The following is a 53,939-nucleotide window of genomic DNA, read 5'->3' as shown; positions in this document are numbered from 1 at the left end:
GACCGCTTCGGCGGCGAACTCGGCTTCCTGAAGCTCCGAATAGGCGGCCATCTGCCGGTCCTTGTAGCCGCGCGCCAGCTCGTACATGCCGTAGTTGAGCTGGTGGAAGCCGGCCAGTGTGATGAACTGGAACTTGTAGCCCATCGCGCCCAGCTCGCGCTGGAACTTGGCAATCGTGGCGTCGTCCAGGTTCTTCTTCCAGTTGAAGGAAGGCGAGCAATTGTAGGCAAGCAGCTTGCCCGGATGCGCCTTCTGGACGCCCTCGGCGAACTTGCGGGCCTGTTCGAGATCAGGCTTCGAGGTCTCGCACCAGATCAGATCCGCATGCGGCGCATAGGCAATGGCACGCGCGATGCAGGATTCGAGACCATTCTTCACCTGATAGAAGCCCTCGACCGTGCGGCCTGCGTCGTAGTCCACGAAGGGCCGGTCGCGCTCGTCGATATCCGAGGTCAGAAGCTTGGCTGCTTCGGCGTCGGTGCGGGCGATGACGAGGGTCGGCACTCCCATCACGTCGGCCGCAAGGCGGGCGGCGTTCAGGTTGCGGATGTGCGCGGCTGTCGGGATCAGCACCTTGCCACCCAGATGGCCGCACTTCTTTTCCGAAGCGAGCTGGTCTTCGAAGTGCACGCCCGCAGCGCCTGCCTCGATATAGGCCTTCATGATCTCGAAGGCGTTGAGCGGGCCGCCGAAGCCTGCTTCCGCATCGGCAACGATGGGGGCAAACCAGGTGTCGACCGAAAGGCCCTTGCCTTCCGCCGTCTCGATCTGGTCAGCGCGCTGCAGAGTGCGGTTGATGCGCTTGGCAAGTTCCGGCCCGGCATTTGCCGGGTAAAGCGACTGGTCGGGGTACATGGCGGAGGCCGTGTTTGCGTCGGCGGCAACCTGCCAGCCCGAGAGGTAGATCGCCTTGAGGCCGGCGCGAACCATCTGCATCGCCTGATTGCCCGAGAGCGCGCCGAGCGCATTGACGAAATCTTCCTGGTGGATGAGCTGCCACAGCCGGTTGGCGCCTTCTTCGGCCAATGTGTGGCGGATCGCGACGGAGCCGCGCAGGCGCTTCACGTCATCGGTCGTGTAGGGGCGTTCGATACCCTCGAAACGGCCTTCAGCGGCGCTGGGAACGAGGTTGTAAAAATCCGTCATTATGACCTCCGTGCGGAATTTGCTTCGTTTGTGAGGCCATATAGCGTGATGCTTCTGCGCCCCGATTTCGTTACAGAATTTACACTGCGGCGCAGCAATATCGTAGGAGAAACGGGATTTTCGCCGAAAATTTCGTGTCAGCATGTCTGGATTTTGACCAAAGACGCTTGTAAAATTGTAAAATATGTAAAAGCGATTTTGCATGTGCATCTTGTAAAGATGTGTAAGGTCCTATGCCGGAACGTTGGACGCGCGTGCACGATCCTGAACGCCGGCGACGGCGCAATGAGAGGCTTCAATCGTGGCCAACCAGAAGATATTTGCCGGGCCGCGCATCAGGCGCGTGCGAAATGCCAAGGGGCTCACCCAGACGGCCATGGCCGAGGGGCTCGGTATCTCGCCATCCTATCTCAACCTGATCGAGCGCAACCAGCGCCCGCTCACCGTGCCGCTTATTCTCAAGCTCGCCTCGGTCTACAAGGTCGATCCGGATGAATTGCAAGGTGAGGCGGGGCTTTCGTTGCAGGCGCTGCGCGAGGTTTTCTCCGACCCACTTCTTTCCGGGGAACTGCCGGGCGAGCAGGAATTGGTGGATGTAGCTGAGGCGGCGCCCAATGCGGCTGCAGCCTTGGTCAAGCTTTATCGCGCCTATCGCGAGCAGGCGGACCGGATGTCCGACCTTTCCGAAATGCTCGCACGGGAAGGGCGTACCACGGCGATATCGGCAGCGCGCCTTCCAATCGACGAGGTGCGGGAAGTCTTTGAGCGGCGCGCCGCTCATTTCCCGTCGATCGAGGAGGAGGCGGAGAGCTTTCACAAGCTCCTGGAACCCGGCGATGATCTTGCCGGCGCGATCAAGGCATGGCTGAGGCGCGAGCACGGCATCGTCGTGCGTGTCCTGCCTGTCGCAACCATGCCCAACTGGCGCCGGCGCTACGACAGGCATTCGCAACGCCTGTTCATTTCGGAGCGTCTTTCCCCTGCCGATCAGTTGCGCGAGATCGCTATGGAAGCCTGTCTCCTGCGCATGTCGGTTGCCATTGCCGCAGAGATCGAAGCGCTGAAATTCTCCGGGAATGAGGCGCGGCGGCTGGCTCGCTTCGAGCTCGGGCGTTATGCCGCCCATGCCCTGATGATGCCCTACCAGGCGTTTTTCGCGGCTGCCGAGCGCGCCCGCTACGACCTGGACGTGCTGCGCTCCCGCTTCGGCGTCTCCTTCGAGCAGGCAGCCAATCGTCTGGTAACCCTCGGTCGGGCCGGCGCCTCGGGCGTCCCCTTCTTCATGCTTGAGGTGGATAATGCCGGAAACCGTTTTCGCAAGGCGGGAGTACAGGGCTTTCCGCAAAGCCGTTTTGGTGGCGGTTGCCCGAAACTGGCTGTCCATGCTGCCTTTGCGCAACCCGGGCAGATTTTGGTGGAGGCGGTGGAAATGCCTGACGGTGCCGAATTCCTGACGGTCGCGCGCACGCTGGAGGGACCGCAAGGCGCTTTCGGCGAGCGGCCGCGGCGAACCGCTCTCCTGATCGGTTGCGATCTCGCTTTCCGCGACAGCGTCGTCTATGGCGCAGCTCTTGCCGGTACTTCGGTGAAGACGGCAGGTGTGTCCTCTCCGGCGCTCACGCCCATCGGTCCGGCCTGCCGGCTGTGCGAGCGGGCGGGCTGCCTGGCGCGTGCCGAGCCCCCGGTCACCCGCCCCCTTGGGCTCGATGAAATGGTAACCGGCCTGTCCGCTTTCGATTTTCAGTGACGGGCAGGTTGCCTTCTGTCGTGCCCCCGCTGCGCCCCTTGCATTTCAAGGGGTTTTCCAAGGCATTGTCATAAACCGCTGATCTTCGGCAACGCATTGAAAATGCGGCTTGTCGCACTGCGGAAACAAAAATAGGGTGGAACGAAAGACATGGGTTTTCGCCGGGCACCGAGAGCCGGCAACGCTATCCCTGGGAGAATGATTTGATGCTTCGTAAGACCTTCCTCCTGTCCTGCGCCTCGCTTGCTGCCGTCGCTTTCGTGACGGGCGCCAACGCTCAGGAGCGTGTCGTCAACGTCTACAACTGGTCGGACTATATCGACGATTCGATCCTTGAGGATTTCACCAAGGAAACGGGCATCAAGGTTGTCTACGACGTCTACGATTCCAATGAGATTCTGGAAACGAAGCTGCTCGCCGGCGGATCGGGCTACGATGTGGTCGTTCCCTCGGGCGAGTTTCTCGGCCGGCAGATCAATGCCGGCGTGTTCCAGAAGCTCGACAAGTCCAAGTTGCCGAACCTCTCCAACATGTGGAACATGATCAGCGAGCGTGTGGCGGTCTATGACCCGGGCAACGAATATTCCATCAATTACATGTGGGGCACCACCGGCGTCGGCTACAATGTCGGCAAGGCCGAGGAAATTCTCGGCACCTCGAAAATCGACACCTGGGATGTTCTGTTCAAGCCGGAGCTCGCCGCCAAATTCAAGGACTGCGGCATTCATATGCTGGATTCCGCGAGCGAGGTCATTCGCGCAGCGCTGATCTATCAGGGTCTCGATCCGAATACGCCATCGGCCGAGGACCTCGCCAAGGCAGAAGCGCTTCTCGTGGCGGTTCGTCCTTATGTCCGTAAGTTCCACTCCTCTGAATATATCAACGGGCTTGCCAATGGCGATGTCTGTCTGGCGCTCGGTTATTCCGGCGATATCTTCCAGGCGCGCGATCGTGCGGCCGAAGCTGATCAGGGCGTCGAGGTGGGCTACAGCATTCCCAAGGAAGGTGCGCTTTTGTGGTTTGACCAGATGGCCATCCCCGCCGATGCGCCGCATGTGGAAGAGGCGCATGAGTTCCTGAACTACATCATGCGTCCCGATGTTATCGCCAAGGCGTCCGACTACGTTGTCTACGCCAATGGCAACGTGGCCTCGCAGGCCGATATGGATCAGGAAATCGTCAACGATCCCGCGGTCTATCCGGACGAGGCCACCATGGCCAAGCTGAAGGCACCGCTGCCCTATGATATGCGCACGCAGCGCGTCGTGACCCGCATCTGGACCAAGGTCGTCACGGGCCAGTGACGGCGCGGGGCGGGGGAGACGCGATGAAATCGCTCGGCAGCACGCGCCGCAGCTTCGCGCCCTGGGCCGATCCCCAGGCGAAGCCCTATATCGCCTTCGAAAAGGTCACCAAGCGTTTCGGTGACTTCACGGCGGTCGATGACTTGTCGCTGAACATCCATGAGCGCGAGTTCTTCGCGCTTCTGGGCGCATCGGGATGCGGCAAGACCACGCTCTTGCGCATGCTGGCGGGCTTTGAGCAGCCCACTGCCGGCCGCATCTTCCTCGATGGGCAGGACCTTTCCGGCATTCCGCCGCACAAAAGGCCCGTCAACATGATGTTCCAGTCCTATGCGCTTTTCCCGCATATGACGGTGGAAGCAAACATTGCCTTCGGCCTCAAGCAGGATCGCATGCCGGCGGGCGAAATCCGCGACCGCGTCGCCTCCATGCTTAAGCTGGTCAAGCTCGAACCCTTCGCCAAACGCAAGCCGCATCAGCTTTCCGGCGGCCAGCGACAGCGTGTGGCGCTGGCCCGTTCACTCGCCAAGCGGCCCAAGCTGCTGCTGCTCGATGAGCCGCTGGGTGCACTCGACAAGAAATTGCGTGAAGAAACCCAGTTCGAGCTGATCGACCTGCAATACGACCTTGGCCTCACCTTCATGGTTGTCACGCATGATCAGGAAGAAGCCATGACCATGGCCGATCGCATTGCGGTGATGGACAAGGGCAAGGTCATTCAGGTCGCGACGCCGGCCGAGATATATGAAGCGCCGAATTCCCGCTTCGTGGCTGATTTCGTTGGTTCCATCAACATGTTCGAAGGCACGGTTATGGCCGCCGATAGGGAGACCGCCACGATTGCCGATGGCGCCGGGATAGAACTTTCCGTTGTCAACGGCGCGGGGGCTGAGAAGGGCGCGACCGTCTGGTTCGCCGTACGCCCGGAAAAGATCGATATCTCCCGCAGTCGTCCGGAAAACGCGCCCAATGCCATTGAGGGCGAAGTTTGGGACATCGCCTATCTCGGCGACATGACCATTCATCATGTGAAGCTGGATGACGGCCGCATCGTCAAGGCCAGCAGCATCAACCGCAAGCGTGCTGTCGAGGATGTGCTGACATGGCATGACCGCGCCTGGGTTTCCTTCCCCGCCGATGCCGGCGTCATCCTGACCCGATAGGTGGCATGATGGGCCGTTTTCTTTCAGCGCTTGCCGGCCGTTTCGTCATCGCGGTGCCCTATCTGTGGCTCCTCGTCTTCTTCCTCGCGCCCTTCCTGATCGTCTTCAAGATTTCGCTGTCGGAGCCGGCCATCGCCATGCCGCCCTATCAGCCGGTTTTCGATTTTGCTCAGGGAGTAAAGACGCTGATCGACAGGATTGGCGATTTGTCCTTCGCCAATTATCTCTGGCTGACAGGGGACCCGCTTTATCGCAACGCCTATCTGTCGAGCATCTGGATTGCAGGCGTGTCGACAGCGATCACGCTCGCGGTGGGCTATCCCATCGCCTATGGCATGGCGCGGGCGCCAGCCTCGGTCCGCCCGACACTTCTGATGCTCGTCATCCTGCCTTTCTGGACGAGCTTCCTGATCCGCGTCTATGCGTGGATCGGCATTTTGAAGCCCGAGGGACTGCTCAACCAGTTCCTTCTCTATCTCGGAGTGATCGACCAGCCGCTGGTCATACTGAACACCACGACCGCCATCTATATCGGCATTGTCTACTCCTACCTGCCCTTCATGGTGCTGCCGCTCTACGCGGCGCTGGAGAAGATGGACAATTCGTTGATCGAGGCGGCGCGCGATCTCGGTTGTCCGCCGCTCGCAGCCTTCTGGAAGGTCACCTTTCCGTTATCGCTGCCGGGCATCGTTGCGGGGTGCATGCTGGTGTTCATTCCAGCCGTCGGCGAGTTCGTGATCCCCGATCTCCTTGGCGGGTCCGAGACGCTGATGATCGGCAAGACGCTCTGGAATGAATTCTTCAACAATCGCGACTGGCCGGTTTCCTCGGCGGTCGCCGTGGTGCTGCTTCTGATCCTGGTGGTGCCCATCGCATTCTTCCAGCGCTCGCAGGCGCGGGCGCGCGAGGCGGAGAAATAGCCATGGCAGGAAGCTGGGGACGCTTCAACATCGTATCGCTGGTGCTGGGCTTTGCCTTTCTCTACCTACCCATCGTGTTGCTCGTGGTCTATTCCTTCAACGAGTCGCGCCTGGTCACCGTCTGGGCCGGTTTTTCCACCAAGTGGTATGTCTCGCTTTTTTCCAATCGCGGCCTGATGGACGCTGCCTGGGTGACGGCGCGGGTGGCCTTCCTCTCCGCGACGGTCGCAACCGTGCTCGGCACCATGGCGGCGGTTGCGTTGACCCGCTACACACGTTTCCGTGGGCGGCTTCTCTTTTCGGGTATGGTCTTTGCCCCGCTCGTCATGCCGGAGGTCATCACCGGCCTGTCGCTACTGCTCCTGTTCGTTGCGATGAATTTCGACCGCGGTTTCTTCACGGTCACGATTGCTCACATCACCTTCTCCATGTGTTTCGTCGCTGTGGTCGTGCAGTCGCGGCTGGTCACTTTCGACGAGTCACTGGAAGAGGCGGCACTCGATCTTGGTGCGACGCCCGCAAGAGCCTTTTTTCAGGTCACGCTGCCGGTCATCCTGCCGGCGGTCATTGCAGGTTGGATGCTGGCTTTCACCCTGTCGCTCGATGATCTCGTCATCGCAAGCTTCACCTCGGGACCGGGCGCAACCACTCTGCCCATGAAGATTTACAGCCAGGTGCGGCTTGGTGTGACGCCGGAAATCAATGCCATCTGCACGATCCTGATCGGCATTGTGGCAATCGGCGTGATTATCGCCTCCATCGTCACCAAACGGCAGGAAATCCAGCGCCGCCGCGACGAGCAGGCAGTCGCCTAGAGCGTTTTGCAGTCAGGTGGAAACACCTGACGTCTGCACAAATGCGGACTGCACAAATGCGGAAAAACAGGTTCAGGGTTTCCGTGAAACAGTGAACCGATCTAGAGTGTTTGAGCACCAGCCGGAAACGCCCGGCACATGCACCATCCATATCTGGGAATGCAGTGAGGCAGGAAGGCGACCGGGGGCTATTCCACCAGGAACGGGGCGATAAAGGGAGCGCTCCACGAACCGCCGATGAAGAAGGTTTCCTTCGGCTGTTCTTCCTCGGGCGTTTCCGTCTGTGGCGTTGCCGGCAGGATACTGCCTGAAAGGGCGATGCCTCTCCCGGCGAAGGGAATGAGTCCGCCAAGCGTGATCTTCTCTCGCGAAGTGAGCTGTATTTCTGCCTTGTCTATCCAGGCGATGCCACCGGCAAGCGTGCTCTTGAGCTCTATCCCGTCGATGGGCAGTTCTCCATCGGCGATATCGGCGAGCGGGAAAAACGTTCCCCGGTCATTGTGTTGGCGGAACGAATCAAGATTGAGACCCGGAATGACGCCCTTGCCGAAGCTTGCGGAGATGGAGCCGTCAGCCGTTTCCAGAACGTTCTTGATATCGTCGCCCAATCCTTTGATGAAAACGGTAAAACTGCCTCGTGCCTTGGGCATGAGATTGGTCAGGTGCAGCTTTGAAGCGATCTCGCCGCCATCGACATTTTCCGCATTCACCCGCAGCTCGACCTGGCTGCGCCCCTCCAGCGTGTCGCGGCGAATGCCAAGTTGCAGCATGCCGCCGAAAGCGGTTGCGTCCGAAATGTCGAGGCTGGTGAGGCCGTTTCGCACCTGGGCGGTGGCTGCGACATTGGACATGGTGATCGAGCCGGCATTGGCCGTGGCCGCAGAAAGCCGCAGGTCGAAATTGGTTTGATGCGCAATGGTTGGCGTCTGTGCGCCGCCCTTGGCCGGGTCCGGCGCCAGTGTTCGCATCAACGCGTCCATATCGAGCGATTTGAAGGCGAGTGTGCCGCTGACAATGGGCGTCGGTTCCGAGAAGCCGATATCGAAAACGCCAGTGGCGCTGTTGTCGCCGAGCCCGATTTCGGTGTTCTCGAACTTGATGCGGGTGGGATCGCCCTGCACCCTGGTTTTCAGTGAGGCGGCCTTGATCGTCGTACCTGGCCAGTCTTCCCGGCTTGCCCATTCCAGAAACCGTTGTAGCGAGGGGGCGGAGGTTTCAAGCTGCCCGTCGATAAAGGCATTGCCTTCTATGTCGACCTCGCCCTTGAAGGAAAGGCTGACGGGAGAGGTTTTCAACGACAGGGAAAGCGCAGACTTGCCCCCCGCCAGAAGCAGCAGAGGTTGCTCGGACGTGGCTTCCACATTGATGGCTTCGCCATGCCAAATTCCTCGGGCCGAAAGTGCTGCCGAGCGGTTGAGCGCGGGCCAGCTCAGCGTTCCGGCAAGGCCGCTTGCAAAAGCTGGCTGGCTGCGGTCGTCTGCCGAAACGATGCGCCCGTCCTCCACCTCCACGGTCGCGAAGGCATCGCTCGGCAGTGCCGAGAGGTCGGGTCCGTTGGGGTTCTGGTTGATGAGTTCCTTGGCAAGTTCGATCGACTGGGCGAGCCGCCCCCATTTGGGCAGGGTATGGAATTTGGGAGCGCCTGCGGTGCCATCGAGACGCATGATGGGACGCACCAGACGGATCTTGGTGAACACCACCTCGCCACGCAGGGCTGCGAGTGCGGAGAGATCGATTTCCACGCGCTCGGCTTCCATCACCGGCGGATGCTGGTTGTCGCGCCAGTCCGAAAGAACGACGTCGTTCAAAACGGCCTTGAATGAAGGCCAGACACGGATTTCAGGGGCATCGTCGAGACGCACGCGATATCCGCTCCAGGCGCTCACCTGCTGGGCCACACTGTCGCGCACGATCTGCGTGGAAGCGATCATCGGCAGGCACAGAACGATCACCACCGCTATCAACGCCGCGATAGCGAGTGTCCATAGGCTCTTCTTTACTGCCGACTGGGGCATGCATCCTCACCCGTTCGGGCGTATTTCATCGACTAATGAAACCAGATATCGGGTTTAAACAAGGCGTGATCCATTTCAAGGATTTGTCGCTTCATGCAGCTTTCTTGCACGGGTTTCTTCCATTTGGGCATTTCAAAAGAATCTTCCGGCCCGACATTGCCGTGGCAAACCGGGGATTGCATAAATGGCGCGGTCGCACACGGGACTGCGCGCGGGGAAGCTGCGGAACCTTTGATCGGCCTCGGGATCTGTTAGGAGGACATCATGAATCAAGCCGGGCCGCTCTGGACCCCATCCGAGGAACAAAGACGCAATGCATCGCTTACCGCATTTACTGCTTTAGCTGAAAAAACCGCCGGTCGCCCTCTGCCTGACTACGAAGCCCTGCATGCCTGGTCTGTCGACGACAGGGAAGGCTTCTGGTCGCTGATATGGGATCATTGCGGTGTGATCGGCGACAAAGGCGCGCGGGTTCTGGTGGACGGCGAGCGGATGCCGGGCGCATCCTTCTTCCCGGACGCGCGGCTCAATTTCGCAGAAAATCTTCTGCGTCGTTCAGGCTCCGCCGAGGCGATGGTCTTCCGTGGCGAAGACAAGGTCGAGCGACGCCTGAGCTGGGACGAGCTTTCGGAAATGGTCTCGCGCCTGCAACAGCTGTTTCGCAGCGAAGGGCTGAAGGCGGGTGATCGGGTGGCCGCGATGATGCCGAACATGCCCGAAACTATAGCCGCCATGCTGGCTGCGGCATCGATCGGGGCGGTATGGTCTTCCTGCTCGCCCGATTTTGGCGTGCAGGGGGTGCTTGATCGTTTCGGCCAGATTGAGCCGACCATCTTTCTGGCGCCAGACGGTTACTGGTATGGCGGCAAATCCTTCGATGTGAGTGGCAAGGTAGGTGAAATCCTCGCGCAGTTGCCAAGTGTTCGCCGTGCGCTGATTGTCGACTATCTGGGCCATGCGGCGGAGGCTGCTGGGAAGATTGACCGCGCCCAGGCTTTTGGCGAGGCTATCTCGGCCTTTGCGTCCGGAACGCTCGAATTCGAGCGTCTGCCATTCGCGCATCCTCTCTATGTCTTGTTTTCTTCCGGCACGACCGGCGTTCCCAAATGCATCGTTCATTCGGCAGGCGGCACTCTGCTACAGCATCTGAAGGAACATCGTCTTCATGCCGGCATCGTTCCCGGTGACCGCTTTTTCTATTTTACCACTTGCGGGTGGATGATGTGGAACTGGCTGGCAAGCGGCCTCGCCTCGGAGGCGACACTGCTGCTCTATGACGGCTCGCCGTTTCATCCCGACGGCAACATTCTGTTCGACTTTGCCGAAGCTGAGGGGATCACCTATTTCGGCACCTCCGCAAAGTTCATCGATGCCGTACGCAAGGCTGGTTTGAAGCCCATGGAAACGCACGATCTTTCCAAGGTCCGCACGATTTCCTCGACCGGTTCTCCTCTGGCGCCTGAAAATTTCGAATTCGTCTATCAGGCAATCAAGCAGGACGTTCATCTGGCTTCGATTTCCGGCGGTACGGATATTGTGTCCTGCTTCGTGCTCGGCGTGCCGACCCTCCCTGTCTGGCTGGGTGAAATCCAGGGAGCAGGGCTCGGGCTCGCCGTCGAGGTCTGGGACGAGGAGGGCAGGCCTATGTCGCGCGGCAAGGGAGAGCTGGTGTGCAGCCGGGCCTTCCCGTCCATGCCGGTCGGCTTCTGGAACGACCCGGACAATGCCAAATACCGGGCCGCTTATTTCGAACGATTCGACAATATCTGGTGTCATGGCGATTTCGCAGAGTGGACGGACCATGGCGGCATGATCATCCATGGCCGTTCCGACGCGACGCTCAATCCCGGTGGTGTGCGTATCGGCACCGCCGAAATCTACAATCAGGTCGAGCAGATGCCCGAGATATTGGAGGCGATCTGCATTGGCCAGGATTGGGATGACGATGTGCGCGTCGTTCTTTTTGTCCGGCTTGCCGATGGTGTCGCGCTCGATGCGGATCTGGAAAAGGCCATTCGCACGAAAATACGAACCGGCGCGAGCCCGCGCCATGTGCCTGCGCGGATTGTTGCTGTCAGTGACATTCCACGCACCAAGTCCGGCAAGATCACGGAATTGGCCGTGCGCGATATAGTCCATGGTCGGGAAGTGAAGAACAAGGAAGCTCTCGCCAACCCGGAGGCGCTGGAATTTTACCGGGATATAGATGTCTTGCGCAGCTGACGCGTTGAGAGTTAGCCATGTCATTTCCCGGCTTGGATTAATTTTCTTGGTTAAGGAAATGTAACCGCGAAATTTACCGCGATTTCATACATGATACACTTCCGTAAACTTTTAATGATCTCGGTAAGGTCTTGTTAACGGATCATCGCGATATTGGGGGCAACTTGACGAGCCGGGCGGAAAGCCATTCGCCCGACTGATTAGCCAGATGTTCGCCAAGCCCCGTTTTTGACAGCATTTCTGACTTCAAAGCGCCCTGTCGGGCGCTTTTTTTTGCGCTGACAAATAATTAGCCGATGAAGTTTTGGAAGAAGTGGTCGCCGGGCGTGGATGCCCTGTATTCAGGCCTGTTCAGGTGTTGTGGTCGCGCATCAGGGGGCGCGACAACAGGATCACCGGCACAATGGCCGTGGCAATGATCAGAAGAGCGGCCACCGCGCCATCTTCGACAGCGCCGCGTGAAGCGTTTTCATAGACGTGGGTTGCAAGTGTCCGGAAGCCGAAGGGACGCAGCAGGATCGTCGCCGAAAGCTCCTTCACCGTGTCGACGAAAACGAGGATCGCTGCCGTCAGAAGAGCAGGTTTCAAAAGTGGCAGCAGGATCATGAAAGCGCTCTGATTTGCCGACTTGCCGAGGCTGCGCGCGGCAAGGTCCAGATTGGGCGGCAGCTTTTCCAGTCCCGAACGCACTGCGCTTTCAGCCAGCGCCAGAAAACGGATCGTGCAGGCAATGACGATTGATGCGGCGGTGCCGGTCAGAAGGAGCCCGGTCGATACGCCCGCGAAGCTGCGCGCCAGCCCGTCGATGAAATTATCGAGGCGAGCCAGCGAAAGAAGGAGGCCGAGCGCCAGGATCGTGCCGGGCAAGGCGTAGCCGACGGACGCAAGCCGCACCAGGAACATGGTCGATGCGCCACGCGAGAGGCGCACCGCATTGAGGATGAGCAGAGCCAGCGTCAGTGTCAGCGCGGCGGTGATGGCGGCGACCGTCACGCTGGTCACGAAGGCCTGGAGAACCTGTGGGTCCGAAAATTGGTAAAGCCGGCGCGATACATATTGCCCGAACACATAAACAGGAATGCCGAAGCCGAAAAGGATCGGCACGATAAGCGCCACGCTCGCAGTCAGACCGCGCATGGGCGCAAGCCGCGCGCGAGGTGGGCGAGAGCGCATTTGTGTGCCCCGCGCTGCGTGGAAACGCTGCTTGCGGCGGGCCCACTGTTCGGCGCTTAAAAGCAGAAACACGATCACCAGCATCACGGCGGCGATCTGGGCTGCGCCCTCGAGGCTGCCCTGGTTCAGCCAGGTCGAATAAACCGAAAGGGTGAGGGTGCGCACTCCCAGATACTCGACCGCACCGATGTCGTTGAGGGTTTCCATCATTACGAGTGCGATGCCGGCAACGATTGCCGGGCGTGCAACGGGCAGCAGAATCCGGAAAAAGACCCTTGAAGGTGTGGCGCCCAATGTGCGCGCGACGTCGGCGATGTTGCGTCCCTGCATGAGAAACACGACGCGCGCCGTCAGATAGACATAGGGGAAGGTCACGGAAGTGACCACGAGTGCCGCGCCCCAGGTGGAGCGGATATCGGGGAACCAGTAGTCGCGCGGGCTGGTGAAGCCGAAAAGCGCTCTCAGTCCGCTCTGAAGCGGCCCGACATAATGAAAGAACTCGCCGAACGCATAGGCCGCCAGATAGGGCGGTACGGCAAGGGGCAGCACGAGCGCCCATGCGAAGAAGCTTCGCAACGGAAAATCATAAGCCACCACCACCCACGCGCAGCCCACCCCGACAATGCCGGTGCCCAGAGCCACCAGAAACAAGAGCAGGAAGGTTGTGCCGGCCGAGCGCGGCAAAACATATCGCAGAAGGTGGGGCCAGGTATCTCCTGAACTGCCGGCAGCCACCAGGAGTATGGTCAGGATCGGCAGCAAGACCGCCAACGCCACCAAAACGCTTCCCGCAAATGCCCCAAGATGGCGCTCGCCGCGCACGCGGGCAAAGCGGCTTGGCCGCTCGGGCGCTGTGGGAAGGGGGGTGACGGTCATCGGCTGGCACGAGGCTGGCTGCGGCATATGCGAGCTGGCTGAAAAGCTCCACATCGCACAAATGCGGTTGAAACGGAATAGTTCGCCAGCCGGGTCATTAAGCCGGCGGCAAAGGCGTCGGAAAACGCAAGAAGCCGGCCCCCTTGGGGACCGGCTCCATGTTTGCCGGCAGGATCAGCTAGCCGGACCATCATCAAGGGCGACGCGGTCCACCATTTCGGAGGCCGCCTTGCGGAACTTGGCGATTTCGGAAAGCGGCAGGCTGTCCGGCTTGATCTCGCCGAAGGATTTGACCGTTTCGGAAACCTTGGCGCCCGGCAGAACCGGATATTCGTAGTTGGTTTCCGCATAGATCGACTGGGCTTCGGAGCTGCCGAGGAAGCGCATCAGGGCAAGTGCGTTGTCTTTGTTCGGCGCGTGCTTGGCCATGGCCATGCCGGAGATGTTCACATGCGTTCCGCGATCCTGGGAATTGGGGAACAGAACCTTGATGGCATTCGCCCAGTCCTTCTGCTCCGGCTCCTTATCGTTGTTCAGCATGATGCCGACATAATAGGTGTTGCCGATCCCAAGGTCGCATTCGCCTGCGTAGATGGACTGTGCCTGCGAACGGTCATTGCCGTTGGGCTTGCGGGCAAGGTTGGCCTTGAGGCCCTTCAGCCACTCTTCGGTCTTCTCCTCGCCGTGATGGGCGATCATGGAGGCGATGAGGGCGATATTGTAATTGTGCTGGCCGCTGCGCATACAGATCTTGCCCTTCCACTTGGGGTCGGCAAGCTCTTCATAGGTGATCGTGTCCTGCGCGACGCGCTCCTTGGAGGCGTAAATGACACGACCGCGCGTCGTCACGCCGAACCAGTGGCCTTCCGGATCGCGGAACTCGGCAGGAATTTCGGAATTGACCGTCTCGTCCTCGACCGACTGGGTCACGCCCTTTTCCTTGGCGTTGACGAGGCGCCCGATATCGACTGTCAGAATGACATCGGCCGGGGAATTGGTGCCTTCGGCTGCGATACGATCCTCAAGTCCCTTGTCCAGAAACAGCACTTCGGTCTTGATGCCGGTTTCTTTGGTGAACGCATCCAGGAGCGGCTGGATGAGGAAAGGCTGCCGGTAGGAATAGATGTTCACGACGCCATCGGCCATCGCCGAGACTTGCGAGGCGGCAAGCCCGCCGGCAAGCGCCAGGGCAGCAACGCCCGCTTTGCAGAACTGAAGCATTTTGAAGGACATAAGCGTTTCCTCGCCTGTGGGGTTCAAGGTCCCATGGTGTGAGCCGGGCGCATCTTGCACCCCGACGCTGCCGCTTCTGGGAGAAAAACTATCAAAGGTCAAGGAAAATGCGAGTAATATCAGTAGTTTAGAAGTATTCTAAACTGGCCAATTCACCTTTTATCGGGCATATGCAAAGGCTTGCGCTCTGTCACCCGGCAGGCAGATGCGGCGGTGTGACGCCGGCAGCGATGAAGAGAGCTGGGCAGGGGACGCCGTGCCCTTGCAATCAAGTCGCGCAGCGATTGGAAAATCCGCGGTCCAGCGGAGATGCTGACCTCATCTATGTTCTTGTTTTTTTATACCTATGCGGACGTCTGCCATCTCTTTCCGAAGGCAAAAATCTCTAGTCCGCAAGAACTCGGGTTGGCGGAAAACTCACCTCCACCAATGTGCCTTCCCCCGGCACCGAGCTGATAGAGAAGGAAGCGCGATTGGCCTCGACCATGGCGCGGGTGAGCGGCAGGCCAAGCCCGGTTCCGTCGCCGCGTTTGCGCTTCAGGCTGTTGATCTGCTTGAAGGGCTTCATGGCTTCGTCGATCTCGGCAGAGGTCATGCCGACGCCGGTGTCGCGCACCCGCATGAAGACGGAGCCGTCATTGGCATAAGCGGTCGAGACGATCACCTGCCCGCCGGCCTGCGTGTAGCGCACGGCATTGGACAGGAGGTTGAGCGCGATCTGGCGTACGCTGCGCGGATCGGCCACCACATCGGGCAGGTTCGAGGCGAAGCTGGAGCGGATGATGACGCGCTCGCGATTAGCCTGCGGCTGCATCATCGCCACCGTCTCGCCGAGCACATCGTTGAGCGGCACGGCTTCGTAGTGCATCTCCTGCTCGCCCGCTTCGATCTTGGAGATATCGAGCAGGTCGTTGACGAGGTCGAGCACGTGATTGCCGGAGCGGTTGATGTCCTGCAGGTAATCGCGGTAGCGGTCGTTGCCTATGGGGCCGAATTTCTCATCGATCATCAATTCCGAAAAGCCGATGATCGCGTTGAGCGGCGTGCGGATTTCATGGCTGACACGCGCCAGGAATTCGGTTTTCTGGGCTGAGGCCCGTTCCGCTTCAGCTCTTGCCTGGGTCAGTTCCTCGGCCGTCCGTTTCCACTGGGTAATATCGCGCAGAACGGCACAATAGCCGCGTTGGCCGGGCAGGCGACCAATGGTCATGAACAGCGGAATGAAGCGCCCCTGTGCCTCGCGGCCGATCACTTCCAGCCCGTCATTGAGCACGCTTGCCACGCCGTGCTCGGACAACCCGTTCAGATATTCCTGAACCGCGCGCTGGCTTTCGATTGCGAACAGGTTGGTGAAAGGCTTTCCGGCCACCTCTTCGGTATCGAAGCCGAAAAGCGCTTCTGCGGGCCGGTTGGTGGACCGCACCTTGCCGTCATCGTCGATAATGGCGATGCCATCGGTCGCCGTATCCACGATAGCGCGCATCTCGGCCAGATTGGCCTGCAGCTCTGCCGTCTGGATGTCCTCGCCCGGCGCTTCAGGCTGGCTGGCAATCTGGGCGATGCCAGGTGCCTGGCTTTCCGTGCTGCGACGCAGCGCCAGAAGCAGCGCTTTACCGCCGTTCCAGGGTACAGACTGCAGATGTGCCTTTACGGGCAGAGTTTCGCCGCCGGCAGTCTGAAGCTGCAGGCAGCGGTCGGTTTCGCCGCGATCTTCTTCATCCTCATAGGTGTCTGCAAACAGAGCATCGATCCCGCCTGCATCGGCAAGCGCGTTGAGATCGCCATACCCGGTGAGATCGAAAAAAGCCTGATTGGCGTAGTGCAGCACATCGCCCGTGTGGATCAGTATGGGCAGGGGAAGATGCGCAAGGAATGTGGTGTCGGATCCGGCCGCGTCTTTCTGCGCATGCTGCAACGGCTCGCCGTGAAAGGCGGAGGGCAGAAACGCCCGCAGCGGCGCTTCCCAGCGGGCGCTTACCACAGGTGCCGACTTTGCTTCTGCTGCGATCGCCGGTTCTACGGCCGCTTCCCGGTGCCCGGTCGCAGTGGCGTCGTCGGGCGCTTCTTGTTCGGTCGCGGCGTCTTCAGCGTCGTCCACAGCGCTGGGCGGCGTGTCTTCGGATGAAACGGCCTCGAGCGGCAGCTCTTCTTTGCCTTCTTCTGCGGGGAGGCTTGCTTCAGGGGATTCCGGGGGCGTGCTTTCGCTTCCCAGCTCGCGTTCGACGGCTGTGAGGCTTTCAGACGGCTCGTTATTCTCCGCGTCCGAAACCTCTTCTGTGTCGATATCGGAGGAGGTATTCGCATCGTCCGTATCGGGGGAAATGGCTTCTTGTGGAAGCGCTTCCTCACTCACAGTGGGGTGCGTCAGCATTTCCGCCTCGAAAGGAGCAGCAGCGTGCTCATCGGCTTCGTCTTTGCTGAATTTCTCTTCGGGCTTTTCTTCGCTCAAGGCGTTTTCGCGGCGCAATCGATCACCGATTTCGCGAAACGCGGTCTGCTCATTCGGCGAAAGATTGCCCTCACGCGCCGGCGCCCTGTGCTCGGCAAGACGGATGACCTTGTTGCTGCCGGCTTCCCGGTCTTCCGGTCCATGCTCCGTCGTATCCCTTGCTTCCGCCGCGGGCTCGATATCATCGTCGGGCAGCTCGATATGAGGCTCTTCGAGGATCGTGGAGCCCTCGGGCAACGGCGCGCCGGGCAGAAGGGCAAGCCCGATCTTCTCCGGATCGTTGACGGCATCGCCCATGCGCGCAAGGCCGAAACCGTGGAAGCCTTCGAAAACCCGCCCGCGCCCGTAGATCGGCAAAGCGGCGAGGTCGACGGGCACTTTCAGTTCCGTGCCGGCCAGCGGCCACAGAACGGTGCGTCCCGACCATGTGTCACGACGCTCCAGGAGCCCGGCGATGCGGCCTTCCGGATCAAGCCCGAATGCATTGGAGACGTCGCGGAACCGGCGGCCGATAATATCGGCTGATGCAGATCCCATGGCTTCGACGAAAGCATCCGACAGCGAGGTAAAACAGCCGTCTGCATCCGTACGCCAGGCAAAACGCACCGTGCCGGACGGGCGCGACTTGTCGTCATCTTTCGGGCTTTCGCTGGCCGCGACGACTTCCTCTTGCGCACTCTCGTGGGGCTCTTCCGGGGGAACCGGGGCCGTGGCCGGAGGAGGAAGAACTTCGTCTCCCATCGCCGGCTCTGCCGGAGCCTCGAGCGCCGCCTGCGCGTCTTCCATGGAAGATGCGATCTCGGTCGTTTCGGAGTGATCTTCCGATGGTGTTTCTTCGGAGGCCGTATCGGCTACGGGCATTTCATTCGCGGGAAGCTCTACCGCGGTGTCTTCCGCAATGGTTTCGTCGTTTGGAGTTTCGGGTTCCGCAAGTTCGTCCGCCACATCCGTGGTGATCGACGGGGCGATCGGTTCCGGCTCTTCGGAAAGGGATGGAGCCCCAGGCAGATCGGTCTCCGGCGTCAGAACCTCGGGCACGGGAGCCTGCGGCTGCTGTTGCGGTTCCTCATTCTGCTCGTCGACAACGATGAGCAGATGGCTGGCCGGGTCGTCCGTCAGCCTGGCGAAGGCGGCAGGCAGGCGGCGCATTGAACCATTGATCAGCCTTTTCACGAGCCGGTCGCTTTCCTCACGCACCTCTGAAACGAGATTGCGCAGGGTGCCGGGTGAAACGCCAAGGCGATCAAACCCTTCCGAAGCCGCAGCGACAATGCCTTCGGCATCGACGAGAGCGGCGAATTGCCCGTTCGAATCGAAACCCTCCACGATCGCCGTTGCGCGGCGCCCTTCATGTCCCGTAGCGGGACGTGCAAGAAGGATGGCTCTTTCCCCATCGGGAAGCGCAAGGGCGCTCGCATGCAGATTGATGACCGGGGCAAAAACGCTGCGCGCAAGACGCACGGCGATCACCTGATCCGGCCCGATATCGGGAAAGCGGGGGGCGGCTGCGATCTGGCGCTTGGCGGTGACGGGGAGGCTGGTATCTGCGCCGATAGCCGATTCGATGTCGTCGAACCCAAGCAGCGCCGCTCCGGCGCCATTGGCCCAGATCACCTCGGCAAGGTCCTCCGAAAGGATGACGAGCGCATCACCGGCCGCAAAGCGCTCGCGCACGACATCCAGAACCGCCACATCGACGAAGGAGTAAGAGACTGACGCCATTCAAAACGAACCGATTGACCATCCCAGCGATTGAGCAACCACGCATACCGGCTGCCCAGTAACCCTTAAAAGGTCCACAACGGCTTCCGGGAGATTCTTTTGGACCTTCACCCACGGCATCCCGGCAACGCTGTTAACAACTCATTAATAAAACCATGTGGCCTCGGGGTCCACCGATGCATGAGCCGGGGGAGAAGGAAAAATTAGCAGTTGGTTAACCGGACTTCGGATTTTGCTGCACTGCAAAAATATGTTGCATTGCACAAAATGCTTTGCTATATAGCAGCCATGGAAAACGTTGTTCGGGGCCGCGGCATGAGGTCGGGGCTAAAGGACGAAAGGATCTCGGTATGACCAAGACCACGCAGAAAGAGACGGAAGCCCTTGAGTTTCCGACGTTCGACGCCACCAAGGCGAACGAGCAGTTCCGTGCCTTTGCTGAAAAGAGCACCGAGCAGACCAAGGAAATCTATGCCCGCATGAAGGCTGGCGCTGAAGATGCCCAGAAGGCTTTCGAGCAGACCTTCGAGACCGCGAAGACGGCTGGCAATGAGTTCACCAGCAAGTCGATTGCCGCGATGCGCGAAGGTGCCGAGGCCAATCTTGCCCATCTTGAGGCTCTGGCCGGTGCCCGTTCGCTTGCTGATCTGATCGAGATGCAGAGCTCCTTCCTGCGCAAGCGCATGGAAGTGGCCGTCGACCAGATGAAGGAATTCCAGGTGACTTCGCAGAAGTCGGTTGAGACCCTGTCGAAGCCGATGAAGGATGTCTTCGAGAAAGCCTTCAAGGAAGTCCGCGTCGCCTGAGGCGTCGCAGTACGAGTTACCCGACGGCAAATCCTCCTCCCATTGTCGTCGGGGACGGGTCGGAACCTCCTCCTCCCTTCGGCCCAATCTACGAAAAAGACCGGGATCCTCCCCCCGGTCTTTTTTGTTTGTCTGTGGATGGTTGTTTTGGCTTGAAAAAGGCTCGAATAGCCCTTATTGACGCGAACGCCGGTCCACGGTGCGGGCGGTTGTAGCTCAGTTGGTTAGAGCGCAGGATTGTGGCTCCTGAGGTCGGTGGTTCGAATCCACCCAACCGTACCATTCTCTTTTCCCGTCGATTCCATACATCTGAAGCTTCCGAGAGCGTTCAATCGGTTGTCTGATCCTGAGTATTGCAGGTAAGCGTGAAAAGGCTGGCCTGCGGCGCGAAGCTATCCGATGTGCTTCTGCTCTCTGATCCGTTGTCAGAGGAGAATTGGTGCACGCAAAAATCGCGGAAATAAAAAATACATCTCTTGATATATGAAATAATTCATCCGAAAAGAAGCGTTTCAAGGGGCGTTCACGAATGAATTAAAAATAGTAATTAATAATTTCAGATAAAATACTATTTAAGTAAATTTATTATCAAGCGAAATTATATATGGCGATTTCTAATATAATAAGCATCGTGAATTCTGGGAATTCAAAAAACAAAAGAAAATTCTTTCGCCTGGAGCCAAATATACCAGAAAATTGGGGGCGTCAGATCGATATAGCAAATGCCGACCGGTTGATGGCCCCAGGGTTGGATTTCTTATCTCCGCCGATTGAGCGAACTGCCATCTACAAAAAATGGTCAAGCTTTGGATATTTCAAGGAAAAACCCAAAATCTTCGAGAAGAAGGGCCGCCGTCTTTTCCGGGATATGGAATCTTACGGAAGCTTTTGGCTGATCTCACAGAGGTTGAAGCATATTTTCGAGAGGACGGATCCACAGGGATTTGTCTTCGCGGCCTGCGATTTCATGCAGGCCGATGGCTCACGAGGGGCACCCTATTTCTTGTGTGATGTGGTCCGCACGATTGATGCGCTCGATGAGGAAAAATCAAGGTTATGGATCGAGACACGCAAGAACCGCGAAACCGGGGAAGAGGACAAGCGATATATCTTTTCAAATTTCTCGAATGCGGTTTTCAGAGAAAACAGGATCAGGTCGGCACATATTTTTCGCACACCTTACGCACCGGTCGTGTTTTGCGATGACACGTTACGAGATGCCTGTTGCGGTGAAAACCTGACGGGACTCTTATTCGTCTCCGCCGAAAACCTTTAAGGCGGCTCGTTTCGGCGATTGATCGAGATGGCCGGAGAAACGCGATTGCCACTTCCGTTCGGACGGGCATTGCTTCGGGAAATTTGGGCTCACTCACGGGGCGGCGATCATTTTACCTACAAACTGATTTCCCCGTGAGCGGGCTACTCTGTTCCGGGGATAACTGATCCTTTCGCTCTCGATTATCGTCCCGTCCGTAAGAGTTGCGGGAGTTGAGGGGGGCCTCGGGTGTGAGTGTCACAGGTCGATCCTGCACGGCACAACACAAGACCGATCTGGGATCGAAAATGAAGAAAATCAGTTCAACACTGGCTTTGCTGCTCGTATCGGCAAGCCTTGCAGCCTGTTCATCCGCCACCACCGGCTCTGGCGGTTCGGGCGGTTCCCTTGGGGGCGGTGGTTCCGGCGGCAGCGGTGGATCCGGTGGCGGATCGGGCGGCGGTTCGAGCGGTGGCTCGGGTGGGGGTGGGGCCGGCAGCGGCATCCAGCTTTTCGGTCTGAAGTCGACCTATAACAAGAAGCTGCAGACCTCCACGGGCGTCGGCCCTGACATCTATGAAGGCAGCGAGGTCTACGTATCCGACGATACGGCGAGCACGGGCGCACAGACTATAACGGGTTCCCTCGAACTCGATGGTGGCAAGCTGGTCGACAAGGTTGACGCCACTTCCACCTCGAGCGCGGGCACGGTAGTGGCTGAAAACGGCACGGTGCTGCCGCGCGCCAACGGCACGTTGCGTGGCGATTTCGTGACTTCGCAAACGAGCGATCCGGCGACGGCGCTTGACCAAATGCGCGTCACCTCGCTCGATTTCGATGGCGACAATGACGACGATTTCTTCGTGGTCGAGCAGCATCTCGGATACGGATATTTCAGCGGTACCGAAACCATCACCACCATGTATGGCGGCAAGATTGCTCCTGCCTCGGCACTCGCAGGCAAGCAGACAGCGGTCTATCAGCGCACTCGCAGCGAGGGCGGCGCCGAGTTCCAGTACAAGACTGGTCCCGGCTTCTCCCAGGAGGGGGCCACCTTCACCGGCGATGCCACGGTGAACGCGAACTTCGACACCGGCAAGGTCGATGTGCTCATCGACAACACCCAGCGCCAGCACGGCACCAAGGGACCGTCGCAGGTGGGTGTCGAACTCGCCGGCGCATCGATCAACGGCAGCCATTTCTCCGGCGGCACGGTGCGGATGTTCGACGAATCCAACGGTGCCACAATCTCCAACCTTTCGCCGGGCAGTTCCGATTATTCGGGTGCCTTCTTCGGCGACAACGCCGAGCATGTCGGTGGTGTGTTCCAGGGCAACGGAACCATCAACGGCAATACCCCCGGCATGGTGAAGGGATGGTTCGCCGCAAGCGAATGATCTCGGGCTCCATGCATGAAAAAGCGTGCGCCCCGTCCCGCGAAGGGACGGGGCTGTTCAGCGTAAGGGTTTCGAGTTTGCGCAGTCTGTTCTTGGCCGCTCTCATGTGCCTCGGAGCGATCACCGGCCCCGCTGTCTCGGCGCCGGCGGCCGAAGGAGGCAGCACGGCTATCGTTTCCAGTGCGCAGGCAGTCGCCACGGTGCGCAGTCTCGTCGATGCAGGTCGCTTCGAGGAGGCGCGCGGCTTCATTGCCCGGTGGAATGCGGGCAGCCGCAGTCACTCCATGCGCGTTGCGTTCGTTGAAGGTTTGATTGCTGCGCGTTCCGGCAGGCACGCTCAGGCTGCGGCCATCTTCCGGGAAATATTGGCTGTCGACCCACAGAACGATGTGGCGCGCATAGAGCTCGCCCGCTCGCTTGCCGCGCTCAACGATGCCGATGGCGTGCGCGCCCAGGCCGAGCTTCTGCGAGCCTCGGGCATCGATGATCGATTGGGCGGAGCGATCACCCGGCTTGCCGATCTGGTCGATGCAGGCCGGCCACTGCGGTTCCGCGGTTATCTGTCGCTTCTCCCCTCAACCAACATCAACCGGGGTACGGACAACGAGACCGTGGCCTTCGGTCCCATCGACCTGCGGATCAATCCGGACGCGCGACGCAAGTCCGGTATCGGCCTTCTGCTCGGTGGCGAGATGATTTACCAGAAGCCGCTCAGCCCCACGCGCCGATTGATTTCCGTGACGAGCGCGACAGGACGCTTCTATCCGAAACTGCCTTCTGCCTCCTCATTGCAGGTTGATGGCGCGCTCGGCGTCGAGCAACGCATCGGCAGTACAAGGGCGATGGTCGCTCTGACGGGAAGCATCGTGGTGACGCCCGATGCCGTCACCACCGTTCAGACGGGTATCCGCGGCGAGTTGTCCGGCCGCTTTGCCGCAGCACCTCGTTGGTTCTGGTATCTGGGCGGTCAGGCCCGCATCCAGGACGATCTCGTTTCGGATGCCCGCGATGGCTATGTGGCCAATTTAGGCTTCAATCTAGACCGTATGTTCGCTACCGGCCACTTCATCCGCTTCGGCGTGCGCGGCGAGCTAGCCCGGCTACGGGAAGGCCGTTTTTCCTATGACGAGGCAGGCCTGCTTGTTGGATATGCGCGCCCGCTGCCTTTGGGCATCAACGTTTTTGCACAAGCTGCATTGTCATGGCGCGATTATCACGGGCTTTATCCCGGTCTTGACGAAGGCCAGAGCGACATACGCTTCACCGGCGACATCATAGCCACCAAGCGTGACCTGCACATCGCCGGTTTTGCGCCGCAGCTGCAATATCGCTTCGAGCGCGTTTCCTCCAACGCTGCCTTTGAGGACTACACCCGCCATGAGGTCGAGCTGCGTCTGACCAAAGACTTCTAGAAAGGCTTTGATCAGGCGAGGGCCACCTCGACACGATTCCTGCCTGATGACTTGGCGCGATAAAGAGCGGTGTCTGCACGCTTGAAAGCCGCCCAGAAGGATTCCGGCCAACCCTCATTCGCATAGAGGCCGATGCTCACGCTCAGCGGGATTGTGTTCCGATTGTCGAGCGGAAACGGCGCGTTCTCGACGGCGCGCCGCAGGCGCTCCGCCAGTCCACTGCCACCGCGGCTGTCGTGGCCGGGCAGCACCAGGGCGATTTCCTCGCCACCGTATCGCGCTACGAGGTCGCTCTTGCGCACGTTGGAACGCACGATCTGCGAGAGGTGCCGCAGCACCTTGTCGCCGGTGTCGTGCCCATATGTGTCGTTGATCTGCTTGAAGTGATCTATATCGACGACCATGACCGTGCACGGTTCGCCCTTGCGGGCGGAATTCATCAGAAGATCCGGGCCGCGCATATCGAATACGCGTCGGTTTGCGAGCTGCGTCAGTGCGTCGGTGGAAGCTTCCTGGCTCAGCACGTTTTCGCGATAGTATTGGATGCGTCGACGCTCAAGGATTTCTCCCACCAGAACCGTGCCGGCGATATTGGCAAGGGTCATCGGCACGCTGACTGTTTCCAAAATCATCAGCGCGGTCTCCCAGGGCAACACAAAAAGCGATGCCATGGGAAGGCTGGCGCCTAGCCCCAGGAGCGCGAAAGTCAGCATGCGTAATCGCGCCTGTCGGAAGTAAAGGGCAAAGGCGACGCCTGCACTCGCGCTGATCGCTATTCCCAAAACGCCAGCCCACATGCCGGCCCCGCCGACCCAGATGCGAAAGGCGATTGCGCATGCGGCGGAGAGTATTGCGGCCGGCCAGCCGCCGTAACTCATGGCAAGGATAAGGAAGGAGTGGCGCAGGTCGAAAATCAGCCCAGGCGCGAGTTCGAATGGCATCATCATGGAGCCGACCGCGCCGGCAGCCAACACGAAGGCGGTCACGAAGCGCCGGATACGCCGGTCCGATGCATTCCGCAGCGCCATATCATAGACAATCGCCACCAGGGCCGCGATGCCGAGATTCTGTAAAAAGCCTGCGAACAGGGCCGCTGTCGTCATTGCAACTTCCTCGTGTTGAAACGCAACCTAAAAACGCCGGGGTTTCCAACCGGTAAAGCTGCCTGTGAAGAACCGAAGCTGCGACAAGCTGCCTTCAGAAAAGAGAGCCCTGATCCTGCTTCTTTGGGGGCGCGCTCTTTGGTGTGCGCGGCGGAGGGGGGCTCTTATGCCCGTCTCCGGCTGCGATGGCGCGCGTGCTTCCATCGGCAAACTCGATCTGAAGCTCAAGGCCGGGCTGGATATCGCTGGCCCGTTTGAGCGGCTCGCTGTCGGGACCGCGCACCAATGCGAAACCACGGTCGAGCACAGCGCGATAGGACAGCGTTTCCAGAAGGCGTTCGGCTTGCGTGCGCTTTTGTCCCGCGCGTTCGAGCCGCGTTGCAATCAGCATGTCTGAGCGGTGCTCGATGACCTTCAGCCGCTCGCGGCCATGCGCAATGCGCTGGTTGAGCGCTGCCGGCGTGATGCGGGCGGCGTCGCGGTCGAAGCGGTTACGCTGTCCGCGCACCATGGCAAGGAAAACGCCTGGAAGCCTTTCGCCGGAAAGCGCTGCGCGTCGTCCCGTTTCCGCAAGCCGTCGTTCGAGGGTTGCCGGCGAAAGCCGCAACGCGTTGAAGGTCAGCCGTTTGCGTTGTGTTGCCGCCGTCAGTGCGCGACCGAGGCGGCTGGCCGCCTCGTCGAAGCGCCGGCGCGGCAGCGCCAGAAGCTGATCGGCGGATGGAAGAGCTCTGGCAAGCGAGCGCAACGCTTGCCGTTTGCGCTCGCCCTCGCGTGAGATCGCACCCTTGAGCCGCGCCGACAGCCGCGCAACGGCAGCTTCGAGATCGGCCTTCACCGGCACGGCCATTTCGGCAGCGCCCGTTGGCGTGGGCGCGCGCCGGTCGGCCACAAGGTCGATCAGCGTCCAGTCGGTTTCGTGGCCGACTGCGGAAATGACCGGGATTTCCGATGCGGCCACGGCGCGAACCACAGCCTCGTCGTTGAAGCCCCACAAATCTTCCAGGCTGCCACCGCCACGCGCAACGATCAGCACATCGGGGCGCGGCAAGCCCGTACTTTCGCTGATTGTGTTGAAGCCGCGCACGGCAGCCGAAACTTCATCGCCCGTCGTTTCTCCCTGCACGCGCACGGGCCACACGATGACATGCACCGGGAAACGGTCTGAAATGCGATGGATGATATCGCGGATAACAGCACCGGTCGGGGAGGTGACGACGCCGATCACGCGCGGCATGTAAGGGAGCGCGCGCTTGCGGGCATCGTCGAAAAGACCCTCGGCGGCAAGCTTCCGCTTTCGCTCTTCAAGAAGCGCCATAAGGGCTCCGGCGCCTGCCGGTTCGATGCTTTCGATGACGATCTGGTATTTCGACGAGCCGGGATAGGTCGTGAGCTTGCCGGTGGCGATGATCTCGAGCCCTTCCTGCGGCAGGAATTTGAGCTTCGAGAAGACCCCGCGCCAGATCACGGCTTCCATGCGTGCGCGATCGTCTTTCAGGGCGAAATAGGCATGACCCGAGGAATGCGGCCCCCGATATCCCGAAACTTCGCCGCGCACACGCACATGCCCGAACGCATCTTCCACCATGCGCTTGAGCGCGCCGGAAATCTCGCTGACGGAGAATTCCGCCACGTTGGAGGACGAATCGGTTTGCGGCTGGTCGGTCATGGTCTGATTGAGACGGCGGAAGGGGGGCGGGTCAAGCCCGCACCCCTCACCAGCCGGCCATCACATGGCCGGGCTTCAGCCGGCGGCCTTTGATGTTGTGGAAACCGGAATTGAAATCGATATTGCCTGTCTCCTCGATGAAAGCGGGGACGGATAAATTGTCCAGGCTTTCGCTGATATGCCGCGCCAGAGCATCGATGATTTCTGTCTGGCCACTATGCCCTCGCATGAGCCCGATGCGGCAATCGGGAAGCGGAGCAAAGCCGTCTGCCTCGCCAAGTACGCGCATGCCGGGTCGCAAGGCGCATTCCGGCAAGACGGAAATCGCAAGCCCTGCCAGGACTGCCGACGTTATGACGGTCGCTGAAAAGCTGGTGAACAGCACGCGATATTCGCGCTGCATCTGCTCAAGTGCGATGCAGGCATCGCGCCGCCACTGGCAGCTAGGCCGCCCGAAGGCCATGGGCAGCACATCGCGCTCATGCAGCGGATGGTTTGCCGAACACACCCAGAGCACAGGCTCGCGCCGCACGGCTTCTGATCCGCCCTTGGCGTCGTCATAGGTGACAAGAGCAAGGTCGAGACTGCCGCGCCTGATGTGCTCCACCAGATTGAGCGTCGGTTCGCATAGAATTGAAAGCTCAACGCGCGGATTGGAGCGTGAGAACCGCCCCATGATCTCCGGCAGAAAACGATCCGCATAATCGTCGGGCGTGCCGATGCGGATATGCCCTTCAAGGCTGGCATCGTCGAATGCGGCGAGTGTTTCGCGGTTGAGCCGCAACAGGCGGCGGGCATAACCGAGAAGCCTCTCGCCATCTTCCGTAAGGCGGTTGGTGCGCCCGTCCTTCAGGAAGAGGGTTTTCCCCACACGTTCCTCAAGCCGGCGCATCTGCATGGAGACTGCCGACTGGGTGCGGTGCACCTCCTCTGCAGCGCGGGTGAAGCTGCCCGTATCGGCAATGGCGATGAAGGTGGAAAGCTGATCGAGATCAAGCGGAGCGGCCATGGCAGAGATCCATCATCCTGGTTGATGATAAAGATTAAAAACATTTGTTCGACTAATCAATAAGGTCGGCATATCGTTTTCTTGTGAATGGATTGGCGGGCAGCTCTTTCGGAGTGCGCGACGATCCCGTTTCCCGTCAGCGCCAAATTCAGGAGAGAGACGATGTCCCGAGCGCAATCGGATGCCCTTGCTTTGCCCGCTTCCACGCGGCCGACCGGCAATGTGCGCCTGGTGGCTCGCAATGTCGTGTCCGCCTGGATGCATTTTTGGAAAACGCGCACCGCGCTGCGCCAGCTTTCGGAAATGTCTGAAAGCCATCTGGCCGACATTGGTTTGACCCGCTGCGACGTCGACACCGTCGTCCTGCGCTCGTCGAAGGTCCGTGCGACGCGTGAACTCCAGTCCATCGCTCATGAGCGCGCGCGCTCCATGGTCTTGAACAACCGTAACCTTTAACGCGCCTTTCCGTCGGCCGAAAAATGCCGGCGGAAGGAAAGCTCTTGCGAAGCGATGCTTCGGGAAGGTTTCATGAAGCCCCTCCATTTCCCCTTGCAGGCATAACTCCCGCACCGCCGGTATCCCTCCGGCAAGCCTGCATCTCCTGCCCGGTCCCCGAAACGGACCGGGCTTTTTTTATGCAGTGCTTTCCAAGGTGTTCTTAAATCGGAGGAATGACCTGCCGCCGTCGGAGGCTTGGGTCCGGTGTGCCATGCGCCCTTCCGAATCTCCTGGATTCCCTGGAGGCCGCAACTCGCTCATTTTTCAGCACTTATGCGGGCCTCAGTTGAGCCCGCCCAACCGCAAAATATTCTATTCGTCGTCGTCTTCGTCGGCGGGGCGTCCGGGCAGGACGTAATGGCCTGAAAGCCAGCGGTTCAGATCCACGTCCTTGCAGCGGCTCGAGCAGAAAGGATAATAGGCGCGCTGCGAAGGCTTTCCGCATTCGGGGCAGGGGCGCTTGGGCCTCAGGGGCGTCACTTTCTCATCGCGGATGTCGGCCATTTCTACTGCGCTCCAATACCCGCAAGCCAGTTAAAATGCACCTTGTAGCCCTCGGCCACCAGAAGGTTCACCGTTTCGTAGAGAGGCAGGCCCACGACATTCGTATATGAACCGGCAAGCTTGACCACGAAGGTTCCGGCAAAGCCCTGAATGGCATAGCCGCCGGCCTTGCCGCGCCATTCGCCGGAGGCGAGATAGGCTTCCAGCTCTTCCCGGGAAATGCGCTTGAAGCGCACGCGTGTTTCCACCAGGCGCTGGCGCACCTTGCCGGAAGGTGTGATGAGGCAGATGCCGGTGTAGACCCTGTGCGAACGACCCGAAAGCAGTTGCAGGCAGTTCGATGCCTCGTCGACCATTTCCGCCTTTGGCAGGATGCGGCGCCCGACGGCCACGACCGTGTCGGCGGCAAGGATGAAATTGCCTTCGGCCCTTCCTTCCTTCTTGAGCCGCTCAAGCGCCTTCTCCGCCTTGCCCTGCGCAAGTCGTTTGGCGAGCGAACGGGGATGTTCGCTCTTGACGGGCGTTTCATCGATGTTCGCTGGAACCAGACGATCCGGTTGGAGCCCTGCCTGCTGGAGGAGTTCGACGCGGCGCGGCGAACCGGAAGCAAGCACGAGTTTCTGCAATGCGCTCATGGCTCTCCGCCGGCCGCTCGATAAAACTTATTTGAAGCGGTAGGTGATGCGGCCCTTGGTGAGATCGTAGGGCGTCATTTCAACCGTCACCTTGTCACCGGTCAGAACGCGAATGCGATTCTTGCGCATGCGGCCAGCGGTATGGGCGATGATCTCGTGCTCGTTTTCCAGCTTGACGCGAAACATCGCGTTGGGCAGCAATTCCGTAACCACGCCTGGAAATTCCAGGACTTCTTCCTTGGGCATCCGTTACCTTTGTCGTGTGAACTGTGTCGGCTTCAGCCGAATGTGGCGCGGAACCTATCCCATTCCTGGGGTTTTGTGAACAAGCTTGGCGCTGGCAAGTGTTATTTTGTTGCGCTTTTGTTGTCGGAGCCAAAGCGCGAGGCGATGGAACTGGCCAGGCGCTCCCTCACGTCGCGATATGCGGCCATGATCTGGTCGCGTGTTCCCGACACGATCGTCGGGTCGAGCATCGGCCAGTATTCGACCTCGGCGGCATCCGTTCTGGTCATGTCGAGCGCGCGATGATGGGCCTCGGGCGAGAGCGTTATGATGAGATCGAAATTGGTGTCGGGAAGCTCGTCGATGCTTTGCGGCTGGCGGTCATCAAGCGAAAGGCCTTCTTCGGCGAGCACTGCATCCACGAACGGATCGCGCTCTCCCGCCCGCACACCTGCCGAGGCGATGAATACGCCCCGCGGCAAAGCGCGTCGGGCAAGAACCTCTGCCATGGGTGAGCGGATCGAGTTCATCCCGCACAGGAATAAGACCGATTGCGGCGCACGGGATGCGGCCGGAGCCGAAAAAGGGGAGAAGTCACTCATGGCCGTGCCCCACGGCGTGCGGGCTCATGCCTAGCCCCGCCAATGAAGAACGCAAACCAGCGTGAAAAGCCGCCGTGCCGTATCGAAATCGATATCGATCTTGCCGTTCAGGCGGTCCATCAGTGTCTGTGAACCCTCATTGTGCAGGCCGCGTCGCCCCATGTCGATGGCCTCGATCTGGCTTGGCGTCGAACTGCGGATGGCATCGTAATAGCTCTCACAGATAAGAAAGTAATCCTTCACGATGCGCCGGAAAGGCGTGAGCGACAGGATATGGGTAACGACGGCCTCACCATCCCCGCGGGAAATGGCGAAGACCAGGCGGGAATCGACCAGAGAAAGCCTGAGCTTGTAAGGGCCGCCCTTGTCGTCTCCAACAGGGTGAAAGCAGTTTTCCTCGACCAGATCGAAAATGGCGACGGCCCGCTCGTGCTCGATGTCGGGAGTGGCGCGCCCGACTGATTCGTCGAGCTCGACATCGATCAGCCGTGACGTGTCCGAGCCCGCGCCGCTCATTTTACAAATCGTGCGCTGGTCGCGACGCCGTTTCCCACGCCGCGCCGAGATCCGTCAGGCGCGCCTCGATGCATTCGACTTCGAGGCGAATGGCGGTGTCCCCGGAAAAGATAAGTTCTATCGTCCCCGACGGAGCCTCTCCCGCGATGAAATTGATCGCAAGCAGGGAAAGGACATCGTTCGGGCGGTTTCGGTCGATGCCTATGGCGCGCACGGTGAGCACCCGGTCGAAGTGAAGGATCGCGCGCCGGCGCTCGTGCGGCGAACGCCTGAAGGCCGTTCTGCGGACTTCCTTTTCCCAGACGAAGCGATTGAAGGCGACCGCGAAGCGCTTTTCGCTGCGTTCGAAGGACAAGTCGCTCACCTTGGCAACGGCATCCTGCAGATGTGCGGAAAGAATGCCGAGGTCGACCTCATCCAGCGCTACGAGTTTCAGAAATTCCATAGCCTGCCGCACCCGTCCCGGTTCAGCCCGAAATGCGTTCGATGGTCGCGCCGCAGCCCGACAGCTTTTCCTCAAGCCGCTCGAAGCCGCGATCCAGATGGTAGACGCGGTTGACTTCGGTCACACCCTCCGCCGCAAGGCCGGCGATCACGAGCGAGACAGAGGCCCGCAGGTCCGTGGCCATGACAGGAGCGCCGCGCAGAACCGGAACACCTTCCACCACGGCCGTCTGCCCGGCAAGCGAGATCTTCGCGCCGAGACGGGCAAGCTCCTGCACATGCATGAAGCGGTTTTCGAAAATCGTTTCGGTAATGTGGGAGCGCCCCTTGGCCATGGTCATCAGACCCATGAACTGGGCCTGCAGATCCGTGGGGAAGCCGGGGAAGGGCTCGGTGGTCACATCCACCGGCGCAATGCCCCCGCCATTGCGCCGCACCCGGATGCCGGTATTGAGGCGCGTGATCTCGGTCCCGGTCTGTTCCAGCGTTTCCAGCGCGTTTTCCAGAAGGTCTGCCTCAGCGCCCTCGAGCAGCACGTCGCCTCCGGTCATGGCGACGGCCATGGCATATGTGCCCGTTTCGATGCGGTCGGCGATCACGCGGTGCCGCGCGCCCGAGAGGCTGGTCACGCCGTCAATGGTGATCGTGGCCGTTCCCGCGCCGTGAATTCTCGCGCCCATCGCATTGAGGCAGTCGGCGAGATTGACGATCTCTGGCTCGCGGGCTGCGTTTTCCAACACGGTCTGGCCCTTGGCGAGGGCCGCGGCCATCATCAGCACATGGGTGGCACCAACCGAGACCTTCGGAAAAACATAGCGATTGCCGATCAGGCCGTTTCTGGCCGTGGCGTTCACGTAGCCCTGCTCGATGTCGATCTCCGCGCCCAACGCACGCAGGCCGTCGATAAAGAGATCGACGGGGCGCGTGCCGATGGCACAACCGCCAGGCAGCGAAACCCTTGCCTCGCCCATGCGGGCAAGCAGCGGACCGATGACCCAGAAGCTCGCGCGCATTTTCGAGACGAGTTCATAAGGCGCTGTCGTGTCTACGATGCTGCGTGCGGTGAAGTGAATGGTGCGCGAATACCCCTTCTCCTGGCTTTCACGTCGGCCGTTGACCGAGTAATCGACCCCGTGATTGCCCAGGATGCGGATCAGGCTTTCCACATCGGCCAGGTGCGGGAGGTTTTCAAGCGTCAGCGTATCGTCCGTAAGGAGCGAGGCGATCATCAGCGGCAGCGCGGCATTCTTGGCGCCGGAAATGGGCAGCGTGCCGTTGAGCGCGTTACCGCCGGTTATGCGAATGCGATCCATATGTTCTCACTTTCCGGGGCTCCCCCGGCCTCGTCGTGCCTGCAGCATCTGCAGGCCACACTGCACCCATAGCCTTGCGGGATGGTAAACATTTCGCAAATGGCACTCTGCAATGCCCGCGAATTCTTTGCTCTACCGATCAAGGCTCGTGTCTTCGGGACGGTCCTAGAACAAGGCCGCGCCGCGCGCAAGAAATGCTTGCTGACGCCCGGGTTTCATTTCTCGTCCTGATTGCCGTTTGTCTCCAAACCCTCCGGGCGACTGTCGGCCTGGCCGTTACGGCGTGAGCGCGACTGCGCCTTGCGTCTTGCCAGATTGGCGCGCAATTCGGATGCGAGCCGGCGCGCGCGCTCGTCGTCGCCCTTCTTCGAGCCGGCAGGACCTTTGTTGTCCGCGGAATTCGTCACATAAACCCCCAAGTCATCGAACTCTCCATCGTAGTGCGCAATCGCCGGGCTGCAATCGTCGTGGCGCATGTTGACGAGGCGATTTTCACAGCGTTGGGCGGAGGGCTGAAATTCCTGCCGATGTGCGCTTGCGCAATGCACTGCATTGTGGCAGAAGACCGCCGCGTCACGGCCTTTTTCTGAAGGTGTTCTGTGGCCTTTGCATGGCAGGCGGCTTTCATCCTGTGAATGGAGCGCGACTTGGCCATCCCGGCGCTGCGGTAGCTCAGTGGTAGAGCACTCCCTTGGTAAGGGAGAGGTCGAGAGTTCAATCCTCTCTCGCAGCACCATAAAATCAATGACTTAGGCGGTATCTGTCATGTCGGCGTGACAGAAATGATGACAGAAATCATCGTCTTCCGATCCTCGATGCGATGTCCCCTTGGAAGTCCGGGTGATGGTGCCCGTAGACATCCTCGATCATTTTCAGGCTCGTTCCAGCGTATTCGGCAACGTCCCATGGGTCGGCACCGCTCTGCATCATCCAGGTCACGGCTGTATGCTTGAGGATGTGCGGCGTCACTTCCTTCCCCAGACCGGCGTTTGCCCGGGCTTCTTCCCATGATTTCCTTTGCGCCTTCACCGGCTTGCCGCGAAAATGGATCACAAAGGGTATGGCTTTGCGCTCCTTCGTCTCCCGCATGTCTTCGTCTTTCCACCGCCTCATGAAGCCTGACAGGCGGTTGGGGATACGAATCGGGGGGCGGCGCTTTCTGGTTTCTTCCTCATCTGCCCCGCGCCGATGCATGACGCCGGCACCGGTATCGACATATCCTCCAAGTGTGTTCTCCACCCACCCAAGGCGACGAACTGCGCCGGATCTAGTCGCGGTGTAGATGCTGATCATGATGAACCGCTGCAATGCGCGGGCAGAATCTTTCTCCTCCAACTTCCTTGCAGCCCGTAGAAGGCGCGCGACTTCATCACGTGTCAGCCAGCGTGTTCGTGCTGGTGACTGCTTGGGCATGGTGACGACAGGAAGGGCGTCCAGAGGCGTTTCTGCGTGATAGGCATTAATGGCTGCCCGGAGCACGGTAAGCTCGCGTCTGGCGGTCTCACGGGATACGAGCTTGGGCTTCTTCGACTTGGTGGCCTGCCGGATCGGCTGAGAGGCCCTATGCTCGACATAAGCTTGGCAGGTAGAGCGCTTCACCTCCGAGAGAGGCTTGGCCCCCCACCAGCCAAGCAGGCGCTCGATAGAATAGCTCGAGGTCTTGGAACGCTGTCCGCCTGCGACCTCTCTGGAATAGTAGGTCAGGACGTCTGCGACGAGGAGAGCAGATGAACGACTGTCTGTTGGCGGTTCGTATTTTTCTTCGATGTATGCCCTGAGCTTTCCCTCAGCGCTCGAGCGCTCCTCAAAGCCGCAGCCAGTGCCACGCTTGATCGATCCGTCTCGGATGAACCAGAGGGCGGCTTTTTTGTCGAACCACAATCTGGCGCCTTTTGCTGGACGCGGCATTTCTCCCTCATCTCCATCAATGCGGATCGAGTGACAAAGTCACGCCGCCCGATCCTTTCCATGACAAGGTTGCCTCGCGCAGCCTCGGCCCTCAGTGTGGCAGGCTTGATGGCATCCCGAAAGACGATGCGGCATGCCTCAATGAGCGTCATGGGCTCATCGTCCCCGATATCCACGATGTTCGGTTCAGGCCTACCCATCGCACTTATCCTTCAGGGCGCTCAGGTGAGCCTCCCGCAATCCATCCTGCTTGAACTTCTCAGGCCCAAACTGGTTGACAGCCTCAGCAAGCAGCGCGGCCCGCCCTTGGGCATATCCATCGGAACCGCAATCAATGATGAAGCCATCTGCGAGAACGACGCACCAGACCGTTGCACCGCCCATTTCTCCATGAACCTGCCTATGGCAGACGATGGCGGTGGGGCTGTTTAGCGTAGCAAAGTCGCTCATTGCTCACACCATCCAGGTTTGCATCCTGACAAATCTTCATCGGGAAGATCATCAGGAGGAATAGCGTCGGAAGGGTCTGGTGGTTGATATTTCCCACGCTCGCTGTTTGCCCACTTCCTCACCTCGGCGGCACCCTTCGCGCCCATGTGTCGATGTGGACGGAACATCGTCTTTCCAATTTCCGCCTCGGCGTCAGAGATTTCTTGCCAATCGGCATCAGTGAAACGCCGCATATCGGATCGCTTGGAGTTGATGCATTTGCACTCGCGAGAGCGATGCGGCAGAACATCAAACCCTGCGCGTCGGATCAGTGCGTCTCTCTGCTCGGTTGACCATGTGGCGAACGGCGCGATCATGACTCGACCGCCGTGGTTATCGCTACGGGGCAACCATTCTGGGAAGTCGGATCGGTCCTCACTCTCTTCTCGGCGAACCCCTATCAGACACACAGCCCTAGCGTCAGGGTCATACTTATCCAACCACCGTTGGCCCGGTTCAATTTTCAGGATGAAAGAACACCACTGATACCGTTGTGTCGGGAAACCTTTCTTCTCGCGGGCAAGCTGGCGGAAGCCGATGGATGAAGTTCGGTAAGGGGTGAACCCGAGAGACTTAACCCAAGTTTCGCATTGATCAACGCGATCCATCCAGCCATCAGCGGCCCATCCAGTATCTGTAAAAACGACAGCTACGCCTTCAAGATTGCTTTCGTGAGCCCATTGTATCAATGCGACGCTATCGTTGCCGTAGCTGACGAAAATCACAAATCGAATAGGCTGATTTGTCGTTTCTCGGCGCAGCGGAAGGGATGCTTGATAGACAGTTGTCATTCCCCTTCCTCCCGCGCTCCTGATAGAGCGGCGTTAAGTTCATAGACAGCGTCAAGAGTATTGGTTTTGATTTCGTGGCCGCAATGGTCGCATTCAATGAACCCTGTCTTCAGATACATCAGTGCATTTCGCGCCGCCCGCTCCACCATCGCATCGTCTACGATGGGGGAAGGGGCGGGTTCTAGTGCGGAGAGAACGCGGCGTTCATAGTCGGCCTGTGCGGCGGCTTTGGCGGATGCAGTATCGAACCCCGCGCGAATGAACTTGCCAGCCTTGCCTCGCTCCGTTATCCGCCAATAGCCACCGGCGTAGGCTGTATAAACGTCACCGAATGGCGTGACCGCATCTGCATCACCATCTCGATAGCGCTTCCATTCCAGCGCCCTCACCTTCACGCCGCCCGCTTCCTCTCCTGCGGCGCGAAGATAGGTTGCGACCTCATCGCATAGGGCGGCGTCCGTATAAATCCCCTCGTCCTCACGGCGCTTCGCGAGGCGCTGGAGACGGTCAGCTAATTCAGCAATCCGGGTCATAGTCCTGCCACTCCTGCGCTTCTGTGGGCTGTCCATCTACGTTGTCTGTGTAGCTAAACGGGTACATGGCGCGGTGGAGCGCCGCATATTCATCCGGGTCGATATGCTCCAAAATTCTGATGATGTTCTCCACGCCAGCTGAGACGGCGTATTTGTTGGCACTTGGAAAAACATCGACAGCGATTGCCTTGAGGCGCGCGATTAGATCAGCGTCGGATTTCATCTCACGCAACACCTCCGCTTCCTCTCCTGCGGTGAGGGCGGCGTGGGCGGCATCAAACGCTTCGCAGAGTTCTCGTCTGAAATCTCTGTCATCTTCGCGCATCCACTCGGATGCGCCGTTACCCCGATTGCTGTGCGCGGACGAAACATCGGCCTCTATCCCTTTGCGCATAGCGGTCAATCGCCGCAGCGCTTCCTCAAGCTTCTGCTCTCTGGTCATCTCATCCTCGCGTTCACAATGATCTTGATTGCTGCATCGGTCTCGCCAGTGACGGCATAGAGCGCATGGGCGATCCTCAAAGGGTCGATCCCTTGCGCGTCCCAGAACGCCTTCTCGTTCATGCTGTGCTGTTCGCGATGCTCTTCCGGTGTCATGGGGACGGTCCAGCAGTCGTCGGGTTTCTGACCTTTTCCCGTTCGTTTCTTCCGATACATCGGATCGCCATAGCGGATATGGCAGGCCTCGCACCGGCCGATCTCGCCAGAGATCACGCTTGGCAAGGTGCGGATCCAAGCCAGGTGACGCTCGTCTTTGATGCGGGCCGTGGCCTTGCTCGACGGGTCGAGTGCAAAGGCGGTCGGGGCTTTGACGATCTCGAAGGCCATTAGGTGCCCTCCGATTTCAGTGCAATCTCAATGAGACGGCGCACAGCTTCGGAGCGGGACGGGACGCGATTTTCATAGCGCCAATCATCAATCGCGTTGATTTCGTCTGCCGTGATCTTCACTTGCAACCGTTCGGTCGGGCTGTTTCCGAGTGTCGGCCTTGCCATCACCGCACCCTCCATTCCCGGCCGCATTCTGCGGCGAGCGCTTCACACGTCACACGCATCAACTCGCCTTGTTTCGGACGGAAAGGCATATGCTTTGCCTTGCGGTGCTCAATGGAGCGCATCAACGCGGCCCGCTCCTGCTCCTTGCGGGCTGCAACTCGGGCATGGCGGCGTTTTGAGAACCAGGTGATCCACGGGATGAGGGCTGTCATGATGCCAGCTCCTTCTCATCGCACCCGACAACGCCGGCAATCGTTTCCCGACAGTCTGCCAGTTCAATTTCCCCTCGGCAGCATGCACGAGCGTAATTGGTCACAGACCTCGCCTTGGCGCGGACGGCATCGGTCAAGCCTTCGACAAAGAGACCCTTGGACTGATTGACCACGACAGTCTCATCCGGGCCGATGGCTCCGATGATCGCTTTCGCGAAAGTCTTGAGCCATTCACCTGCATCGGCTGAGGCCGGCTCCTTCTTCGTCTCTCCCATGTTGTCGGAGCCGGCCTCGCTGGTTTCCGCTTGTGCGGAGGAAGGGTTGGCAGCGACACTGGACGGAGATGAGGCGGCAGTGTCGCTGCCTTCGTCGGCGGGGCTTTCTGCCGGTGAACTGTGTTCGTCCTCGACCTTGGCCTCTTTCTTGAGGGTCTCTGGATCGACGCCGGTCATTCGATGAAGGAGGTACATCATGTCGCGCACGGCTTCATCGAGCTCCGGGTCCGAAAGCTCTGTCAGTGACTTTGGCCACTGCATGAAGTTGCCGTTGACCGTCTTTCCGTAGTGGACGATGCCAAGCGATAGCTTCACAGCTTCGCTAGCCTGCTCTTTGGCTGACCACGGCACATTGCAGCGGTCGACGACGAGACCGAGGATCGCCCACCATTTGCGTTCCATGGGGCGGCTTCCGTCTCGCACGAAGGTGACATTTACCTGAGAGCCGGCCCGCCAGGTGTCGAGCCGCTCCGCATCGCCAGACGTGGCCGGGGCGAGCCGCGGTCCTTTCTCGACAATCATGCGGAAGGGAGGGGTGTCACTCTTGCTCATTGGACGCCCTTTCGATTTCCCGCAGTCTCCGCTTTTTGATGGCTAGGGCGATGCCTTGATTGGATTCGTCACCCTCGAACTGCGCCATGGGGTCGAATTCTGTCCAGCGTTCCTCGACGCCTTCGACACTGTTTTCGGCGGCGAAAGATGTCTCCATTTCTTCGAAGAAGGCGGCTGCATCGAATTCGCCGTCTGCCATCACCGCGCCGATATCCTCGCCGGTTTCGCGCACGATCTGGCTGTCATCGATCACTTCGCCGGTCCCGGCGTCGATAGTTTCCTGATTCTCGATCTTCTGCGTCGGCGGGGCCGGAGGCGCTGGAGGCTTCGGAGCCTGCGGGCGCTCCTGTGGCGTGTCCTGCACTTCCTCGGCGATGCCAAGGCCGCGCAGCACGTCAGCAAAGGCGTCGCGCAGCGCAAAGGCACGGGCGCGCATTGCGAGCATCCGCTTCGGGTATTGCTGCCACGGCCCTTGCTTGCCCCAGAGGTTGGCCTTCTTGGCATCGGCGACCGAGAATGTGGCCTTGGTCGGATCGGCCTCGCCCTTTCGTTTGACTTCGCAGGACGCGGCCATGTTCTCGCCGTCGCCGGTTAGCTTCTCTTTGATCCATTCGAGTTTGCCAGAACCGCGAACGAGACCGATTGCACCGTCACCCCATATCGTCGGGCGGCCGTTGACCACGGCGATTGACTGCAGAGAGGCCATCGGCGTCATGCCGACTTCCATGCCATGCATGATTGCGACCATGGCCTTTTCTGGTGTCTCGAGCCCCTTCGGAGCCATGCCGGCCTTGCAGACGGCGAGCGCAATCCGCCAAGCACCATCAAAGTCCTGCGGGACGATGGCTTTGACAGCGCCTCCTGATTGCAGTGAGGGCAGGCGCTCGGGGTCGTGCTGAACGATTGCGTTCATGGTCAAACAGCCTTCTCGATTTCAACGATCTTCATGCCTGGCAAGTCAAAGCCAGACTTGGCGGCGCGGTTCGCCAGCGACTGCAGCAAGTCGGTGATTTCCGAGCGGTCCCGAACCGCTTGATAGAACGCGTCCTGATCAACGATCTCGCCACGCTTCTCGACGCGGATGGACACACGCGCACCTGTTCGACCTGCACTGGCCTTGGGTGCTTCCGCAGCCTTCTCGGCGTCCTGTGCGGCTTTGAGCGCGATTGCTTTCGCTTCCTCGTTCTGGGCCTTAATTGCCTCTTGGCGCTTCCTCTCGGCCTCTTCGCGGGCCTTTCGGGCTTCTTCGTCGCGCTTGCGCTTCTCAGCGATCAGGAATGGCTCGACATGGCGCTTCGCCTTGGTGGCCCATTCCTTTGCCTCTGCCTCAACCGGCTTGAACTCGCCGTCGATCTCACGGCATTTGGCGAGGTGCGGGGCCTTGACGGTTTCGCGCAGCGAGTTGATGCGTTTGGCAAGGTCTGAGCATCGCTTTGCCCAGATGCCGCACCGGTCTGCGTCGGCCTGTGTCTCCACTGGCTTGCGCATGAAGTCGGTCAACTGCTCGACTTCGCCAGCGAGCTCGAGCTTCAGGGCTTCAAATGGATCAGAAGCGCCGCTGTTGTCACCGATAGCCGGTGCCGGCGGCTCATCATCGAAGCCTTCGCCTGCGTCCGCTTTGACATAGGCCTCGTAGCTGATGGGGTTGCGGCAGGACCAAAGGAACAGATCGACCAGGTCCTCGACCTGCCGACCGTTGCGGAACCCAACAACAACGCCATTCTCGTCCGGATAAATCCCGACCGGTTCCCAAGGGCCATTCTTACGGCGGGTGCGGTAGTATCCGAGCTGATACTCGCCGGGATGGATCGGCAGTTCTTCCGTTCCAATCTTGGACGGATCGGCGAGGGCGCCTTGCCACCAGCCCCAGCGCTCGACAATTGCCACCTGGGCGACTTCGCCCGCGTTCGCGAATGTGTTCATCATTCAATCCTCAGTGCGGTGTCTCAAAGAACCCGGTGACCGCCGCGCAAAGCACGATCATGACAATGGCGCGGGCCGTGGGGTGCGAAAGAAAGGGGAGGAGGGCGCTAAGCATTGGTCGCCTTGCGCGTTTCCGTTTCTGAATTGGAAAGGGCGTCAAGGCGCATCTGCCGGTCTGCGATTTCCTTGATCAGGTTTTCACGCTGCTGTTCGCGGGCCTTCTCCATTGCGGCGCAGTATGCTTTATTCTGATCGGCGGAAAGCTCGATGCCTTCCGTAATCGCCGCAGCAGCGAAGCGAAGAAATTGCCACCCTCTCGGCGGCATGTATTCCGCCCAATGTTCGGCAAGACCTTTCTGGATGAGGTCGCGTCGTTTCTCGCGGGCGTCATCTTCGGAGATGCACGGGAGAATGACCCTCCAAGTGCCGCTTTCATCTCTCCACTGATTGACTTTCCATTGAAGGTCGCCGTTGGCCAGCCCGAACAGGCTGATGAGCCTTACGCCTTCAGGCTTCCGGCTGTAGCCACAGTCGTACTGCTGTAGATCACCAAGCGGCAGAACATCATAGACCGTGTCGCCATAGGACTCGATCACTACATGGGTGATCCGTCCTTCAACGAATTCCTCGATCCGTTCCAGCCCTTCGAACTTCTTCAACCGGTCCAGACGGGCGCGAGTATCGCGTTCCGAATGGAGGCATTCCGAGTAGAGCTTGTTTTTGCGGTTTTCCAGACCGCGGACTTCCGCTTGAAGAGACGCGATCTGCTCACTACGCTTTTCAACCGGTGGCTTGGTGAATAGCTCCGAAGTGAATTCGGCATGTCCACGACCGACCTCATATCCTTCATACGTTTCCAGTTCGATGGTTGGAGCAACGACATGCTTTCCATCATCTATTCGGCCCAGGTACTCGACCTCGCGGCCATCCCGCAGCCAGTAGGCGCGACCGACCTCATATTGTGTCTTGCTCATGCTGCCCTCCTGCTCGGCTGGCGGCTCTCGATCAGCTTGCAAAGCCGGTCGAAGTTCGCGTCTGGCATGCGGAGAATTTCGGTGAAGCGGTCATCGAAGAACGCTGCAATCTGATCGCGATTGCTCGCTTCGGGAGTGCCCCAGTTTTCATCGACCACGCCGGCGGATTGCAGATCCGTTAGGCCAAGGCAGTGAACGATGCGCAAGGCGTTGTGGAAATCGCGGGGGTTCATGATGCTGCCCTCTCGTTCTCAAGCGCGAGCCGAGCATTTCGGAAACTGTCGGCAGCTTCCTTGAACTCGTTCGCGAGTTTGAATTGATGCGCGTCGATCAAGACCATCGACCGCCGGAGCGCCTTGGATTCCTCGTGTAAGAGGGTGGCGCGCTTGATGCTCAGGGGGAGGGAGGTCATGCGGCCCTCCGAATGCGACGGCTCTCAAGCTCCGAGCAATCGCGAAAGGTTCCTGCGACGGTCTCATAGGCTTCTGAAAGCTCATTGGCCGCGAGGCGGTTCAGAGGAACCAGCGTATCGAGATACCGGGCCATATCAGCACGCCGATGCGCCGGAATATTCTCCATGGCTTCTTCGAGAGACGTGCGATTGGCGTCGTTCACCAGTTCGCAGGCAATGGCGCTGTGATACTTGGCGGTGGTCCAGAACGCGGGGCGCTTGCCGATGATCGCCTCGACCGCAATGTCACGGCTCAAGCCATCCTCGTTGTCATAGAGATCAATCGCGTCCGCCAGACGGCGACGAACAACCACGATGTTCTCCGGGTCAAATCCGATGGCCGCTGCAAGCTCGACTGCTGTTCGGCTGTAGGCGTTCATTGCCTTCATCCTTCGTTGTGAAAAGCGTTCGGGAATGGGGCGCTGACGCCCCTGACCGGAGCGCTTATCCGTGCGGGTGCTTTTCAAAGTGACGGGCCATTTCCTCGTTTTCGAGCAGATGGCGCTCTTCGCGTGAGGCTTCGGCAGCGCATTCTTCTGCATATGCGTTCTGCTCCTGAGCTTCCGAGACGAGCCAATCCATGAAACTGTCGTCGCTCTCGAATGCGTCAGATATCCACGCAGGGCAGGCCAACCATTCGCCTGTCTTGGGCTTTCGAATGCGGAAGTCCGACACCTCCGCCATCGGCGGCTCTTCTGGCTGCTCGTGCGTAGCGGGGGAAAACTTCGTCACCGTGAAAGTGATGACGGCCTCAACCTCGACTTCGCCGCCGCCTTCCCAAAGGGCTAGGTGCAATGCTGACTTTGTGGTGTAGGCCATCTGCTCTCCATCTCCGTTTCAGGGATCGGGTGATCCAAGGTGGTGATGGAAATGACTGTAGCGCTTATCGCTACGACCTGTCAATCGGATTGTAGCGATTTAAGAAACAAAATTTGACAAGCCGAAAAACATGCGCGAAAAGAAAAGCCCCGGCAGCGATTTGCTGGCCGGGGCGATAACGAGAGCGGAAGGTTGAAGACTGTGGCGCTCTCGGGTCACATAAGCAGTGGCTTATGCATACCACAGGGCGCGGACAAAGTGCAATCCCCACTCCGAAAGACCGAAGGGGAGTCCGCCGTGGCCTTGCCAGAGGCAACGAAAAAGTGAGGTCGAGGGTTGGCGCTGGTTATGACCAACTCGGAAGGGCGATAGGCGGCTCGGTCGTTCAGAATCGTCCAGCATAGGGGCTAACCTCGGATGCTCTCAGAGCACGGGGCTTAGTCCTCCTATGTTCGGGCTCCTGGCTCTCCATCATTCAGAACCAAGATAATCTCAGACGTAGAGATAGCTCATACGTTGAAGGTTTTTCTCTGTAGGAAAGGGGAGATTGAGAAGGGAGGGGCAAAAGAAAACCCCGCCGGAGCGGGGCTGCCCTGATTATGCGGCAATCTTGTCAACGTTCCTGACGAAGCGTTTCCACTTCCTTCCGATCTCTACTGAATTTCGAGTCTGAAGGCTCCTGGCTTTGATCGTCCATTCTGGCTTGAGCGTTAGATCTCCAATGTCGAAATATTCAACGCGAGCCCCTGGCGGGACATGTTTGGGGTTCATGTTCTTGTCCCAAACATGAAATGTCCCATCAGACAGTGCAGCGCCAACATAGCGCTCACTAATTGACTGATGGATGCTGTGCAGCCTCACTACGAAAGGATCAATCTCCTTGGGAGTGATCGATGCGTTGTAGGCCCTGAGCAACTGTTTTGAGATTTCAAGAGGGCCGGTGTAGTCGAAGAAGTCTGTAACTAGGACCAGCACATGTCGCTTCTCGGTCTTGTCGAATGCCCAAAAAAGGGCATGCGGGTCGAGACCAAGCGCGATCAACGCATCGCCATATTCGCGACCGGCGGCTAAGAACTTTTCGTCAATTTCTGGCGCAGCCATGTTGCAACTCCATCCGCCCCAAAAGCGGCATCCACATATGAACGAGCGACTTTCCGGGGCATCGGTCTAGGGTCATAACCCTGATTTCGGTTCCATTGTAGCATGATATGCCAATGTGGTGCAGAGGGTTCCGTGGGGTCCACTTTAATTCCGGCTACGGTCCGCAATGTCACAAGGCTATGGGTATACAAATCTGGGCGGGCTTCTCTTGAGGGCCATTGATTGAACCGTTCCTGGTGCCAAATATAGGCCTTCAGCGCGCATTCAACAGCAAACCCAGCATGTTGAACTGCTTGCGCGCAAGCCTTTTTGTCTTCGACGATTGCCATCGCTGCTCGCTCGTGTTGGCGGCATAACGCAAGCCAATCTGTAATCGACTGAGGATGGCTCAACCCTAATCCTCATCATCCAGATCATCGACCTCGATCATTCCAGCCGAGATTCCCCAATCGATCAGGATGGAGTTGACCGCCTCATCCATGTTCAGGTCGTGCTCTTTCGCAAACTCATCGACCATTTCGGAAGCTTCCGGTATCAGCGTGACATAGCCGACCGGCACCATGCGACCGTCGAGGCGAAGCGCAGCCCGGCGGAGCAAAACCTGGATTTCGGAGCGCGAAAGCTCTTCCAGCCTATCGGCAGATTCCATCAGTTGGGCAGAGAGCTTGTCGGTCATGGGGTGTCATCCCTTACCAGTTGCAGGCTTTCCGCAAAGGCTTGATGGATTCTTCCAACGCGGTGATGTCAAAGGTTGCGGTGAAAGGGTTTTCGCCATATGGCGTCATCCTCACAACCATCTGCGACCTGCCGAACATCTGCTTGATGACCGGGATAGAGCGCCCGCCACTCCAAAGACCCAGCGATCGATTGTTGGTCGATTCTTGCATTCCAACGGTCTTCGCCTTCTCATCATCCAGGCGATAGGTAACGTCACCATAGTCGTTGTACTGGCTGGACGTCATATGGCAGCCGGTGGCGAATATCAGTCCGGTCTTATTTTCAACGCAGCGCACGTAGAGCGTTACTTTCCCGCCTCTGTTCCATCCGCAATTGACCGCTTCGTTGGACTCCACGCGGAGGAAAACATTTGTCTGATCGGTGAGTTTGGACGTTTCGGACGTGACCGACCAATTGCCTTTTGCAGCCGGCTCAACCTTTTGTTCTGGTGTCCGTCCAAGCGCTTTATCGTAGCAAGCCAATCGATCCAGATCGTTTGAAATTTGGATGCAGCCTTCTCCGGCCGCAAACCCCGGCGCGCAAGTCGCAGCCATAGCGACCATGCCAACGAAAATCCCACGCATAGAATTCCCCCATTATCGAGGCCGGATCCAATCGATAGGAGCGGCCCACTCGACAATCTGATCGTTCATGTCCTCGAACAATGCGTTCACGCTTTGCAGCGTCCACACATCAGGCGAAGAACCTGGCCGAACGATCTTCACGAAGATACGACCATCTGCGAGTTGCACGACCGCGCGTCTGTTCACCATTTCCGCCGGCGGAAGCTGCTTGGAATAGTATAACAAATACCCGTCTTCCAAGGCGGGGAACATGGATGTCCCGGATACCTCGACGGCGACAGTCCCAGGCTTTGAATCTCGGGGAGCCGGTACTGTATCAATGTCGCCGTTGTCGATTGCTTCGACCTGCTGACCCGCACCTACACGTCCCTTGAGAGGGACTTGAATTTCACTCGGCGCTTCCATGCCGGTAATTGTCTGGATGGCAATGAGTTCATCGCCAGCAATCGCCCGCGTGCCCTTTGCCATCTTGTTCACTGCCGCGCGATCAATCGAGCGGCCAAGCGCCTCCGTCAACCGACGCGACAGTTCGGATTGCGAGACACCGGACGCTTCGAGCGCTTCTTGTAGCCATCTGGACAACATCCAAAATCCATAGCGTGAACCAGAAGAAAGCGCATTTTCTGTATTCGCTACGAATTTTGTTGCAGATGTTTCTAAAATCGCTACAATCGCGGACATGGAACCTGCACAGTCAATCATCAAGAACCTGGGTGGACCGAGCGTAGTTGCGGAAATCGCAGGCGTTCACCGCACCCGTGTGTCGAATTGGTCTCGCGCCAAGGAAAAGGGCGGAACGGGAGGCGTAATCCCGTTCAAGCACGTTCCTGCGCTTCTGGATGCCGCAAGGAAGAAGGGCGTTGACCTTTCTGCTGATGACTTCCTTCCCTCCACCCCCGCCCCACAAAGCCCAGAGGCCGCGGCATGAGCATCGCACATCTTATCGAAAGCTCGAATGGATGCCTCGTCATGGGGCTGGATGTAAACTCCGAGCGCCTGACCTTTTCCCTCGAAAGCCTCCCGCATCTTCTTGGCCGGGGTGATCTCACGACGCTCAAACGTGCGCTGTACACCGCCCTTGGTGATCTTCCGGACGTTCGGAAGGCACCGGGCGAGACGGAAGGCGAGCACATTGCCCGCATGATCCGTCTCGCATCCGGCCTCCGGTACAATGTGGAGGCTTAGATGGACTCTGCAGCTTTTCTTAATCGGTCTTTGGCTTTTGCGAAAAGCTTCTCCATGGCCTCTTTGGCCGGGAAGTCCTGGTATCGCTGTGTCTCGTTTCCGTTCTTCCCGGCAAAGACCGCTTCCGAGAAGCGGAGCACCTCTTGGTTCTGCTCGCCTCTCACTGTGAACTCCGCAAACCAGTTGCCGGTGTCTTCCCGGTCGAAACCCATCGTTTCGAGTTCCAATTTCATAGTTCGCTCCTTCTCGTCCCATGTTGGAATCATGCACTCCCATCATGCGCACGGCGGGAAGGAGCGTCCATCCATGGGAGCGGCCGCATGACTCCCCACACCACCCGCCAAATGCTTGTCGCGGCAGCGATAGCCGCAGCCATAGCGCTTTCCGGTGCACTCGGGTGGTTTCTGATCATCCTCGCCGTTCGCGGCGTCATTGACTGGTTATGGAGTATCGCGGCGTGACCTCCGAACCCAACACCAATTCCCTGGAGCGTGGCGGGGCTTCTGCTTCCAGCGCGATCTATCAGGAAGAGCGTCAAATCCAGGGTCAGCCGGTCGGCGGCTCTGCCTCTCTCGCAAGTAAATCTGGAAAATCCACTGTCACCCAAGACCGGCCGGCGTCTTCTGTTCAGAGGCGCGCTCACTGGGGGGAAGCCGCCGATTACTTTTATCGCGTCGTTCTCAACTACGAAGGAGACGATTGCCTGATATGGCCGTTTCAGCGTGAACAGAAGGGCTATGCTGTCTTTGCCTACAAGCGGAGGAGCACACTGGCTGGCAATATTGTCTGCAACAACGTGTTCGGTCCTCCTCCAACGGATCGACATCAGGCCGCCCATTCCTGCGGGAACGGTAGCGGTGGATGCGTCAACCCAAAGCATCTTAGGTGGGCTACTCCCGAAGAGAACGAAGCCGACAAGAAGATTCATGGAACTGTTGTCCGTGGAGAGGCTGTAAAAAATTCTAAGCTCACGGTCAGTGATGTTCGTGCAATCCGATCTCTGCGAGCGACACATACTGCTCGCGATCTGGCCGAGAAATTTGGCGTGTCCAGAGTCAACATCTGGAGAGTTCTGAACGGTAGTAGATGGGGGTGGGTCAAATGACCATGCAACCCCTCGCCACCACTTCGGCATGGAGCGAAGAACAGATCAAGGAGCTTGTCGCCTTGGTCGATGAAGGCCTGTCTGCGGGCCAGATCGCGAAACAGCTTCGCGGAAGAACCCGGAATTCCATCATCGGCAAGGTTCACCGCCTCCAGCGTGCGGGCCACTGCAATGGCTTCGCCAATCAAACTGGATGGGTAGGCGCTCAGCAGGCCCACAAAGGCCAGATTGGCAATACTGGCGACCGGCTTGGTGCAAACAAGAAACGGGTCAGCATTGCCGAAAACCGCAAGAAGGCGGTCCGTGGCGGTAAGGTCAATCTCTATCGTCTCAAGCAGGACGTGGGGCATATCGAAATCGAAACGCCAGAGAGCGTCGAGCCTCTGCGGCTCCGCCTCGATCAGCTGACCGCATTCACCTGCCGCTGGCCTTTGGGTGATCCGAAGGAAGAAGACTTCGGCTTCTGCGGCATTCGCACTCATCGCGGCTCCTATTGCCAACATCACGCTCAGATCGCGTATCGCCCGCGCGGGGTGGATGCATGACCACCAAGCACCTCAATCTCAAGTTTTCGGTCAAAGACACAGACGCCATTCGAAACATGGCGAAGTCTGGACGCACTGCTTACGCGATAGCCCTCTGGTTCATCCGGCAGGGGAGGCCCGTAGCTACCGATGAGGTTTTGCGCGTCTGTGACGACATGGGCGTGAAAGTGAGGAAGTCCGCATGACGATCCTCTCTGCCTTTCTCTCACTGTGCGCAGGCTATCTGCTCGGGCGGGCCGCTTCTGGCTATCGCATCATCGAGCGTAAGCCTGCCTGCCGGTGTCAGGATCGCGCGGCCCTTGCGTCCGCGTCTCCCGAAGAACGTTTTCGGAGGGCCTCGTCTTGACCTCCGCTTATTCACCATGGGGGCCTCAGCCCCTTCGAACAGATCGAGTTGCACGGCATGAGCTTGGCGGTTCTGAGCGTGCATTCTCTGTTCCTTTCCTTCCTTTCGAGGTCGAGCCTTTCCGGCCCGATGAACCCCGTCGCTACGAGGATGAATGTAGCGATGGAGACAGTGCATGTGTGACCACAAACGGTGCGGATTCGCACCCATTGAGGACGAGCCAATGAGTACGAGTATGGCTGCTCATGAGGCGTTCGAAATGCTGAACGCCGCAACGAGAAAAGAGTATCGCGGCTGGGGAGACACCCAGACTGCGGCGCGTGACAGGGCGGCGAGAAAGGCCGGGATTACACCGGCCCAGGCCGAACGGGTGTGGAAGCGCTGGCGCGAAATGAAGTCGATGAACGCCGATGTCTATCGCGGGCTTCGCAACGCCTACGGCCACCTCTGCACGATGATCGAAAACACAGCCGACCGCATCGAGCGGGAAGCCCAATCAATCGAGGAAACCAATGCGGCTATGGCGCGCAATCAAGCAGCTTTGGGCGGCTATGACGCGCCGACGCAAAGCGCGGAAAGGGAGAAAGCATGACTGAAATTGGCCATAACAGTGAACGCGAGCAGTTCGAGGAACAGCAGTTCCTCAACGCCTTCCGCCAGATCAAGGAACACGATTCCGACATGGCCGGTCTCAAAGGCGAGATGGCGGGCATCTACGACCGGATCAAGAACCTGGGCTTCACCAAGTCTGACGTGAAATGGGCCAAGGAACTCGAAGACAAGGACGCGGGCGAGATCATTTCCACGATGAAGCGCCGCCTGCGCATCGCTCGCATGTTCGGCCACGGAGTCGCCCGCCAGTTCGACATGTTCGATGAAGACCGCACCCCCATTGAAGAGCGCGCTTACGAGGAAGGTTTGGCCGCCGGCAAGCTCCGCAAGGATGCGACGAACCCATATGGCGCCGACAGCAAGGCAGGGCAGGAGTGGCAGCGCGGTCTGAATGACGGGCACGCATTCGCCAACAAGGACCTGTCGCACGTCCTGAATGAGGGCGATCCCGAGTTTCCCGACGAAGAGCCGGAAGCGGCGGAGGCGTAGACCATGGCGGCTCCGGAAACCTTCTGGATGGTCTACGGGCTTGGCCAACGCCAGCCCACGGTGCGCCACAAGACCTTCGCCAGCGCACAGGGCGAAGCCGAGCGCTTGGCCCGCACTGTTCCCGGAGTGGCCTTCTACGTGCTTGAGGCCGTCTCAGTCTCCCGCCGTGTCGATGTCGAGACCATCCGGCTCCGCGAGGGCCTTCCATACCCGTGTGACGACGAAATCCCGTTTTGAACCGCGTGCCCGGCGCCGGGGCTATCGGCGCACCCTGATCTAGGGCGAGATGGTATGAGCAAATCTCTCAAAGTTCTGGTGGCATGCGAGTTCTCAGGTGTCGTGCGCCGCGCGTTCGCCTCTCGCGGACACGATGCCTGGTCTTGTGATCTCCTTCCGAGCGAAGACCGCAGCAACAAGCATATCGTCGGAGACGTGCGCGACCATCTGCATGACGGCTGGGATTTGCTCATCGTCTGTCACCCGCCTTGCACACGCCTGTGCCGATCCGGCCGCCGATGGCTCTCCGGTCCCGGATACATGACGCCCCCGAAGAAGCTTCCGACTGGGCGGACCTGGGACAGCATGAAGGCGGAGTTTGCCGAGGGCGTCGACCTGTTCGTCACCTGTTGGCGCGCGCCTATCGACCGCGTGGCAATCGAAAACCCCGAAATGCACGACATTGCCAAGCGGCACATGCCGGCCGACTTGCCCAAGCCGCACATCGTTCAGCCGTTCTGGTTCGGCCATCCCGAATACAAGGCCACCGGCTGGTATCTCCGAGGTCTCCCACGTCTCGTTGAAACCAACCGCCTGCCGGAGCCGGAGCGCGGCAGCGATGAATGGAAGCGCTGGAACCGCGTATGGCGGATGTCCCGTAGCGCAAACCGCGGACATGAGCGCAGCCGCTTCTTTCCGAGCATGGCAGAGGCGATGGCCGATCAATGGCCGGGCGATCCCGATAGCGTGACAATTCCAGTGTCTGAACCGATCCAGACCCAGCTTTTTGCACACGAGGCCGCAGCATGACCGAGCGCACCCGTTTCATGATCGTGAATTGGACCCTCGCCATTGCGAGCATTCTCATCCTTGGCGCGGCTATGTGGGGAGGGGAGTGAGGGATGGCGCTAATTCTCGGACTGGATATCGCCACGACGACGGGCTGGGCGATCTACGACACCGACAAGACGCCGTCGGCCATTGTTTCCGGCTCATTCAAGCTGCAGGGTGCAACACCTTTCGAGCGGGTGCGCTACATGCGCTCGCATCTGCCCCGGCTGATCAAGGAGCACCGGCCAGACTTCGCTGCCATTGAAGCGCCAATGGAGATCGCGCCTCGGTTCACGCGAGCCAAGACAGACATGCTTGGGGAGCAAGAGCAGGAGACGACGATCAACTCCAAGACCATTGCTGTTCTGAACCGATATGCCGGCGCGGCCGAAATGGCCGTCATGGGCAACAATATTCCATGTGTCGAAGTCGCCGCCCGTACCTGGCAGACGATCATCCCGAAGACCATCAAGGGCAAGCCCAAGCAGCGGGCCAAGGCCTTCTGCGACATGCACCGGATTGTCTCGCCCAACATGGATAGCCGGGACGCCTGCATCATCGCGATGTGGGCGGCTGGGCACTGTCAGGAGCTTCGCATGATCCAAAGGGCGAAGGAGGTCGCATGACCGATATCCAGAAGCCACTCCCTCACAACATCGATCTCGAAGCCGAACTTCTCGGCTGCATCCTGATGAACAACGATTGCTACGATCTGGTTTCTCGATCTCTGCAGCCCGAGCATTTCTACGAGCAGGTTCACCAGATCCTCTTTGAAGCCATGGGGAAGATGATCACCATTGGCCGTAAGGTGAACCCAACGACGCTCAAGAGCTATATGCCGGAGGATGCGAAGATCGCCGACGATCTGAACCTCGGGCAGTATCTGGCCCGCCTTGCGGTCAATGCTGTCTCCCCCGTTATGGCGAGGGACTATGCCATCGGCATTCGGGACTTATGGGTATCGCGCCATCTCATGGCGGCTTGTGACGACATCCGCGCCGCACTGGCAGGCAGGGAGCCGGATGTTGACCCGTTTTCCGTCATTTCCCCGATTGAGGATCAAATCGCCAAGCTTCGCGGAGAGCGCATCGCCACTGGCGAGGCAAATCGACATGGGCAAGCCTATCTGGACAGCATCACGAAGGCCCGGCAGCGCGGCGGGGTATCCGGCGTCCCGATCTGCTTGGGTGAGATTTCAGAGGTTATTTCATCCCCTGTATTCGAGGCCGGAAATCTCTATGGCCTTCTGGCGTCGAGCGGTGAGGGTAAAAGCTCACTAACGCTCCAGATGATCGCGCATGCTCTCAAGAAGGGGCACCCAGTCCTGTTTCTGTCGTTCGATCAAGCGGCAGACCAATGCATCAGGCAGATGGTTGCCCAGGAATATGCGATTGAAGCGCGCCGGCAGCTCTTTGGGGACGTATCCGAGAAGGAAATGGGGAAGGCCGTCGATTTCGCAACATGGATTGATAGACAGCCCTTCAAGGTCATCAAATGCACTGACCAGAGCGCCCCGCAGCTTGTCGCGCTGGCCCGCTCCTTCATCCGCACAAACGGGAATGGAAAGGTGCCGTTGATCGTGGTCGACCATATCCGGGCGATTAAGGCGGAAGACCGTCGCGCAGACGAAGGAACCAAAGCGCTCCAGATCGGAAATATTCTCAAGGGAGGCGCCGAGCAGACGCGTGCGGCGTGGCTGGTTCTCAATCAGCGGAACACGTCTGGCATGCGGCGGCCCAACCCTCGACCTATCATTGCCGACCTGTTTGGAGGCGAGGGGGCTTTGGCTCCCTTCGACGCCATCTTCTACCTGTATCGCTTCCTGAAATTCTATCAGGAGCGAAAGGCGACGGCCTCAACCGGATCCGATTGGAAAGCAATCGAGAAGGTTTTCCCGTCTGCCGTTCGGGACAATAACGAGGATATTGCGGAGATCGGAGTCATCAAGAGCCGTTTCGGAAATCCGCACATCACAAGCCGCCTGATCTTTGAGGCGCGCTTCACCAGATACAAATCAGACAGACAAGCCGATGCTGAGCTGCAGGAGGCAATGCTTTGAACATCTTCGACGCCCGCGCCCGGCATAACGGCTATATCCGGATCGGTGAATTCCGAGCCGGTGAGCATGGCGAATACAAGCCAGTGATGGAGAACGGCGAGGTAAGGCCCTTCCAGACAGCCAGAGAAGCCCGTGAGGCAGCGCAAGCGAGCCTGATCGCCTATATGAACGGCAAATACACCAGCACCCGCCAGAAGGCCGAATATCGGTGGAAAGCGGAGACTGTGTTTCGACCGGGCAAGAAGCCCATCCCCGTGGAGGCTCGATGATCGATCCGCGCGTCATAGCATTGTGCCGGGAGTTTGATGTCGAGATCATCCCCGGCAACAAGTATCCGGAGATTGGCCAGACGCGGGCACCGGACACCCTTCGGCGCATCATCGATCGATATGGAATGGAACATGCTCGCCTTGTGATGACCACCATCACCCAGGCAGGGAACAACAAGCTTCTCCTCGACAAGGAAGGCCTATGGATGGTCTCGGACATGGTATTGAAATGCCGTAGCCTGATAGAGCGCGAGGCCGGCGCTTGGCTGGACACATGGGACATCATCCCCGGTGGAGAGCTCCAGTTTGTGGCTCAGGAACTGCGCGGCTTCGTGCCGACGCGCTTTGCCCTTGGCGGGATGGTCTATGAGCGCCTGTTCCGCCGCTTCGGGCCGAACTCGGATCAACTCGATATGCTGGATGATCGTCGGAGGATGCAATGAACATCGGAGATATTGCAGAGCGCTTTATCCGCGCCGCGGAGATCGAGAGAAGCACGCCAGAGCAGATAGGCCCGGCGCCGATGCGATCCATGTCGCTCCCATATGTCCATGATTGGGTCGACAAGCTCGGATGGCGTAAGGAGAAGGGCGACAAGCTCCAGCCAGGAGAAGACCCTTTGGCTGAGGAACGCCGCCTGTTCTGGGAGCGGCTTGGCCTACAGGCTTCATCACAGGAACTTTCCGAACTGGAATGCTTGCGCGAATGGCTCCTGATGGTGGATGATGAGGGGCAGCGCCGCGCGCTCTTGGCATGGTCCATGGCAAAGGCCGGTGGCCGATCCTTCAACAAGTGGTGCTTCAAGGTCGAGGGCATTCATCCAGAGACGGGCAGAAGGCGGAAAAACCGCGCTTTGGCTCGAATTTCTGCACATGTTGCTCGCGAGGGTGTGCAGCATTGCGATGACGGTGAAATCGGGGTGTTGCTCGATACCCCCGAAAACGGCCATATTGACGCTAACATCGCGGGCGCTGTCACAGAGCACAAAGGCATCACTGCCTGGGCCTCAGACGAGGCGTTCACAAGCTATCTTTCAGACAAGCCAGCCGACTTCTCTTGGGCGCAAAAGCGGTGGGAACGCCGCCGCCAGCGCGAAGCGAAGAAGAAGCAGGAAGCGGCGTAGAGATAAAAGGGGAAGCCACCGCGCCCCGACGTGGAGACCATGGCTTAGGGTCATGGCCGGTGGCCAAGCTGGGAGGGTAGCCCAGCATCAATTTCAGCAGCGTGGGGAAGCAGTCTATCCCGCTTGGCTCATAACCAGGAGATCGCCGGTGCAAATCCGGCCGCTGCAACCAGACAAAGGCACCTGCGCAACCAAATCCGAATGTGAGCGCGATTTGTCAACCAAGATCAGGACGGCGGTTCAAGTCGAGAAAGTTGGGGTATCCCGGCCGTTCCGTCCTGAAACAGAGCGGTCTAGATCAGTAGGGCACCCTGCGGGTGATCTAGCGGGATGGCAACCCGGCCCTCGCCAGCCATTCGCCAACAAGGAGAAGACACATGAGTGTACGCGCGAAATTCAAGCTGGTTCGTCGTGAAGAGGGTAGCGAAGGCTTCTCGCTCAAATTCGAGCCGGTGACATCGGGCAGCCCCGAGAACGATCAGTTCTTCAAATACACGCCATGGGGCGAGTTGAAGCTCGGCACCATCAATGCAGAGGCTGCGAGGGAATTCACGGTTGGCGACGAGTACTATCTCGACTTCACGCCGGCCCCGCGACCGTCCTGACTTTTTTGCAAAAAATGCACAGAACGCCCCAGCCAAGCGCTGGGGCTTCTCGTATGTGG

62 protein-coding genes and 3 tRNA genes (1 of these 65 running past the window's edge) are annotated in these 53,939 nt (G+C 59.2%); 28 read left to right on the top strand and 37 right to left on the bottom strand.

All coding sequences use genetic code 11. From position 1 onward, the window contains the following. Positions 1-1,146, bottom strand: partial view of an isocitrate lyase gene (gene aceA, locus NA8A_RS18515; protein WP_009451899.1) — the 5' portion only. The gene continues 144 nt to the left of window position 1, outside the view; only the first 1,146 of its 1,290 coding nucleotides appear in the window; its start codon is at positions 1,144-1,146; the stop codon falls past the left edge of the window. 301 nt (positions 1,147-1,447) lie between these two features. Between aceA and NA8A_RS18510 the strand changes: the two genes are divergently transcribed. The 5 genes from NA8A_RS18510 to NA8A_RS18490 all read left to right on the top strand — a co-directional run bounded on the left by NA8A_RS18510 (position 1,448) and on the right by NA8A_RS18490 (position 7,095). Next, on the top strand, positions 1,448-2,893 hold the full coding sequence (locus NA8A_RS18510; RefSeq protein ID WP_009451898.1) for a helix-turn-helix domain-containing protein: 1,446 nt from the start codon (positions 1,448-1,450) through the stop codon (positions 2,891-2,893). A 206-nt stretch (positions 2,894-3,099) separates the two neighbouring features. Then, on the top strand, positions 3,100-4,197 hold the full coding sequence (locus NA8A_RS18505; RefSeq protein ID WP_009451897.1) for a polyamine ABC transporter substrate-binding protein: 1,098 nt from the start codon (positions 3,100-3,102) through the stop codon (positions 4,195-4,197). 23 nt (positions 4,198-4,220) lie between these two features. Next, the gene (locus tag NA8A_RS18500) at positions 4,221-5,360 is read left to right on the top strand and encodes an ABC transporter ATP-binding protein (RefSeq protein WP_009451896.1); all 1,140 of its coding nucleotides are present in this window, start codon (positions 4,221-4,223) and stop codon (positions 5,358-5,360) included. A gap of 8 nt (positions 5,361-5,368) precedes the next feature. Further along, a complete protein-coding gene (locus tag NA8A_RS18495; RefSeq protein ID WP_009451895.1) occupies positions 5,369-6,280 on the top strand; it encodes an ABC transporter permease subunit in 912 nt (303 codons plus the stop codon). Between the two features lie 2 nt (positions 6,281-6,282). After that, positions 6,283-7,095, top strand: a complete 813-nt coding sequence (locus NA8A_RS18490; RefSeq protein ID WP_009451894.1) for an ABC transporter permease — start codon at positions 6,283-6,285, stop codon at positions 7,093-7,095. A gap of 188 nt (positions 7,096-7,283) precedes the next feature. Here the strand turns inward: NA8A_RS18490 and NA8A_RS18485 are convergent, their stop codons facing one another. Beyond that, entirely contained in the window at positions 7,284-9,110 is a 1,827-nt protein-coding gene (locus NA8A_RS18485) for an AsmA family protein (RefSeq protein ID WP_040673043.1), read from the bottom strand. A 264-nt stretch (positions 9,111-9,374) separates the two neighbouring features. Between NA8A_RS18485 and NA8A_RS18480 the strand changes: the two genes are divergently transcribed. Continuing rightward, positions 9,375-11,333: an acetoacetate--CoA ligase gene (locus tag NA8A_RS18480; protein ID WP_009451891.1), complete on the top strand. Its 1,959-nt coding sequence runs from the start codon at positions 9,375-9,377 to the stop codon at positions 11,331-11,333. A 351-nt stretch (positions 11,334-11,684) separates the two neighbouring features. Here NA8A_RS18480 and NA8A_RS18475 read toward each other — a convergent pair whose 3' ends face one another. From NA8A_RS18475 to NA8A_RS18465, 3 genes are all read right to left on the bottom strand, one after another. After that, the gene (locus NA8A_RS18475; protein ID WP_051018033.1) at positions 11,685-13,382 is read right to left on the bottom strand and encodes an ABC transporter permease; all 1,698 of its coding nucleotides are present in this window, start codon (positions 13,380-13,382) and stop codon (positions 11,685-11,687) included. A gap of 174 nt (positions 13,383-13,556) precedes the next feature. Then, positions 13,557-14,615 (bottom strand): Fe(3+) ABC transporter substrate-binding protein, encoded by a 1,059-nt coding sequence (locus NA8A_RS18470; RefSeq protein ID WP_009451889.1) that lies wholly within the window; start codon positions 14,613-14,615, stop codon positions 13,557-13,559. A gap of 385 nt (positions 14,616-15,000) precedes the next feature. Then, a complete protein-coding gene (locus tag NA8A_RS18465) occupies positions 15,001-18,786 on the bottom strand; it encodes a PAS domain S-box protein (RefSeq protein WP_009451888.1) in 3,786 nt (1,261 codons plus the stop codon). Positions 18,787-19,136: 350 nt separating this feature from the next. On the opposite strand from NA8A_RS18465, the gene NA8A_RS18460 reads away from it, so the two are divergent. From NA8A_RS18460 to NA8A_RS18440, 5 genes are all read left to right on the top strand, one after another. Further along, the gene (locus NA8A_RS18460; RefSeq protein ID WP_009451887.1) at positions 19,137-19,592 is read left to right on the top strand and encodes a phasin; all 456 of its coding nucleotides are present in this window, start codon (positions 19,137-19,139) and stop codon (positions 19,590-19,592) included. A 205-nt stretch (positions 19,593-19,797) separates the two neighbouring features. After that, positions 19,798-19,874, top strand: a tRNA-His gene (locus NA8A_RS18455). 322 nt (positions 19,875-20,196) lie between these two features. Further along, positions 20,197-20,868 carry an imm11 family protein gene (locus NA8A_RS18450; protein ID WP_074896599.1) on the top strand — a complete coding sequence of 224 codons (672 nt, stop codon included), beginning with the start codon at positions 20,197-20,199 and terminating at the stop codon, positions 20,866-20,868. 287 nt (positions 20,869-21,155) lie between these two features. Next, the gene (locus NA8A_RS25295; RefSeq protein ID WP_009451885.1) at positions 21,156-22,244 is read left to right on the top strand and encodes a transferrin-binding protein-like solute binding protein; all 1,089 of its coding nucleotides are present in this window, start codon (positions 21,156-21,158) and stop codon (positions 22,242-22,244) included. A gap of 92 nt (positions 22,245-22,336) precedes the next feature. Then, entirely contained in the window at positions 22,337-23,656 is a 1,320-nt protein-coding gene (locus NA8A_RS18440) for a porin family protein (RefSeq protein WP_157174153.1), read from the top strand. An 11-nt stretch (positions 23,657-23,667) separates the two neighbouring features. Here NA8A_RS18440 and NA8A_RS18435 read toward each other — a convergent pair whose 3' ends face one another. From NA8A_RS18435 to NA8A_RS18425, 3 genes are all read right to left on the bottom strand, one after another. Then, a complete protein-coding gene (locus NA8A_RS18435; RefSeq protein ID WP_009451883.1) occupies positions 23,668-24,759 on the bottom strand; it encodes a GGDEF domain-containing protein in 1,092 nt (363 codons plus the stop codon). A 94-nt stretch (positions 24,760-24,853) separates the two neighbouring features. Then, positions 24,854-26,425, bottom strand: coding sequence for an exodeoxyribonuclease VII large subunit (gene xseA, locus NA8A_RS18430; RefSeq protein WP_009451882.1), 1,572 nt, complete (start codon positions 26,423-26,425; stop codon positions 24,854-24,856). Positions 26,426-26,471: 46 nt separating this feature from the next. Then, positions 26,472-27,434 (bottom strand): LysR substrate-binding domain-containing protein, encoded by a 963-nt coding sequence (locus tag NA8A_RS18425; RefSeq protein WP_009451881.1) that lies wholly within the window; start codon positions 27,432-27,434, stop codon positions 26,472-26,474. Between the two features lie 162 nt (positions 27,435-27,596). On the opposite strand from NA8A_RS18425, the gene NA8A_RS18420 reads away from it, so the two are divergent. Further along, the gene (locus NA8A_RS18420) at positions 27,597-27,890 is read left to right on the top strand and encodes a DUF1127 domain-containing protein (RefSeq protein WP_009451879.1); all 294 of its coding nucleotides are present in this window, start codon (positions 27,597-27,599) and stop codon (positions 27,888-27,890) included. A gap of 354 nt (positions 27,891-28,244) precedes the next feature. On the opposite strand, the gene yacG is transcribed toward NA8A_RS18420, so the two are convergent. From yacG to NA8A_RS18380, 8 genes are all read right to left on the bottom strand, one after another. Further along, the gene (yacG, locus tag NA8A_RS18415; protein ID WP_009451878.1) at positions 28,245-28,436 is read right to left on the bottom strand and encodes a DNA gyrase inhibitor YacG; all 192 of its coding nucleotides are present in this window, start codon (positions 28,434-28,436) and stop codon (positions 28,245-28,247) included. A gap of 2 nt (positions 28,437-28,438) precedes the next feature. Next, on the bottom strand, positions 28,439-29,071 hold the full coding sequence (locus tag NA8A_RS18410; RefSeq protein ID WP_009451877.1) for a Maf-like protein: 633 nt from the start codon (positions 29,069-29,071) through the stop codon (positions 28,439-28,441). 27 nt (positions 29,072-29,098) lie between these two features. Then, entirely contained in the window at positions 29,099-29,317 is a 219-nt protein-coding gene (infA, locus tag NA8A_RS18405) for a translation initiation factor IF-1 (protein ID WP_009451876.1), read from the bottom strand. Positions 29,318-29,418: 101 nt separating this feature from the next. Continuing rightward, positions 29,419-29,898, bottom strand: coding sequence for an arsenate-mycothiol transferase ArsC (locus NA8A_RS18400; RefSeq protein ID WP_074896602.1), 480 nt, complete (start codon positions 29,896-29,898; stop codon positions 29,419-29,421). A 30-nt stretch (positions 29,899-29,928) separates the two neighbouring features. After that, positions 29,929-30,414, bottom strand: coding sequence for a UPF0262 family protein (locus NA8A_RS18395; protein WP_009451874.1), 486 nt, complete (start codon positions 30,412-30,414; stop codon positions 29,929-29,931). 1 nt (position 30,415) lies between these two features. Further along, a complete protein-coding gene (locus tag NA8A_RS18390; RefSeq protein WP_009451873.1) occupies positions 30,416-30,859 on the bottom strand; it encodes a DUF2948 family protein in 444 nt (147 codons plus the stop codon). Positions 30,860-30,881: 22 nt separating this feature from the next. Next, positions 30,882-32,171 (bottom strand): UDP-N-acetylglucosamine 1-carboxyvinyltransferase, encoded by a 1,290-nt coding sequence (gene murA, locus NA8A_RS18385; RefSeq protein WP_009451872.1) that lies wholly within the window; start codon positions 32,169-32,171, stop codon positions 30,882-30,884. A 215-nt stretch (positions 32,172-32,386) separates the two neighbouring features. Further along, positions 32,387-32,578, bottom strand: coding sequence for a hypothetical protein (locus tag NA8A_RS18380; RefSeq protein WP_040673079.1), 192 nt, complete (start codon positions 32,576-32,578; stop codon positions 32,387-32,389). Between the two features lie 254 nt (positions 32,579-32,832). Between NA8A_RS18380 and NA8A_RS18375 the strand changes: the two genes are divergently transcribed. Next, a tRNA-Thr gene (locus tag NA8A_RS18375) sits at positions 32,833-32,907 on the top strand. 59 nt (positions 32,908-32,966) lie between these two features. Here the strand turns inward: NA8A_RS18375 and NA8A_RS24440 are convergent. The 20 genes from NA8A_RS24440 to NA8A_RS25290 form a co-directional block, all read right to left on the bottom strand. Then, positions 32,967-34,079 carry a tyrosine-type recombinase/integrase gene (locus NA8A_RS24440; RefSeq protein ID WP_009451870.1) on the bottom strand — a complete coding sequence of 371 codons (1,113 nt, stop codon included), beginning with the start codon at positions 34,077-34,079 and terminating at the stop codon, positions 32,967-32,969. A 192-nt stretch (positions 34,080-34,271) separates the two neighbouring features. Continuing rightward, positions 34,272-34,529 (bottom strand): hypothetical protein, encoded by a 258-nt coding sequence (locus NA8A_RS18365; RefSeq protein ID WP_009451869.1) that lies wholly within the window; start codon positions 34,527-34,529, stop codon positions 34,272-34,274. Further along, positions 34,526-35,359, bottom strand: a complete 834-nt coding sequence (locus tag NA8A_RS18360) for a phosphoadenosine phosphosulfate reductase domain-containing protein (protein WP_009451868.1) — start codon at positions 35,357-35,359, stop codon at positions 34,526-34,528. The genes NA8A_RS18365 and NA8A_RS18360 overlap by 4 nt, the downstream gene beginning before the upstream one ends. Next, the gene (locus NA8A_RS18355; protein ID WP_009451867.1) at positions 35,356-35,892 is read right to left on the bottom strand and encodes a hypothetical protein; all 537 of its coding nucleotides are present in this window, start codon (positions 35,890-35,892) and stop codon (positions 35,356-35,358) included. The genes NA8A_RS18360 and NA8A_RS18355 overlap by 4 nt, the downstream gene beginning before the upstream one ends. Next, the gene (locus NA8A_RS18350) at positions 35,876-36,334 is read right to left on the bottom strand and encodes a hypothetical protein (protein ID WP_009451866.1); all 459 of its coding nucleotides are present in this window, start codon (positions 36,332-36,334) and stop codon (positions 35,876-35,878) included. Before NA8A_RS18350 ends, NA8A_RS18355 begins: the two co-directional genes overlap by 17 nt. Further along, positions 36,331-36,720, bottom strand: coding sequence for a DUF968 domain-containing protein (locus NA8A_RS18345; RefSeq protein WP_009451865.1), 390 nt, complete (start codon positions 36,718-36,720; stop codon positions 36,331-36,333). The genes NA8A_RS18350 and NA8A_RS18345 overlap by 4 nt, the downstream gene beginning before the upstream one ends. Beyond that, complete coding sequence (locus NA8A_RS18340) at positions 36,720-36,887, bottom strand: ribbon-helix-helix domain-containing protein (protein WP_009451864.1); 168 nt, start codon at positions 36,885-36,887, stop codon at positions 36,720-36,722. Before NA8A_RS18340 ends, NA8A_RS18345 begins: the two co-directional genes overlap by 1 nt. Further along, positions 36,887-37,099, bottom strand: a complete 213-nt coding sequence (locus NA8A_RS18335; protein WP_009451863.1) for a hypothetical protein — start codon at positions 37,097-37,099, stop codon at positions 36,887-36,889. Before NA8A_RS18335 ends, NA8A_RS18340 begins: the two co-directional genes overlap by 1 nt. Next, on the bottom strand, positions 37,096-37,926 hold the full coding sequence (locus tag NA8A_RS24435; protein WP_009451862.1) for a hypothetical protein: 831 nt from the start codon (positions 37,924-37,926) through the stop codon (positions 37,096-37,098). Before NA8A_RS24435 ends, NA8A_RS18335 begins: the two co-directional genes overlap by 4 nt. Then, entirely contained in the window at positions 37,913-38,641 is a 729-nt protein-coding gene (locus NA8A_RS18325) for a recombinase RecT (RefSeq protein WP_240532822.1), read from the bottom strand. The genes NA8A_RS24435 and NA8A_RS18325 overlap by 14 nt, the downstream gene beginning before the upstream one ends. A gap of 200 nt (positions 38,642-38,841) precedes the next feature. Continuing rightward, positions 38,842-39,852 (bottom strand): hypothetical protein, encoded by a 1,011-nt coding sequence (locus tag NA8A_RS18320; protein ID WP_009451860.1) that lies wholly within the window; start codon positions 39,850-39,852, stop codon positions 38,842-38,844. Positions 39,853-39,956: 104 nt separating this feature from the next. Continuing rightward, positions 39,957-40,823: a hypothetical protein gene (locus NA8A_RS18315; protein ID WP_009451859.1), complete on the bottom strand. Its 867-nt coding sequence runs from the start codon at positions 40,821-40,823 to the stop codon at positions 39,957-39,959. Then, complete coding sequence (locus tag NA8A_RS18310; protein ID WP_009451858.1) at positions 40,820-41,056, bottom strand: hypothetical protein; 237 nt, start codon at positions 41,054-41,056, stop codon at positions 40,820-40,822. The genes NA8A_RS18315 and NA8A_RS18310 overlap by 4 nt, the downstream gene beginning before the upstream one ends. Further along, positions 41,053-41,235 (bottom strand): hypothetical protein, encoded by a 183-nt coding sequence (locus NA8A_RS18305; protein WP_009451857.1) that lies wholly within the window; start codon positions 41,233-41,235, stop codon positions 41,053-41,055. The genes NA8A_RS18310 and NA8A_RS18305 overlap by 4 nt, the downstream gene beginning before the upstream one ends. Then, a complete protein-coding gene (locus NA8A_RS18300; RefSeq protein ID WP_009451856.1) occupies positions 41,232-41,654 on the bottom strand; it encodes a hypothetical protein in 423 nt (140 codons plus the stop codon). Before NA8A_RS18300 ends, NA8A_RS18305 begins: the two co-directional genes overlap by 4 nt. Positions 41,655-41,718: 64 nt before the next feature. After that, a complete protein-coding gene (locus NA8A_RS18295) occupies positions 41,719-42,093 on the bottom strand; it encodes a hypothetical protein (protein WP_009451855.1) in 375 nt (124 codons plus the stop codon). A gap of 597 nt (positions 42,094-42,690) precedes the next feature. Further along, complete coding sequence (locus NA8A_RS18290) at positions 42,691-43,194, bottom strand: hypothetical protein (protein ID WP_009451854.1); 504 nt, start codon at positions 43,192-43,194, stop codon at positions 42,691-42,693. Positions 43,195-43,588: 394 nt separating this feature from the next. Beyond that, a complete protein-coding gene (locus NA8A_RS18285) occupies positions 43,589-43,870 on the bottom strand; it encodes a hypothetical protein (RefSeq protein WP_009451853.1) in 282 nt (93 codons plus the stop codon). A 13-nt stretch (positions 43,871-43,883) separates the two neighbouring features. Next, a complete protein-coding gene (locus tag NA8A_RS24430) occupies positions 43,884-44,495 on the bottom strand; it encodes a type VI secretion system-associated protein TagO (protein WP_009451852.1) in 612 nt (203 codons plus the stop codon). A gap of 12 nt (positions 44,496-44,507) precedes the next feature. Next, the gene (locus tag NA8A_RS25290) at positions 44,508-45,176 is read right to left on the bottom strand and encodes a LexA family transcriptional regulator (protein ID WP_177203378.1); all 669 of its coding nucleotides are present in this window, start codon (positions 45,174-45,176) and stop codon (positions 44,508-44,510) included. A gap of 243 nt (positions 45,177-45,419) precedes the next feature. Between NA8A_RS25290 and NA8A_RS18270 the strand changes: the two genes are divergently transcribed. Beyond that, on the top strand, positions 45,420-45,680 hold the full coding sequence (locus NA8A_RS18270; RefSeq protein WP_009451849.1) for a hypothetical protein: 261 nt from the start codon (positions 45,420-45,422) through the stop codon (positions 45,678-45,680). Here NA8A_RS18270 and NA8A_RS18265 read toward each other — a convergent pair. Further along, complete coding sequence (locus tag NA8A_RS18265; RefSeq protein WP_009451848.1) at positions 45,677-45,913, bottom strand: hypothetical protein; 237 nt, start codon at positions 45,911-45,913, stop codon at positions 45,677-45,679. The two genes, NA8A_RS18270 and NA8A_RS18265, sit on opposite strands and share 4 nt — an antisense overlap. An 87-nt stretch (positions 45,914-46,000) precedes the next feature. Here NA8A_RS18265 and NA8A_RS25160 point away from each other — a divergent pair, with 87 nt between their 5' ends. From NA8A_RS25160 to NA8A_RS18190, 14 genes are all read left to right on the top strand, one after another. Then, entirely contained in the window at positions 46,001-46,141 is a 141-nt protein-coding gene (locus NA8A_RS25160; RefSeq protein WP_157174152.1) for a hypothetical protein, read from the top strand. After that, entirely contained in the window at positions 46,138-46,785 is a 648-nt protein-coding gene (locus NA8A_RS25155; RefSeq protein ID WP_074896606.1) for a helix-turn-helix domain-containing protein, read from the top strand. Before NA8A_RS25160 ends, NA8A_RS25155 begins: the two co-directional genes overlap by 4 nt. Next, positions 46,782-47,330, top strand: coding sequence for a GcrA family cell cycle regulator (locus tag NA8A_RS18255; protein WP_051018029.1), 549 nt, complete (start codon positions 46,782-46,784; stop codon positions 47,328-47,330). Before NA8A_RS25155 ends, NA8A_RS18255 begins: the two co-directional genes overlap by 4 nt. 569 nt (positions 47,331-47,899) lie before the next feature. Continuing rightward, positions 47,900-48,268, top strand: coding sequence for a hypothetical protein (locus NA8A_RS18240; protein ID WP_143087938.1), 369 nt, complete (start codon positions 47,900-47,902; stop codon positions 48,266-48,268). Further along, a complete protein-coding gene (locus NA8A_RS18235) occupies positions 48,265-48,777 on the top strand; it encodes a hypothetical protein (protein WP_009451842.1) in 513 nt (170 codons plus the stop codon). Before NA8A_RS18240 ends, NA8A_RS18235 begins: the two co-directional genes overlap by 4 nt. A 3-nt stretch (positions 48,778-48,780) precedes the next feature. Next, positions 48,781-49,014 carry a hypothetical protein gene (locus NA8A_RS18230; RefSeq protein ID WP_009451841.1) on the top strand — a complete coding sequence of 78 codons (234 nt, stop codon included), beginning with the start codon at positions 48,781-48,783 and terminating at the stop codon, positions 49,012-49,014. A 54-nt stretch (positions 49,015-49,068) separates the two neighbouring features. Next, a complete protein-coding gene (locus tag NA8A_RS18225; protein WP_009451840.1) occupies positions 49,069-49,803 on the top strand; it encodes a hypothetical protein in 735 nt (244 codons plus the stop codon). A gap of 92 nt (positions 49,804-49,895) precedes the next feature. Continuing rightward, positions 49,896-50,450: a RuvC family protein gene (locus tag NA8A_RS18220; RefSeq protein ID WP_009451839.1), complete on the top strand. Its 555-nt coding sequence runs from the start codon at positions 49,896-49,898 to the stop codon at positions 50,448-50,450. Then, a complete protein-coding gene (locus tag NA8A_RS18215; RefSeq protein ID WP_009451838.1) occupies positions 50,447-51,883 on the top strand; it encodes a replicative DNA helicase in 1,437 nt (478 codons plus the stop codon). Before NA8A_RS18220 ends, NA8A_RS18215 begins: the two co-directional genes overlap by 4 nt. Then, positions 51,880-52,152, top strand: coding sequence for a hypothetical protein (locus NA8A_RS18210; protein WP_009451837.1), 273 nt, complete (start codon positions 51,880-51,882; stop codon positions 52,150-52,152). The genes NA8A_RS18215 and NA8A_RS18210 overlap by 4 nt, the downstream gene beginning before the upstream one ends. Continuing rightward, entirely contained in the window at positions 52,149-52,595 is a 447-nt protein-coding gene (locus NA8A_RS18205) for a hypothetical protein (protein ID WP_009451836.1), read from the top strand. Before NA8A_RS18210 ends, NA8A_RS18205 begins: the two co-directional genes overlap by 4 nt. After that, entirely contained in the window at positions 52,592-53,275 is a 684-nt protein-coding gene (locus NA8A_RS18200; RefSeq protein ID WP_009451835.1) for a hypothetical protein, read from the top strand. The genes NA8A_RS18205 and NA8A_RS18200 overlap by 4 nt, the downstream gene beginning before the upstream one ends. 95 nt (positions 53,276-53,370) lie before the next feature. Then, positions 53,371-53,447: transfer RNA gene (locus NA8A_RS18195), tRNA-Met, on the top strand. A gap of 205 nt (positions 53,448-53,652) precedes the next feature. After that, positions 53,653-53,880 carry a hypothetical protein gene (locus tag NA8A_RS18190; RefSeq protein WP_009451834.1) on the top strand — a complete coding sequence of 76 codons (228 nt, stop codon included), beginning with the start codon at positions 53,653-53,655 and terminating at the stop codon, positions 53,878-53,880. Positions 53,881-53,939: the final 59 nt, after the last annotated feature.

The sequence above is a fragment of the Nitratireductor indicus C115 genome (assembly GCF_000300515.1).
Taxonomy (GTDB): Bacteria; Pseudomonadota; Alphaproteobacteria; order Rhizobiales; family Rhizobiaceae; genus Nitratireductor; species Nitratireductor indicus.
Note: the sequence above shows the minus strand (reverse complement) of the source record. Positions and strands in the feature narration are given on the sequence as shown.

What these genes read in the sequence shown, in the direction of transcription:
- NA8A_RS18300 (WP_009451856.1), bottom strand. Translation starts at nt 41,654, where the DNA reads ATGAACGCCTACAGCCGAACAGCAGTCGAGCTTGCAGCGGCCATCGGA.
- NA8A_RS25290 (WP_177203378.1), bottom strand. Translation starts at nt 45,176, where the DNA reads ATGTCCGCGATTGTAGCGATTTTAGAAACATCTGCAACAAAATTCGTA.
- NA8A_RS18435 (WP_009451883.1), bottom strand. Translation starts at nt 24,759, where the DNA reads ATGACGACAGCGGCCCTGTTCGCAGGCTTTTTACAGAATCTCGGCATC.
- NA8A_RS24435 (WP_009451862.1), bottom strand. Translation starts at nt 37,926, where the DNA reads ATGAGCAAGAGTGACACCCCTCCCTTCCGCATGATTGTCGAGAAAGGA.
- NA8A_RS18495 (WP_009451895.1), top strand. Translation starts at nt 5,369, where the DNA reads ATGGGCCGTTTTCTTTCAGCGCTTGCCGGCCGTTTCGTCATCGCGGTG.
- NA8A_RS18190 (WP_009451834.1), top strand. Translation starts at nt 53,653, where the DNA reads ATGAGTGTACGCGCGAAATTCAAGCTGGTTCGTCGTGAAGAGGGTAGC.
- NA8A_RS18255 (WP_051018029.1), top strand. Translation starts at nt 46,782, where the DNA reads ATGACCATGCAACCCCTCGCCACCACTTCGGCATGGAGCGAAGAACAG.
- NA8A_RS18410 (WP_009451877.1), bottom strand. Translation starts at nt 29,071, where the DNA reads ATGAGCGCATTGCAGAAACTCGTGCTTGCTTCCGGTTCGCCGCGCCGC.
- NA8A_RS18470 (WP_009451889.1), bottom strand. Translation starts at nt 14,615, where the DNA reads ATGTCCTTCAAAATGCTTCAGTTCTGCAAAGCGGGCGTTGCTGCCCTG.
- NA8A_RS18225 (WP_009451840.1), top strand. Translation starts at nt 49,069, where the DNA reads ATGAGCAAATCTCTCAAAGTTCTGGTGGCATGCGAGTTCTCAGGTGTC.
- NA8A_RS18505 (WP_009451897.1), top strand. Translation starts at nt 3,100, where the DNA reads ATGCTTCGTAAGACCTTCCTCCTGTCCTGCGCCTCGCTTGCTGCCGTC.
- NA8A_RS18400 (WP_074896602.1), bottom strand. Translation starts at nt 29,898, where the DNA reads ATGAGTGACTTCTCCCCTTTTTCGGCTCCGGCCGCATCCCGTGCGCCG.
- NA8A_RS18290 (WP_009451854.1), bottom strand. Translation starts at nt 43,194, where the DNA reads ATGGCTGCGCCAGAAATTGACGAAAAGTTCTTAGCCGCCGGTCGCGAA.
- NA8A_RS18315 (WP_009451859.1), bottom strand. Translation starts at nt 40,823, where the DNA reads ATGAGCAAGACACAATATGAGGTCGGTCGCGCCTACTGGCTGCGGGAT.
- NA8A_RS18200 (WP_009451835.1), top strand. Translation starts at nt 52,592, where the DNA reads ATGAACATCGGAGATATTGCAGAGCGCTTTATCCGCGCCGCGGAGATC.
- NA8A_RS18205 (WP_009451836.1), top strand. Translation starts at nt 52,149, where the DNA reads ATGATCGATCCGCGCGTCATAGCATTGTGCCGGGAGTTTGATGTCGAG.
- NA8A_RS18335 (WP_009451863.1), bottom strand. Translation starts at nt 37,099, where the DNA reads ATGACAGCCCTCATCCCGTGGATCACCTGGTTCTCAAAACGCCGCCAT.
- NA8A_RS18465 (WP_009451888.1), bottom strand. Translation starts at nt 18,786, where the DNA reads ATGGCGTCAGTCTCTTACTCCTTCGTCGATGTGGCGGTTCTGGATGTC.
- NA8A_RS18500 (WP_009451896.1), top strand. Translation starts at nt 4,221, where the DNA reads ATGAAATCGCTCGGCAGCACGCGCCGCAGCTTCGCGCCCTGGGCCGAT.
- NA8A_RS18460 (WP_009451887.1), top strand. Translation starts at nt 19,137, where the DNA reads ATGACCAAGACCACGCAGAAAGAGACGGAAGCCCTTGAGTTTCCGACG.
- NA8A_RS18365 (WP_009451869.1), bottom strand. Translation starts at nt 34,529, where the DNA reads ATGAGCGACTTTGCTACGCTAAACAGCCCCACCGCCATCGTCTGCCAT.
- NA8A_RS18360 (WP_009451868.1), bottom strand. Translation starts at nt 35,359, where the DNA reads ATGACAACTGTCTATCAAGCATCCCTTCCGCTGCGCCGAGAAACGACA.
- yacG (WP_009451878.1), bottom strand. Translation starts at nt 28,436, where the DNA reads ATGGCCGACATCCGCGATGAGAAAGTGACGCCCCTGAGGCCCAAGCGC.
- NA8A_RS18350 (WP_009451866.1), bottom strand. Translation starts at nt 36,334, where the DNA reads ATGACCAGAGAGCAGAAGCTTGAGGAAGCGCTGCGGCGATTGACCGCT.
- NA8A_RS18295 (WP_009451855.1), bottom strand. Translation starts at nt 42,093, where the DNA reads ATGGCCTACACCACAAAGTCAGCATTGCACCTAGCCCTTTGGGAAGGC.
- NA8A_RS18490 (WP_009451894.1), top strand. Translation starts at nt 6,283, where the DNA reads ATGGCAGGAAGCTGGGGACGCTTCAACATCGTATCGCTGGTGCTGGGC.
- NA8A_RS24430 (WP_009451852.1), bottom strand. Translation starts at nt 44,495, where the DNA reads ATGCGTGGGATTTTCGTTGGCATGGTCGCTATGGCTGCGACTTGCGCG.
- NA8A_RS18450 (WP_074896599.1), top strand. Translation starts at nt 20,197, where the DNA reads ATGGCGATTTCTAATATAATAAGCATCGTGAATTCTGGGAATTCAAAA.
- NA8A_RS18215 (WP_009451838.1), top strand. Translation starts at nt 50,447, where the DNA reads ATGACCGATATCCAGAAGCCACTCCCTCACAACATCGATCTCGAAGCC.
- NA8A_RS18325 (WP_240532822.1), bottom strand. Translation starts at nt 38,641, where the DNA reads ATGACGCCGATGGCCTCTCTGCAGTCAATCGCCGTGGTCAACGGCCGC.
- NA8A_RS18420 (WP_009451879.1), top strand. Translation starts at nt 27,597, where the DNA reads ATGTCCCGAGCGCAATCGGATGCCCTTGCTTTGCCCGCTTCCACGCGG.
- NA8A_RS18285 (WP_009451853.1), bottom strand. Translation starts at nt 43,870, where the DNA reads ATGACCGACAAGCTCTCTGCCCAACTGATGGAATCTGCCGATAGGCTG.
- NA8A_RS18235 (WP_009451842.1), top strand. Translation starts at nt 48,265, where the DNA reads ATGACTGAAATTGGCCATAACAGTGAACGCGAGCAGTTCGAGGAACAG.
- NA8A_RS18320 (WP_009451860.1), bottom strand. Translation starts at nt 39,852, where the DNA reads ATGATGAACACATTCGCGAACGCGGGCGAAGTCGCCCAGGTGGCAATT.
- NA8A_RS18485 (WP_040673043.1), bottom strand. Translation starts at nt 9,110, where the DNA reads ATGCCCCAGTCGGCAGTAAAGAAGAGCCTATGGACACTCGCTATCGCG.
- NA8A_RS18310 (WP_009451858.1), bottom strand. Translation starts at nt 41,056, where the DNA reads ATGAACCCCCGCGATTTCCACAACGCCTTGCGCATCGTTCACTGCCTT.
- NA8A_RS18220 (WP_009451839.1), top strand. Translation starts at nt 49,896, where the DNA reads ATGGCGCTAATTCTCGGACTGGATATCGCCACGACGACGGGCTGGGCG.
- NA8A_RS25160 (WP_157174152.1), top strand. Translation starts at nt 46,001, where the DNA reads ATGACTCCCCACACCACCCGCCAAATGCTTGTCGCGGCAGCGATAGCC.
- NA8A_RS18340 (WP_009451864.1), bottom strand. Translation starts at nt 36,887, where the DNA reads ATGGCAAGGCCGACACTCGGAAACAGCCCGACCGAACGGTTGCAAGTG.
- NA8A_RS18345 (WP_009451865.1), bottom strand. Translation starts at nt 36,720, where the DNA reads ATGGCCTTCGAGATCGTCAAAGCCCCGACCGCCTTTGCACTCGACCCG.
- NA8A_RS25295 (WP_009451885.1), top strand. Translation starts at nt 21,156, where the DNA reads ATGAAGAAAATCAGTTCAACACTGGCTTTGCTGCTCGTATCGGCAAGC.
- murA (WP_009451872.1), bottom strand. Translation starts at nt 32,171, where the DNA reads ATGGATCGCATTCGCATAACCGGCGGTAACGCGCTCAACGGCACGCTG.
- NA8A_RS18355 (WP_009451867.1), bottom strand. Translation starts at nt 35,892, where the DNA reads ATGACCCGGATTGCTGAATTAGCTGACCGTCTCCAGCGCCTCGCGAAG.
- NA8A_RS18270 (WP_009451849.1), top strand. Translation starts at nt 45,420, where the DNA reads ATGAGCATCGCACATCTTATCGAAAGCTCGAATGGATGCCTCGTCATG.
- NA8A_RS24440 (WP_009451870.1), bottom strand. Translation starts at nt 34,079, where the DNA reads ATGCCGCGTCCAGCAAAAGGCGCCAGATTGTGGTTCGACAAAAAAGCC.
- NA8A_RS18230 (WP_009451841.1), top strand. Translation starts at nt 48,781, where the DNA reads ATGGCGGCTCCGGAAACCTTCTGGATGGTCTACGGGCTTGGCCAACGC.
- NA8A_RS18265 (WP_009451848.1), bottom strand. Translation starts at nt 45,913, where the DNA reads ATGAAATTGGAACTCGAAACGATGGGTTTCGACCGGGAAGACACCGGC.
- infA (WP_009451876.1), bottom strand. Translation starts at nt 29,317, where the DNA reads ATGCCCAAGGAAGAAGTCCTGGAATTTCCAGGCGTGGTTACGGAATTG.
- xseA (WP_009451882.1), bottom strand. Translation starts at nt 26,425, where the DNA reads ATGACCGACCAGCCGCAAACCGATTCGTCCTCCAACGTGGCGGAATTC.
- NA8A_RS18305 (WP_009451857.1), bottom strand. Translation starts at nt 41,235, where the DNA reads ATGACCTCCCTCCCCCTGAGCATCAAGCGCGCCACCCTCTTACACGAG.
- NA8A_RS18395 (WP_009451874.1), bottom strand. Translation starts at nt 30,414, where the DNA reads ATGAGCGGCGCGGGCTCGGACACGTCACGGCTGATCGATGTCGAGCTC.
- NA8A_RS18390 (WP_009451873.1), bottom strand. Translation starts at nt 30,859, where the DNA reads ATGGAATTTCTGAAACTCGTAGCGCTGGATGAGGTCGACCTCGGCATT.
- NA8A_RS18480 (WP_009451891.1), top strand. Translation starts at nt 9,375, where the DNA reads ATGAATCAAGCCGGGCCGCTCTGGACCCCATCCGAGGAACAAAGACGC.
- NA8A_RS18240 (WP_143087938.1), top strand. Translation starts at nt 47,900, where the DNA reads ATGAGTACGAGTATGGCTGCTCATGAGGCGTTCGAAATGCTGAACGCC.
- NA8A_RS18425 (WP_009451881.1), bottom strand. Translation starts at nt 27,434, where the DNA reads ATGGCCGCTCCGCTTGATCTCGATCAGCTTTCCACCTTCATCGCCATT.
- NA8A_RS18475 (WP_051018033.1), bottom strand. Translation starts at nt 13,382, where the DNA reads ATGACCGTCACCCCCCTTCCCACAGCGCCCGAGCGGCCAAGCCGCTTT.